51 protein-coding genes (1 of these 51 running past the window's edge) are annotated in these 57,671 nt (G+C 45.0%); 15 read left to right on the plus strand and 36 right to left on the minus strand.

The genetic code is table 11. The features are described 5' to 3' along the window. The 7 genes from JNK13_09160 to rpsB all read right to left on the minus strand — a co-directional run. A partial coding sequence (locus tag JNK13_09160; protein MBL7662904.1) for a 1-deoxy-D-xylulose-5-phosphate reductoisomerase occupies positions 1-259 on the minus strand: 259 nt, incomplete at its 3' end. A 9-nt stretch (positions 260-268) separates the two neighbouring features. After that, positions 269-1,048, minus strand: a complete 780-nt coding sequence (locus JNK13_09165) for a phosphatidate cytidylyltransferase (GenBank protein ID MBL7662905.1) — start codon at positions 1,046-1,048, stop codon at positions 269-271. After that, entirely contained in the window at positions 1,048-1,797 is a 750-nt protein-coding gene (gene uppS / locus JNK13_09170; GenBank protein MBL7662906.1) for a di-trans,poly-cis-decaprenylcistransferase, read from the minus strand. Before uppS ends, JNK13_09165 begins: the two co-directional genes overlap by 1 nt. A gap of 16 nt (positions 1,798-1,813) precedes the next feature. Beyond that, complete coding sequence (frr, locus tag JNK13_09175) at positions 1,814-2,368, minus strand: ribosome recycling factor (GenBank protein ID MBL7662907.1); 555 nt, start codon at positions 2,366-2,368, stop codon at positions 1,814-1,816. A 12-nt stretch (positions 2,369-2,380) separates the two neighbouring features. Beyond that, on the minus strand, positions 2,381-3,088 hold the full coding sequence (locus JNK13_09180) for a UMP kinase (GenBank protein ID MBL7662908.1): 708 nt from the start codon (positions 3,086-3,088) through the stop codon (positions 2,381-2,383). 91 nt (positions 3,089-3,179) lie between these two features. Beyond that, positions 3,180-3,815, minus strand: a complete 636-nt coding sequence (gene tsf / locus JNK13_09185; protein ID MBL7662909.1) for a translation elongation factor Ts — start codon at positions 3,813-3,815, stop codon at positions 3,180-3,182. A 210-nt stretch (positions 3,816-4,025) separates the two neighbouring features. Beyond that, the gene (gene rpsB, locus JNK13_09190) at positions 4,026-4,832 is read right to left on the minus strand and encodes a 30S ribosomal protein S2 (protein ID MBL7662910.1); all 807 of its coding nucleotides are present in this window, start codon (positions 4,830-4,832) and stop codon (positions 4,026-4,028) included. Between the two features lie 412 nt (positions 4,833-5,244). On the opposite strand from rpsB, the gene murJ reads away from it, so the two are divergent. From murJ to JNK13_09205, 3 genes are all read left to right on the plus strand, one after another. Further along, complete coding sequence (murJ, locus tag JNK13_09195; protein MBL7662911.1) at positions 5,245-6,882, plus strand: murein biosynthesis integral membrane protein MurJ; 1,638 nt, start codon at positions 5,245-5,247, stop codon at positions 6,880-6,882. Then, positions 6,864-7,439 (plus strand): hypothetical protein, encoded by a 576-nt coding sequence (locus tag JNK13_09200; protein MBL7662912.1) that lies wholly within the window; start codon positions 6,864-6,866, stop codon positions 7,437-7,439. Before murJ ends, JNK13_09200 begins: the two co-directional genes overlap by 19 nt. A gap of 147 nt (positions 7,440-7,586) precedes the next feature. Further along, positions 7,587-8,564, plus strand: a complete 978-nt coding sequence (locus tag JNK13_09205; protein ID MBL7662913.1) for a transposase — start codon at positions 7,587-7,589, stop codon at positions 8,562-8,564. Positions 8,565-8,806: 242 nt separating this feature from the next. On the opposite strand, the gene JNK13_09210 is transcribed toward JNK13_09205, so the two are convergent. Next, positions 8,807-10,663 (minus strand): response regulator, encoded by a 1,857-nt coding sequence (locus JNK13_09210; GenBank protein MBL7662914.1) that lies wholly within the window; start codon positions 10,661-10,663, stop codon positions 8,807-8,809. 102 nt (positions 10,664-10,765) lie between these two features. Between JNK13_09210 and JNK13_09215 the strand changes: the two genes are divergently transcribed. Continuing rightward, positions 10,766-11,845: a hypothetical protein gene (locus JNK13_09215; GenBank protein MBL7662915.1), complete on the plus strand. Its 1,080-nt coding sequence runs from the start codon at positions 10,766-10,768 to the stop codon at positions 11,843-11,845. Between the two features lie 63 nt (positions 11,846-11,908). On the opposite strand, the gene JNK13_09220 is transcribed toward JNK13_09215, so the two are convergent. The 3 genes from JNK13_09220 to sppA form a co-directional block, all read right to left on the minus strand. Next, a complete protein-coding gene (locus tag JNK13_09220) occupies positions 11,909-13,231 on the minus strand; it encodes an adenosylhomocysteinase (GenBank protein MBL7662916.1) in 1,323 nt (440 codons plus the stop codon). A gap of 185 nt (positions 13,232-13,416) precedes the next feature. Then, positions 13,417-14,145: a response regulator transcription factor gene (locus tag JNK13_09225; protein ID MBL7662917.1), complete on the minus strand. Its 729-nt coding sequence runs from the start codon at positions 14,143-14,145 to the stop codon at positions 13,417-13,419. Between the two features lie 68 nt (positions 14,146-14,213). Continuing rightward, entirely contained in the window at positions 14,214-15,143 is a 930-nt protein-coding gene (gene sppA / locus JNK13_09230; protein ID MBL7662918.1) for a signal peptide peptidase SppA, read from the minus strand. A gap of 59 nt (positions 15,144-15,202) precedes the next feature. Between sppA and JNK13_09235 the strand changes: the two genes are divergently transcribed. From JNK13_09235 to JNK13_09245, 3 genes are all read left to right on the plus strand, one after another. Then, positions 15,203-16,870 carry a glycosyltransferase family 39 protein gene (locus tag JNK13_09235; GenBank protein ID MBL7662919.1) on the plus strand — a complete coding sequence of 556 codons (1,668 nt, stop codon included), beginning with the start codon at positions 15,203-15,205 and terminating at the stop codon, positions 16,868-16,870. 9 nt (positions 16,871-16,879) lie between these two features. Continuing rightward, positions 16,880-17,500, plus strand: a complete 621-nt coding sequence (locus JNK13_09240; GenBank protein MBL7662920.1) for a flavin reductase family protein — start codon at positions 16,880-16,882, stop codon at positions 17,498-17,500. A gap of 174 nt (positions 17,501-17,674) precedes the next feature. After that, positions 17,675-19,078 carry a FliI/YscN family ATPase gene (locus JNK13_09245; GenBank protein MBL7662921.1) on the plus strand — a complete coding sequence of 468 codons (1,404 nt, stop codon included), beginning with the start codon at positions 17,675-17,677 and terminating at the stop codon, positions 19,076-19,078. Here JNK13_09245 and JNK13_09250 read toward each other — a convergent pair. The 9 genes from JNK13_09250 to era all read right to left on the minus strand — a co-directional run bounded on the left by JNK13_09250 (position 19,062) and on the right by era (position 30,183). Further along, positions 19,062-19,343, minus strand: a complete 282-nt coding sequence (locus JNK13_09250) for a hypothetical protein (protein ID MBL7662922.1) — start codon at positions 19,341-19,343, stop codon at positions 19,062-19,064. The two genes, JNK13_09245 and JNK13_09250, sit on opposite strands and share 17 nt — an antisense overlap. 425 nt (positions 19,344-19,768) lie before the next feature. Beyond that, positions 19,769-21,178, minus strand: coding sequence for a hypothetical protein (locus JNK13_09255; GenBank protein MBL7662923.1), 1,410 nt, complete (start codon positions 21,176-21,178; stop codon positions 19,769-19,771). 2 nt (positions 21,179-21,180) lie between these two features. Further along, entirely contained in the window at positions 21,181-21,954 is a 774-nt protein-coding gene (locus JNK13_09260) for a DEAD/DEAH box helicase (GenBank protein MBL7662924.1), read from the minus strand. A 14-nt stretch (positions 21,955-21,968) separates the two neighbouring features. After that, the gene (locus tag JNK13_09265) at positions 21,969-22,718 is read right to left on the minus strand and encodes an ATP-binding cassette domain-containing protein (GenBank protein ID MBL7662925.1); all 750 of its coding nucleotides are present in this window, start codon (positions 22,716-22,718) and stop codon (positions 21,969-21,971) included. After that, positions 22,699-23,763 carry a tRNA dihydrouridine synthase DusB gene (gene dusB, locus JNK13_09270; protein ID MBL7662926.1) on the minus strand — a complete coding sequence of 355 codons (1,065 nt, stop codon included), beginning with the start codon at positions 23,761-23,763 and terminating at the stop codon, positions 22,699-22,701. Before dusB ends, JNK13_09265 begins: the two co-directional genes overlap by 20 nt. Before the next feature lie 163 nt (positions 23,764-23,926). Beyond that, positions 23,927-25,516: a glutamine-hydrolyzing GMP synthase gene (gene guaA, locus JNK13_09275; protein MBL7662927.1), complete on the minus strand. Its 1,590-nt coding sequence runs from the start codon at positions 25,514-25,516 to the stop codon at positions 23,927-23,929. 60 nt (positions 25,517-25,576) lie between these two features. Continuing rightward, complete coding sequence (gene guaB / locus JNK13_09280) at positions 25,577-27,064, minus strand: IMP dehydrogenase (protein ID MBL7662928.1); 1,488 nt, start codon at positions 27,062-27,064, stop codon at positions 25,577-25,579. Between the two features lie 575 nt (positions 27,065-27,639). After that, the gene (der, locus tag JNK13_09285; GenBank protein MBL7662929.1) at positions 27,640-29,238 is read right to left on the minus strand and encodes a ribosome biogenesis GTPase Der; all 1,599 of its coding nucleotides are present in this window, start codon (positions 29,236-29,238) and stop codon (positions 27,640-27,642) included. 9 nt (positions 29,239-29,247) lie between these two features. Further along, a complete protein-coding gene (era, locus tag JNK13_09290; GenBank protein MBL7662930.1) occupies positions 29,248-30,183 on the minus strand; it encodes a GTPase Era in 936 nt (311 codons plus the stop codon). Positions 30,184-30,346: 163 nt separating this feature from the next. Between era and JNK13_09295 the strand changes: the two genes are divergently transcribed. Continuing rightward, the gene (locus JNK13_09295; GenBank protein MBL7662931.1) at positions 30,347-30,937 is read left to right on the plus strand and encodes a DNA-3-methyladenine glycosylase I; all 591 of its coding nucleotides are present in this window, start codon (positions 30,347-30,349) and stop codon (positions 30,935-30,937) included. 58 nt (positions 30,938-30,995) lie between these two features. Here JNK13_09295 and JNK13_09300 read toward each other — a convergent pair whose 3' ends face one another. From JNK13_09300 to JNK13_09325, 6 genes are all read right to left on the minus strand, one after another. Next, entirely contained in the window at positions 30,996-31,430 is a 435-nt protein-coding gene (locus JNK13_09300; GenBank protein MBL7662932.1) for a hypothetical protein, read from the minus strand. A 292-nt stretch (positions 31,431-31,722) separates the two neighbouring features. Further along, the gene (locus tag JNK13_09305) at positions 31,723-32,352 is read right to left on the minus strand and encodes a hypothetical protein (protein ID MBL7662933.1); all 630 of its coding nucleotides are present in this window, start codon (positions 32,350-32,352) and stop codon (positions 31,723-31,725) included. Positions 32,353-32,750: 398 nt separating this feature from the next. Next, entirely contained in the window at positions 32,751-33,764 is a 1,014-nt protein-coding gene (gene rnc, locus JNK13_09310; protein ID MBL7662934.1) for a ribonuclease III, read from the minus strand. Then, positions 33,752-35,206 (minus strand): radical SAM protein, encoded by a 1,455-nt coding sequence (locus tag JNK13_09315; protein MBL7662935.1) that lies wholly within the window; start codon positions 35,204-35,206, stop codon positions 33,752-33,754. Before JNK13_09315 ends, rnc begins: the two co-directional genes overlap by 13 nt. Then, positions 35,187-36,323 (minus strand): tRNA 2-thiouridine(34) synthase MnmA, encoded by a 1,137-nt coding sequence (mnmA, locus tag JNK13_09320; protein ID MBL7662936.1) that lies wholly within the window; start codon positions 36,321-36,323, stop codon positions 35,187-35,189. The genes JNK13_09315 and mnmA overlap by 20 nt, the downstream gene beginning before the upstream one ends. 4 nt (positions 36,324-36,327) lie before the next feature. Beyond that, positions 36,328-37,662 carry an aminotransferase class V-fold PLP-dependent enzyme gene (locus tag JNK13_09325; protein MBL7662937.1) on the minus strand — a complete coding sequence of 445 codons (1,335 nt, stop codon included), beginning with the start codon at positions 37,660-37,662 and terminating at the stop codon, positions 36,328-36,330. Between the two features lie 111 nt (positions 37,663-37,773). Here JNK13_09325 and JNK13_09330 point away from each other — a divergent pair, with 111 nt between their 5' ends. Further along, positions 37,774-39,654: a 2-oxoacid:acceptor oxidoreductase subunit alpha gene (locus JNK13_09330; protein MBL7662938.1), complete on the plus strand. Its 1,881-nt coding sequence runs from the start codon at positions 37,774-37,776 to the stop codon at positions 39,652-39,654. Then, positions 39,654-40,664 (plus strand): 2-oxoacid:ferredoxin oxidoreductase subunit beta, encoded by a 1,011-nt coding sequence (locus JNK13_09335; GenBank protein ID MBL7662939.1) that lies wholly within the window; start codon positions 39,654-39,656, stop codon positions 40,662-40,664. The genes JNK13_09330 and JNK13_09335 overlap by 1 nt, the downstream gene beginning before the upstream one ends. A 61-nt stretch (positions 40,665-40,725) precedes the next feature. On the opposite strand, the gene JNK13_09340 is transcribed toward JNK13_09335, so the two are convergent. Together JNK13_09340 and JNK13_09345 are read right to left on the minus strand one after the other, a co-directional pair. After that, entirely contained in the window at positions 40,726-41,631 is a 906-nt protein-coding gene (locus tag JNK13_09340) for a hypothetical protein (GenBank protein ID MBL7662940.1), read from the minus strand. Between the two features lie 4 nt (positions 41,632-41,635). Then, positions 41,636-42,736: an ABC transporter substrate-binding protein gene (locus JNK13_09345; protein MBL7662941.1), complete on the minus strand. Its 1,101-nt coding sequence runs from the start codon at positions 42,734-42,736 to the stop codon at positions 41,636-41,638. Between the two features lie 192 nt (positions 42,737-42,928). Between JNK13_09345 and aroF the strand changes: the two genes are divergently transcribed. The 3 genes from aroF to pheA are packed head-to-tail and all read left to right on the plus strand — an operon-like array spanning position 42,929 to position 46,134. Next, a complete protein-coding gene (aroF, locus tag JNK13_09350; GenBank protein MBL7662942.1) occupies positions 42,929-43,744 on the plus strand; it encodes a 3-deoxy-7-phosphoheptulonate synthase in 816 nt (271 codons plus the stop codon). Next, a complete protein-coding gene (locus tag JNK13_09355) occupies positions 43,737-45,062 on the plus strand; it encodes a hypothetical protein (protein ID MBL7662943.1) in 1,326 nt (441 codons plus the stop codon). The genes aroF and JNK13_09355 overlap by 8 nt, the downstream gene beginning before the upstream one ends. A 10-nt stretch (positions 45,063-45,072) precedes the next feature. Continuing rightward, positions 45,073-46,134: a prephenate dehydratase gene (pheA, locus tag JNK13_09360; protein MBL7662944.1), complete on the plus strand. Its 1,062-nt coding sequence runs from the start codon at positions 45,073-45,075 to the stop codon at positions 46,132-46,134. A gap of 11 nt (positions 46,135-46,145) precedes the next feature. Here pheA and JNK13_09365 read toward each other — a convergent pair whose 3' ends face one another. The 3 genes from JNK13_09365 to JNK13_09375 are packed head-to-tail and all read right to left on the minus strand — an operon-like array spanning position 46,146 to position 51,344. Beyond that, a complete protein-coding gene (locus JNK13_09365; protein ID MBL7662945.1) occupies positions 46,146-49,565 on the minus strand; it encodes an MFS transporter in 3,420 nt (1,139 codons plus the stop codon). After that, the gene (locus tag JNK13_09370) at positions 49,555-50,946 is read right to left on the minus strand and encodes a pyridoxal-phosphate dependent enzyme (GenBank protein MBL7662946.1); all 1,392 of its coding nucleotides are present in this window, start codon (positions 50,944-50,946) and stop codon (positions 49,555-49,557) included. The genes JNK13_09365 and JNK13_09370 overlap by 11 nt, the downstream gene beginning before the upstream one ends. Further along, complete coding sequence (locus tag JNK13_09375) at positions 50,943-51,344, minus strand: hypothetical protein (protein ID MBL7662947.1); 402 nt, start codon at positions 51,342-51,344, stop codon at positions 50,943-50,945. The genes JNK13_09370 and JNK13_09375 overlap by 4 nt, the downstream gene beginning before the upstream one ends. A 31-nt stretch (positions 51,345-51,375) precedes the next feature. Between JNK13_09375 and JNK13_09380 the strand changes: the two genes are divergently transcribed. After that, a complete protein-coding gene (locus JNK13_09380) occupies positions 51,376-51,705 on the plus strand; it encodes a hypothetical protein (protein ID MBL7662948.1) in 330 nt (109 codons plus the stop codon). Here JNK13_09380 and JNK13_09385 read toward each other — a convergent pair. Further along, on the minus strand, positions 51,649-53,259 hold the full coding sequence (locus JNK13_09385; protein MBL7662949.1) for a ComEC/Rec2 family competence protein: 1,611 nt from the start codon (positions 53,257-53,259) through the stop codon (positions 51,649-51,651). The two genes, JNK13_09380 and JNK13_09385, sit on opposite strands and share 57 nt — an antisense overlap. Between JNK13_09385 and JNK13_09390 the strand changes: the two genes are divergently transcribed. Next, positions 53,258-53,773, plus strand: a complete 516-nt coding sequence (locus JNK13_09390) for a M48 family metallopeptidase (GenBank protein MBL7662950.1) — start codon at positions 53,258-53,260, stop codon at positions 53,771-53,773. The genes JNK13_09385 and JNK13_09390 overlap by 2 nt on opposite strands. 84 nt (positions 53,774-53,857) lie before the next feature. On the opposite strand, the gene JNK13_09395 is transcribed toward JNK13_09390, so the two are convergent. The 4 genes from JNK13_09395 to JNK13_09410 form a co-directional block, all read right to left on the minus strand. Beyond that, entirely contained in the window at positions 53,858-55,390 is a 1,533-nt protein-coding gene (locus tag JNK13_09395) for a hypothetical protein (GenBank protein MBL7662951.1), read from the minus strand. An 88-nt stretch (positions 55,391-55,478) separates the two neighbouring features. After that, positions 55,479-56,183 carry a glycosyltransferase gene (locus JNK13_09400; GenBank protein MBL7662952.1) on the minus strand — a complete coding sequence of 235 codons (705 nt, stop codon included), beginning with the start codon at positions 56,181-56,183 and terminating at the stop codon, positions 55,479-55,481. Between the two features lie 173 nt (positions 56,184-56,356). Continuing rightward, a complete protein-coding gene (locus JNK13_09405) occupies positions 56,357-57,382 on the minus strand; it encodes an NAD(P)-dependent oxidoreductase (protein MBL7662953.1) in 1,026 nt (341 codons plus the stop codon). Between the two features lie 15 nt (positions 57,383-57,397). After that, positions 57,398-57,671, minus strand: the 3' end of a protein-coding gene (locus JNK13_09410) for a nucleotide sugar dehydrogenase (GenBank protein ID MBL7662954.1). It continues 932 nt past the right edge of the window; only the last 274 of its 1,206 coding nucleotides appear in the window; its start codon lies beyond the right edge, outside the window; its stop codon occupies positions 57,398-57,400.

Below are 57,671 nucleotides of genomic sequence, written 5' to 3' on the forward strand. Positions count from 1 at the left end.
CCTCAAGCAAACTCTCGTGTTTAACATGAATTTGAAAATCATTCCCCACTTGAGCTTTGAGCTTCAAAGCTGCTTGCTCGTTGCTGACAGCTAAATCTCGAAGCTTAAACTCGCGCGCCAAACTTAAGAGCTCATCAGTTCTAGTATGGGCAGAAATACCCACGACAGTAAATTTATCTTGATTGCGTCGAATCACATCTAAGGTTGAACGTCCAATCGAACCTGTCGCACCAAGAATAATGACTTTGCACTGATTCATGAGAAAATTTTACCAACTGATAAAATGCACTAGTGGTGCAGCAAAGAGCAGTCCATCGATGCGATCTAGTAGTCCGCCATGTCCAGGCAAGATTGCACCTGAATCCTTCACGCCAAACAAACGCTTAATAGCTGATTCAAATAAATCGCCAACAATTGCGGCAGCACTAGCGGCAAAGCTGAGCAAGAGCAGTAACCAAAACGTGCTCACCGGTGCTAAATACTCACCGCAAATCACTCCCAGCAGAGTTCCGAGAATCAAGCCCCCCAGAGCTCCACTAATGGTTTTTTGCGGACTAATGCGCAAAGCGAGCTTCGGTCCTCCAATCCGCGAACCAACAAAATACGCTCCCGTATCGGTTGCAGTTACTATGGCAAAGAGCCAAATTAAAGCTTGTGTCGCATGCGGAGTCAGTGTTGTGGCAACAAAAATCGAACCTAATACGCCAATATAGCAAAAACCAATCAAGGCCGGCATCAGCACTTCAGCAATTGTTTCATCTTGCTTCAGACGTTCAGTCATTAAACAAATCACGGCGGCAAGTAAAAGTAGTGGGATCGCTAGCATGAACGCGGGAAGTTGATTGGAAAATAAATAGAGTAGCAGAAAATTCGGGAAACTATAGAGTAAAGCTTCGCGCTTCAGCACTGGGCTAGAAAAGTTACAAAACTCTTGGTGAATCAGTGCAAAAATGACCACCGCCGCTGACCACATCGCAAAACGCCCAGCATAAAGAATTGCAGCTAAGAGTAGTAATAAAGCTGTCGCCGTAAAGACACGCTGCGCCATTATTTACCTTCGGCTTTAAGCTTTGCGCTGCGGATTTGTTCTGAAGTTTGACCAAAGCGGCGTTCACGCTGGGCATACTCTTCAAGCGTGCGATCGAGCACAGCTTCACTGAAATCAGGCCAGTACTCAGGAACGACTACGAGTTCCGCATAAGCAATTTGCCAGAGTAAAAAATTTGAAACGCGCATTTCTCCACTGGTGCGGATTAGTAATTCAGGATCGGGAATACCTGCCGTCCAGAGCTCTGCAGAAAAATCTTCCGCACTAAAGTCCTCTGCTAATTCGCCCACTTGGACGCGCTTAATGATGCGCCGTGTGGCATTTAATAGCTCTTCTCGCGCGCCATAACTAACAGCTAAAATCAAATCCAGCGTAGAATTTTCTTTTGTCTCGGCTAAGTTACGCTCGAGTCTTGTGCGCACCGCCCAGGGCAGCCGTGACAAGTCTCCAACTGCACGCAAACGAATGCGATTGTCCTTCAATAAACTTCGTTCTGAGTCGAGGTATAATTGGAAGAGTTCCATCAAACTAGTAACTTCTTCGGTAGAGCGATTCCAATTTTCAGTGGAAAAACTATAGAGTGTCAGGTAGCGCACTCCGCGCTTAACGCAGGCTTCGACAATACGGCGCACATTTTTGGCGCCTTCCTTGTGGCCCTCAAAGCGCTTAAGTCCACGCTCTTCGGCCCAACGGCCATTTCCGTCCATGATAATGGCAATATGTTGGGGTAGTTGCGGAGCAGCTGGCATGAATTAACTTCGATTCTTATGTCTCAAGAATTTCTTTTTCTTTGATTGCAAGTAGTTTATCAACTTCGGCAATATGCATATCAGTTAATTTTTGCACACGATCTTGTCCGCGTTTAGAATCGTCTTTAGTCAGGCTGGAATCTTTTTCTAATTTCTTGATCGCATCATTGGCATCACGTCGGTGGTTGCGGATCGAAACGCGGATTTCCTCTGCCATCTTGTGCAAATGCTTTACTAAGTCGCGGCGTGTTTCCTCGGTAAGCGGTGGAACGACGATGCGAATCACGTTACCTTCACGCACGGCGTTAAATCCTAAACCTGCAATGTTAATTGCTTTTTCTACTGCTTGTCCGGCACTGGCATCATAAATCTGCACTGTAATCAGGCGGGGCTCTGGAGCTGAAATCTGGCCCAATGATTGCAATGGCGTTCTTGAGCCGTAGTAATCAACAGTAATGCCTTCAAGGATTGAAGGGTTAGCGCGGCCAGTTTTAACTTTTTGCAAGTCACGCTTAAAAGCTTCAATCGTTTGCTTAGATTGACTATCATGTTTAGAGATAATTGCTTCCATTTTATTAATCCCTCAATTCGTCACTAATGTACCTACGTCGGCATCTTTCATCACGCGTGGAATATTTCCCACTTGGTTCAGGTTAAAAACACGAATCGGAATATTTTCTTCCATGCAAAGTGAAATCGCTGTTGCGTCCATGACTTCAAGTTGATTTTTTAAAGCATCAAGAAAAGTAATCTTGTCGTAGCGTTTCGCTTGAGGATTCTTAACCGGATCGCTATCGTAAATACCATCAACCTTTGTCGCTTTGAGAATTACCTGCGCTTCGATTTCCTTAGCACGTAGCGCTGCTGCTGTGTCAGTTGTAAAAAATGGGTTACCAGTACCACAAGCAAAAATCACAACGCGACCCTTTTCGAGGTGACGCTTTGCTTTGCGTGTAATAAATGGTTCGCAGATTGCGTTCATTGCGATTGCCGACATGACGCGCGTCATTACATTTAAATGTTCGAGGGCATCTTGTAAGGCTAGTGAATTAATCACCGTGGCAAGCATACCCATATAGTCAGCAGAAACTCGGTCCATTCCCTGCGCGCTGGCCTGTAAGCCGCGAAAAATATTTCCCCCGCCAATCACAACTGCAACTTGAATGCCGTCGCGATAAACTTCTGAGATTTCAGAGGCAAGCCGTTTAATTACCTGTGGCTGAATTCCGTAGCCATTGTCACCGGCTAGCGCTTCACCACTTAATTTAAGAAGTATTCGTTTATAAAGCATAGTAAACCTTTAATTGATAAAACGGGCTTACTATAGCGCTTCGTTCGTAGAGAAGAAAGCGAAATTAGCTTAAGTAATTTCGCCTTAATTACTATTGAGCGCTTGATTTCTCGCCCGTAGTTGCCTCGAGTTCCTCTCCAAGCTCAAAACGTATGAAGCGGCGTAGCACAACTTTTTCTCCAACTTTTGCGCTATGCTCATTGAGCATGGAGCCGATTGTGCGTTTGCCTTGCGGATCACGCGCATCAAGTTGCTCGACTAAACAATTTTCTGTGAAAAACTTTTCTAGTCGACCAGTCACAATTTTATCAGCCATTTTTTCTTGTTCTGGCTTAAGTTGACTGCGAAAAATTTCTGACTCCTTGGCAATTACGTTGGCGGGCACTGATTCACGGTCGAGAAAGCGTGGTTTTGCCCAGGCAACGTGCATGGCCACAGCATTAGCAAGTTCTGTGAACTCGGCATTACGTGCTACGAAATCTGTTTCGCAGTTGAGTTCAAGCATTACCCCAACGCGGCCGCCAGTATGCAAATATGTATGCACAGTGCCCTCGCGTGCATCTTTCGTAGCGCGTTTAGAAATATCCTTTAGTCCTTTCTTACGTAGATACTCGATTGCCTTATCGAGGTCGCCGGAGCTTTCTTGGAGTGCCTTTTTACAATCCATCATGCCCGCGTTAGTTTTATCTCTTAATTCACGAACTAGTTGTGCACTAATTTCAGTCATGGTCCCTCTTTTAATTTTAAGTTTGTTGTCTGCTTAGATTTTTATATATTTAATCGCTATTCTTCTCTCGACAAGCTTCACTGCTTAACGAATTTTTACAATCTCTCTTTACAGTCTCGCTTTAATCAACACTGTAGTGCTTACCTGCGTAGCAGGTTCGTTTTCCTTGGTCTTACCTTTCTTTTTCGTAAAAGAAAGGTAAGGAAGAATTTAAGCGACTGGAGTTTTATCTAAACCGGAGTCCGAGTTAACTTCGTCGCTTTTTCCGCGCATGATTTGTGCGCGTTCGCTGTAGATCGAGCGGCCTTCGTTGACGGCATCGCCGACAGCTTGGCAGAACAAGCGAATTGCGCGAGTTGCATCATCGTTTGAAGGGATTGGGTAGTCGATCACGTCAGGGTCACAGTTAGTGTCAACCAGGGCGACTACTGGAATATCCAAGCGATGCGCTTCTTTCACGGCGATTTCTTCACGCTTAGTATCAATCACGAAAACTAGCTTTGGTGGGGCATACATTTCGCGGATACCGCCAAGAGAGAATTCGAGCTTGACGATCTCGCGCTCCATTAAAAGTAGTTCTTTTTTGGTATATTTGCGACGTTCGGTTTCGTCAGCAAGTAGCGCTTCGAGTTTTTTCAAGCGTTCGATACTGTTGCGAATAGTTGAAAAGTTAGTGATCATTCCACCAAGCCAGCGACGTGCGACATAGAAAGCGCCGCAACGCTTAGCTTCTTCGATGATTACATCTTGGGCTTGTTTTTTAGTGCCGACAAAAAGCACTGAACCACCACGACTTGTTGTATCGACGATGACTTTGCGCGCGTATTGCCAACACTGTAATGTCTTGGGCAGATTAATAATATGGATGCCATTCTTTACTGCGTAGAGATATGGAGCCATGCGCGGATTCCAGCGCGAGGTTTGGTGTCCGAAGTGTACACCGGCTTGTAGAAGTGTCTGCAAGCTGACTTCGACTGGAGCGCGATCTGCATCAGCATTGGTTGCGCCGCTATGCATTTCGCCGCGAGCATTTGCGGCTGAGTTTCCTTGGCTCATGCGACTTGCGTCAGCTGAACCTTCAAATATTGTTTGTTCCACGTTCAATTCTCCTCTTGGTTAAGCCACCCTTAAGCCAAAAATACCGATACGGCATAGTTTATGAACGTCTCAGGTTTTCTGGTCTGAACGTATCTTAAACTTGCATCACCAAGAGCTGGCTAAAGGTGCGATATAAAGTGGGGCGATTGATAACTCAAAGGAAGGAGATGATCAACTTTTAGCCCCACTGATATAGGGGGCAAGCCCCCTGAACTGTTTAATTCCAGAGATTCTACCCTATTTTAGTGCCCAAACGCAAGTTTTTATTGATAAAAAACGCGCTGTTAGAAGCAGAGATTATTAGCTAGGATCATTCGATTACGACTATATAATGAGCACAGAAGAAACCCCAAAAACGAAGCCATCCCTTTTTAAGGCCTCAGGTAGTGTCGGATTATCGACGCTATTGAGCCGTGTTCTGGGGCTTTTTAGGGATATGTTAATTGCTAAGACGTTCGGGGCTGGCGCTCAGACTGATGCGTTTTTTGTTGCATTTAGAATTCCCAATTTATTGCGTTCGTTACTTGCGGAAGGTTCGCTTTCGACGGCGTTTATGCCAGTGCTAGCAGAGGAAGAGCGTAAGTCGCACGAGGCAGCCGTGCAAGCTGTGCGGGCGATTTTATCGTTTATGACGATTATTACGATTGTACTTTCAATTATTGGAATGTTTTATGCCAAAGAGCTGACGTTGTTATTTGCACCTGGTTTTGGGGAAGGCACTGCAAAGACGGAGCTAGCTTCATATTTACTACGGATTATGTTTCCGTATCTTGTGCTGGTTACGTTGCTGGCGTTGGCCGGAGGGGTATTAAACGCGCATGGTTCGTTTGCCTTACCAGCGCTTGGACCGGCGATCATGAATCTTGTGATGTTGATCTCAATGCTTTTAATTCCAGGGAATGCTGGGATTGAGGCTTTGGCTTGGTCAGTCTTGTTGGGGGGAGTGATTGCGTTAGCGCCGCAGGTCTATCTAACGTATCGAAAAGGGTTTTCGTTGCGCTGGGCCTCGCCTTTGAGTAATCCGGCAGTGGGCAAAGTCTGCAAGTTAATGTTGCCTGCGGTATTTAGTTCTTCGCTGTATCAAATATTAATTTTCATTAACACCCTACTTGCTTCGCTTTTAATTGAGCGGAGTATTTCCTGGTTATTTTACGCTGACCGTCTATTTCAATTTCCGATTGGCGTTTTTTCTTTAGCGATTGCTACTGCCTTGCTGCCTTCACTTTCACGGCGTGCAGCTGCTGGCGACATACAAGGTTTAGGGGATGAAATTTGCGGGGCTTTGCGTTGGACAGTTTTTATTGCAGCGCCAGCGACTGCAGGTTTAATTATTCTTGGCGAACCGATTATTCGGACGCTTTTTGAGCGGGGTCAGTTTAGTGCATATGATACGACGCAGTCGGCGCGAGCGCTTGTGGCTTATTGCATTGGAATTATTCCTGCAAGTTGTCAGAGTATTTTGATTCGATCATTCTTGGCGCAAAAGCGCGTTGGTGTGGCAACGGCGATCAATTCAGCAAGTGTGGTGGTAAATATTCTGCTGGCCTTGATGCTGCTTGGTCCGGCACAGACTGAAAGCGTAACGCTACTTTCTAAATATTTGGCGAGTTTTGCTGAAGCGTTAAATTTATTACCGCTTGGTCATGTTGGACTTGCGCTGGCTTGGAGTCTGGCGACTTGGTTTGCCTGTATTTTATCGGCGCTAATGCTGCGAAAGGTTGGGGTTAAGCTTAACCTGGCTGAGTTATTGCATTCCTTTTCACGAACTTTTGTGGCGACAAATGCGATGTCTGCGGCTTTAATTACGTTAATGCGGTTGGATGCACCGTCAGTGTTTTTGGTATTTATTGGGATTCCCTTAGGCGCGATAATTTACTGGGCGAGTGGATTAATGCTAAACTCGAGTGAGAGTTTAGCGACGAAAGAAGTTAGTTATGAGTATCTGAGAAAATGGAAAAGAAAAAACTAAATCAAGCGGTAGGTGCGGCGGCGGACATGAGTTTTGCTGAGTTTTCGCGGAGCGTGATTGCGGCGGCGAAAACTGATGCTGAGCGGATTCTCGATGCGGCTGAAGCTGAGGGGGCGCGGCTGATTGAGGCGGGTCAAGTCAAGGTGCAGGCTGATGCTCTGCATGAGCTTGGGAAATTAATTGCGAATTTTAAGGTTTTGGAGAGAAATTTTCTGATTGAGCAAATCAAGCGATTTTCGGAATTAAGTTTGGAGGTAGCGGCGGAAGTAATTGGAGAGGAGTTAGTTACGAATCCAGCTAGTCTAAAGAGTCGGATGGAGAGGGCATATCGGATGTTGCCGAGTGGCAATGTCTCGATTCGGATTGTTGTGGCTGATGAGGATCGAAGTTATGCTGAGGAGTTTGTTACGAGTCTGGGGGGGACGAAATTTCTGAGTGTAGAGACGAGTGCTGCGATGCCGCGGGGCAGTGCTGAATTTCAAATTGGGGGGAGTTCGATTATTCTTTCGATAGCGGATCATTTTTCGAGGATCAAGGCTGAGATTCTCTCCTTATAGCTATCCGATTTGGCACTCTATTTCCTATCCCTATTTGGTATGGGGTCTATTTGGTATGGGGTTACTTTTTTCAAACCACAAAGCAACATAGAGCCAAGAACGGCCGAAAATACTTATGTAAGCAAACTCATACATAAGGAGGCTCGTATGCCTAAAAACCCCAAGTGTTTTTTTAACAATACCGTCATAGAACTCTGCAGTAGCATTCAAGAAGGTCTACCTCTAGCAACAACAGCATATCTTGCTGTAATCATTGAGGGAATTTTAGCAGCCGCAGCTAAGCAGTGTCCAGTAACCATTTGTCACTACATGTTCATGGGAAACCATTTCCATCTCATTGCAATCGTAAATAATCCTGAAGATGTGCCTAGGTTCATGCGGTATATCAAATGTGAACTTAGCCACGCGATTAACCGGCTATTGGGCCGAAGTCAGCGTAACGTCTGGGTTTCTGATTATGACTCAATAGTGATACTTGATTTAAGAAAAGCCCTAGAAAGGATTGCATATCTTTACCTAAATCCTGTCAGCGCAGATTTAGTCGAAAAAGTCTCTGAATATCCGGGAGTCTCGAGTTATCAGGCCTTACTCAAAGGCCAAATGACTAAATCGTGCAAGAATGTTTCAAGAGATGCCATTCTACCGTTACCAGAAGCTGAAATGAGTTTAGCAGCTCAGGCAGACTTTGCCGATTCGCTACTTAAGGGTAAGGGGAAGAAATATTCACTAACCGTATCACCGTGGGCTTTCTTAGCTTGCTTTAAGCGAGCTGATAATACTAGCGTTAAGCACTTCAAGGAAGAACTACTGAAGACCATAAGCGATCGCGAACATGGGCAAAAAATTAGACGCAAGCGGCCGGTCTTAGGGGCGCATGCACTCAAACTTCGAAGCATCAAAACTAGTTATTCATCCAAACGTTCAGGTCTAAAAATGTTTTGTATTTCTTCGAACGCTGAACTTAGAACAGCCTTTATTACTTGGTTCAAAGATCGTGTTGTGTTCGCTCGTGAAGCATTCTTGGCATGGAAATTTGGTAACTTTCAGCTAAGACCTCCTCCAGGCTTTTTTTCGCCAGGTGGGAGTCTCCTAGCAAGCGCACTCCTACCTTTCCAAATCGCATAAGCGGCTTGATGAATCCTTACTGTGAAAAAAAGCTGAACGCTTAGATAGACAGATTTGTCTAAATTTCCTTATTTACTTGGTATTTTTGTAGCTTATCAGTTGCTAGATACTAAAAATCGGGGGAATTGCACGTTCATAAGTGGAAAGTCTGTGCTTCTTCAGGGCAGGATTGAGAAATTATGCTACATTTAACACTTTGCTCTAGTAGGAACCCCATACCTAGTAGGATCCAGCGGTAAAGTCTACAAGTCCGCAACTTGCGAACCATCTAAAAGTTTTCGCGCCGTCACCACCAACTCCTCCAACCGCACCGGCTTCGACAAACAACGATCCACCCCCTGCTTAAGAAATCGCTCGATATCAAAAACAAACGCCTTGGAACTCAAAAGTATAATCGGCAATGTCGACGTTTTTGGATTTGACCGCAAAACCCCCACAAGATCCTGCGCACCACTCGCCAAATCTCCCTCAATCACCGCAAGCTTAAAACTAGACTCCCGCAAAAGCTTGATCACCTCAGGCGGCGTTTTCGCAGTAAGCACAGTATATCCATTCTTTCCCAAATACTGCTGCAACAACTTCGCTTCGTCCACATCCGCATCTGCCAATAAAATAGTCTCCCCATTCCCCTGCCGCAAACTCGCAACCTGATCACTCTCCACTGCAAGCATCGTTTGCGTTGTTTGATCTTTACTTGCTAAATCCTCTGCAGGTAGAATCAAATAAAACGTCGAGCCCCTTCCTTCCTCAGACTCAAATCCAACCATTCCCTTATTCACTTCAGCTAAACTTTTAGTTAAAGGCATTCCCAAGCCAGTCCCCTGCTGCTGGTTCGAGTAAGCATTGTCCACCCGCTCAAAAGCAGCAAAAACTTTATGTTTCTCCTTTTCCGCAATACCAACACCTGAATCTTTAACTGCAATTTTCACTCTATTTCCCGGAGATCTCTCAGCGGAAAGCGTAATACTGCCTCCATTCGGAGTATATTTAATTGCGTTGGTTAAGAAGTTAATCAGCATCTGACGAATGTGACGCTTATCGCAAATTACAGCAAGATTCGCCTCAGCTTCTAACACCTCAAGTTTATGCCCTTTCGCAACCGCCTGTGAACGCACAACCAACGCCAAATCGTCAAGCAGCCCTCGCACCTCCATACTTACAGCTTGTGGAGTAATCGTCCCCGACTCGGCCTTGGCGTAATCAAGCACATCGTTCACTAAGTCAAGCAGATGTTCGCTATTTTTACGCACCATTTCCAATGTCGACTTTTGATCCTCATTCAACTCTCCAGTTAAGCCATTAATCATTACCTCCGTGGCATTTAAGACAATTCCCAATGGCCCACGAATCTCATGACTTAGATTTGCAAGAAATCCAGTCTTCGCTTTAAGCGACTCATCCCCGATTCTACGCATCCGCAATAGTTCATTGGTAAAACGCGCATCCGCCAAAAGAATCCCCCCTTGCAAGGCAAGCAATTTAATAACTTGCAAATCAGCATCAGAAATCACCCGATCCCGTTGAAATTCAACACTGAGCATTCCGAAATTAGTTCCGGCAAAATTCACTGATTCAGTCTTGACACTCGCATCCTCATCCAAGTCACTGGCAGCCTCAACCAGCATCGCCTGTCCACGTAAAGTTTTTGGGTAGCCCGCAAGCAAGACCTGGGAATAAAGTCCTGTAGCACGATCAAAAAGCGCAAGTTCAATAGCTTGAGCTTTAAGTTCACGCAGTCCCGTGTTAATAATTTTTCGTAAGTGGTCCCCCAAAGCTTTTTCGTCAGTGAGTTGGCGTTTCTCCCAGAAAGCAAAACTCGTGCGGTTGAACCGCCCATACTCACGCAGTAAATGTCGCAACTGACTTTCAATATCAATTGAATTTGATTGCAGGTTAAGTCGCGAGAGAACCTTATCAATCGCCGCAGTGACACGTTCTTCAAGTTGGATATAGAGCGCAACTCCAAACCAACCTAAAAAATTTAATATCGCCAGTAATAGCACCAGCCGATCGGAAGAATGCTTTAGCGCATAGGCAACCGGAAAGACGCCTAGCGTCAGACAAATTGCGCCTGAGATAAAAAATAGAAACTTCCTCACAATCCTTAATAATCCTTCATACTTATATACGACAGATCGCCTACCTTAGCTTAAGCAAGATGTGAATTGCGAAATATACGATGTGATTCTAATAAGTTATCTATGAAAACTAATCCAAATACAATTCTTTGTTCACCTGATTTTTTAAAAGAAAATAAAAAGGGGCGCATCACATATACTCAAGCGCAGTGGATTGAAGGTTTGATTGATACTGGATTTGGTTTGATGGTTTTTAGTTATAGCGTTCTTTTCCCATTATTAATTCTACTTCCTGCCTATATCGTTTTCAAACGCAATCAATCGACAATGCAAGTATTTGATCATTACTTATGGTGGGTATTTGGATTTTTTTGTTTAGCCTTCCCGCTTGGCCTAGCGATTGGATACAGCAAACGGCGCGCGATTAAAATGGATTTAAATGCCGGACTAGTTGCCCAAGGCTTCGGAGAAGTCAGACTTTCAGGCAAAGCGCTGCATGCCTTGATTGAGGGACGCGAACTCAAAGCAATTGAAGGTGCCTATAAAATAAACCTCCCACCAGGTCGCTATCAATTTTTTTTCCTCCCGCGATCAAGATATTTACTATCTGCAGACAAACTCGACCGCAACGATAAAACAAACGAAGAATTAATTACTCTGCTCAATCAAGCTTACCACGTCGATCGCGCAACCTTGCAACAAAATCAAGCCCAGAAACTTTCGGCCAAACAGCGCATCCGCACCTTAAATGATCTCTTACTTCAACTCTGCAGCGTTATTTTATTTATATTTTTAATCTGTGCTGTTTTATATTTCATACCAGTCAATCAACTAAGTTTTAATCAACCCCAAAATATTAATCCTAAACTTTTCTGGGCTGGACTCAGCACAGCAGGACTTACTTTGATCGCCATACTTGGTTTCGGATTCCTTTCAGCGCTACGTGCTTGCAAGCTCTTTTTTGACCTAATTAATTCTCGAGTTGCCGCGATCGAGGGTATACTAGAAAAAGGTTGGGATTCTGAGACAAACGCAAATTATTTTTGGTTCAAAATCGGCACTGAACACTTTGAAGTTTCACGCTTTGTACATGACGTTGGTGTTGAAGGTATCAAGTACCGTGCCTACTATTTACCAAAAAGTAAAAAACTTGTCGGAATCGAACCCTTAGAACAAGCTGCGCTTACGTCAGATCTAGCATGATCAGCTCTAAGATCTACAGCCACACAGCACAACCCTAGAGCGTCAATTAATTATATCTTCGGTCTAATACCGATAATGATCCGGCTTATAGGGTCCTTCGATCTTCACACCTAAATACTCGGCTTGCTTCTCAGTTAGCTTGGTGAGCTTGACATTCAGCTTTTCGAGATGTAGGCGCGCGACTTGCTCATCAAGGTGCTTTGGCAACACATGCACGCCGACTGGATATTTATCGCGTTCAGTCCAGAGACTGATCTGCGCTAGCACTTGATTTGTAAATGAGCAGGACATCACAAAACTAGGATGCCCAGTTGCGCAACCTAAGTTTACGAGCCGACCTTCAGCTAAGAGAATGATTGATTTCCCGCTAGGCAATACAAAGCGGTCAACTTGCGGCTTGATGTTGATGCGTTTAATTCCCGAAGTTTGCATTAACCATGAAACTTCTATTTCCGAATCAAAGTGTCCAATATTACAAAGGATTGATTCATTTTTCATCAACTGCATGTGCTTGGCTGTCACGACATGATCGCATCCAGTCGCTGTGACAACGATATCAGCAAGCGGTGCAGCCTCTTCCATAGTGAGAACTTCAAACCCAGCCATGGCTGCTTGCAGCGCACAAATTGGGTCGATTTCTGTAATCAAAACACGCGCACCAAAACCACGCATTGACTGCGCGCAACCCTTACCAACATCTCCGTAGCCACAAATTACAACGGTTTTACCGGCAACCATAATATCCGTTGCACGTTTGATGCCATCAGCAAGCGATTCACGACAACCGTAGAGGTTGTCAAATTTAGATTTAGTGACCGAGTCATTTACGTTAATAGCTGGGCACTTAAGCTTACCCTCAGCCAACATACGATAGAGGCGATTTACTCCTGTTGTTGTTTCTTCAGAAATACCAACAATATCCTTAAGCATTTCTGGATATTTTTCGTGAACGACAATCGTTAAATCTCCACCGTCATCGAGGATCATATTTGGACCCTGGGTTGTGCCATTTGGACCAGAGAATTTTAGACTCTCTTCAACACACCACCAATATTCCTCTTCCGTTTCACCCTTCCAAGCAAATACTGGGATATTCTTTGCAGCGATCGCGGCAGCAGCGTGGTCTTGTGTCGAAAAGATATTACAGCTCGACCAACGCACAGCAGCGCCAAGTTCAATTAAAGTTTCAATTAAAACTGCAGTTTGAATGGTCATATGCAAGCAGCCCGCAATGCGCGCACCTTTGAGTGGTTGCTTTGCGCCGTATTGTTTACGCACAGCCATTAAGCCGGGCATTTCATTTTCTGCGAGTTCAATTTCCTTGCGACCCCATTCAGCAAGTGACATGTCTGCGACTTTATAATCGGTATGAAGATCTTGTTTCATGTGCTTTTCCTTATTTGTCATGCGCTGGGGAAACTACCTTAAAATCTCCACTTCACACAAGTCTTGCTTATTTGGGCTCTGACTTTGGTAAATCTGAGTATGCGCTAGGTATTAATTGTTTTCAGATTAAAGTCGAAGGATTCTCTAATGCTTCTTTCTCGCGCCGTGTGTTCGGCAGAGCTACCCTAACTGTTGGCAACAAATTTATAGCCCACCCCATGAACTGTCAGGATGTGGCGGGGGCGATCCGGAATGTCTTCTAGTTTTTGGCGCAGGCGTGCGATGAAGTTATCGACAGTGCGAGTTGTGGGGTAACTATTGTAGCCCCAAACTTGATCGAGGAGCACATCGCGAGAGACTGGAATATCTTCATTTTTTGCAAGAAACTTGAGCAGTTCAAATTCCTTGGCTGAGAGTTCGAGTTCCTGTTGGCCGCGGCGTGCGCGATAAGACTTAAAATCAATTTCAACAACACCAAAGTTAAGCTGTTCGACTGGTTTTTCTGTAGTCGGCGTAGCACTTTCTTGCTGTGGTCGGGCCTTAGCGCGGCGCAGTACAGCTTTAATGCGGGCGATTAGTTCTCGAATAGCAAAAGGTTTAGTGAGATAGTCATCGGCTCCAAGTTCGAGGCCTACAACTTTATCGATTTCGGCGCATTTCGCAGTAAGCATAATGACTGGGATATCGTCGCGGCTTGAGCGAATATTGCGACAGACTTCAAGCCCATCCATTTCTGGCATCATTACGTCAAGAATCACGAGATCGGGATTTTGAGCTTGGAATGCTTCAAGGCCGAGGCGGCCATTCTCGCAGGAGATCACTTCATAGCCTTCACATTTGAGGTTTTCTTCAAGACCCAGACGTACAACTTCCTCGTCTTCGATAAGAAGTATTTTAGTTGCTGTTGCCGTCATATGCTTTGGCTGTAGATAACGCTCTTAAGTTACTAGAATAAATGGAATATGTATATTAAGCAAGAATTTTAACTCAAAGCTAAATAATAAATTTTCGGACCAGATAACATCCGGAATAGTCTAAAAAATACGCTTTCTTCAGCACCTTCGACAAATCCCATAATCCCTTTTTTCTTCGGTGGGTATACAAGATGGGGCTTCTGATTAGGTTCACCAGCCTGAGTAAGAGCATCGTTTGCAGCGTCGTGCAAATCTCCGACGACATCAGCAAGTTTAAGTGCGACAGACTGCTCGCCAAGAATAATTCTTCCGTCGGCAAATTTTTTCACATCTTCAACCGGAATTTTGCGTGATTCTGAGATCACCTTAACAAACTGCTCATAAGTTTGGTTAATTAGACCTTGAATTAAGCTTTGATCGTCTTCTGTCATTTTGCGAAATGGCGAGCCGGTATCCTTGAAGCGACCGGACTTTACGATATTCATTTGGAATCCAAGTTTAGCAACAATTTCAGACACATTAGGCATCATCATAATCACGCCAATCGATCCGGTGAGTGTCCCATTTTGCGTATAAATCTTACGACAACCCATTGAGGCATAAAGTCCTCCCGAGGCGGCAATGTTTCCAAGTGAACAGATTACCGGCTTAACCGCATCAACGCGTTTAATCGCACGAAAGATTTCTTCGCTAGCGCCGACAGCGCCGCCGGGCGAATCAATTTTTACGACCAGCGCCTTGATCTCTTTATTTCTGGAAAAACGGTCCAAGTCTTTAATGATCTTTTTTGATTCCATAATCTCGCCACTAAGTTCAACAACGCCAACAGAGTGTGCAGGGACGATCCCGATTTTTCCGTCTTCATCTCCGCTCTGTGACAAGAAAAAAATACCTGAAGCTAAAGTGCCAACCAGAGCAAGAATCACAACACCGAGCACGCTCCAAGAAATAACCGTAATCCAGGAAAGACAAGAAAATAATTTTTTACCGAAACTCATATAAATAACTTAGAATAAGAAGCTTTGTTCAAATAATAAAACTCAGCTATGTAGACTAAATGTCGGCGTCGCAACAATCAAGCTCTAAATTTAGGGCATTTTTTCTAAGCATTATTGTCTTTTTATGGCTCTATCTACCGGTGCACAGCCGACCCTTTACCTCACGGGGCGAAGCACGAGAGGCAGTGGTTGTTGAAGATATGATACGACAGAATAATTATATTTTACCACGAAGAAATGACGAAGCTTACCCCTCCAAACCTCCACTACTACATTGGACTGCCGTTTTAGGTCGTAACTTAATCACAAAGATTACCGGAGTAGAGTCTGAGGGTTTTATTCGCCTTCCATCAGCACTAGCATCTGCAACTACTTGTGGAATCGTTTATTTTATTGCGGCAACAAACATTGGCCCGACTGCCGGCATAGTTGCAGCATTGGGATTACTTTCCACATTTGAATGGCTACGTTACAGCACACTCGGTAGGGTCGATTTACTTTTTAGCTTAATGATTTTTTTAAGCTTAGTCTGCCTCGCCCGCGTACTCAGCAATAAAGACGGATGTTTTGCGGATAGCGCTTTTTTAGGTTTGTTTCTAGGTTTTGCAACTCTGACTAAAGGCCCCGCAGCAATCGTGCTCATTGGTGTCACTGCACTGCTCGATCAAAGCTATCAACAACGGCGCATTTTCCCTAAGTTTCCAGTCAAACATTTAAGCTTTGCAGCATTTACAGCGCTTGCGCTCGCTCTACCGTGGTATTATTTTGCCTACAAAATAGGCGGAGAACAATTTTTAGATGTGCAACTAATGCGCGAAAATGTTGCCCGACTGACCGGGGACGAAGGTTATAATATCGGCCACCGTCAGGCCTTCTACGTAGCTCCACTATTATTTTTCCTGGTGCTGATCCCCTGGGTATTTTATTTACCAGTATTTTATACTGCGGCAATTAAGCGCACGCAGATTCGCATACCGCAGACAACAATTTTTATTAGTTATGCGATTGTGCTTTTAACTTTCTGCTCGATCGCAGCCAGCAAGCGCACTGTATATTTTATTTCTGCACTTCCTGGTTTAGTCTTAATCTTTGCCGACATTCTCACCAATACTTCATTCTTGAATTTCAACGCAGGAAAGTTTACTAAATGGATTTTTAATATCCTGACTGTCACACTTGGCACTTTATTGATCGCAATTTGCCTAGGAGTCCTTGTCCCAGACTTGGCCCTGAAGTTATTACCGCTTTCTGACAAGTTACTACGCAAAACTTACACTTTTATCCCGATTCTACAGTTCAATAGCTGGGCCATAATTTTTCTCTTACTCGGCTGCTACTGTTTTTTTAAGGCTCGGGTTAATCTTGCTAACCCGCTGTACATGATTTTTGGCTGCCTAGCTGTGATTAGCTATGCACAAGTCGGACCTGCCCAAGGCTACAGCGAACTAGTTTCCCCAGCAGAATTTGCTCAAGATATTTCCGCAAGAATCAACCCTCATGATAGTTTAGTGCAGTACCGCCTCGACTATTATCCGCTCGTTTACTACGCAAAACGACCGATTCCTTTCCTGGATACACTGCCTCTGCTCAAGGATAGCTATGTGATCGGTATTGAATCGACTGCAGCTGAACTAACACAGGCCGGTTGCAACTTAATGACTGCCAGTGAAAAGCTAATCTTTCGTGGGCGTGAACGCCTCGGCTTATATTTCTGTAAAGGACATTAGATCTAGTTTATGCAGAATGAATTTTCTAGTTTCGACTCCAAATCCCTTCCCGCGAAAGAAATCTATAAATTAATGATTGGGTCGATTATTCCACGGCCAATTGCATTTATCACAACCATCAACACTTCCGGCTCAATTAACCTTGCGCCATTTAGCTATTTTAATGGCGTATCTAGTAGCCCACCATGTTTATCCGTCTCCTTTGCCGATAAACCAGATGACACAAAAAAAGATACGCTAAACAATATCCTACGCACAAAAGAATTCGTCGTGAATACGACAAGCGTTACAATGATTGATGCAGTTGCAGATTCAGCAGCGGACTATCCGGCAGAAGTAAGCGAACTCGATCTACTAAGCCTAGAAACACTACCTGCCGCACTGATTAAAACCCCACGCTTAAAAATTGCCCCCGTACAGATGGAGTGCAAACTTTATACAACGCTCGAGATTGGCCGAAATACGCTAGTGATCGGAGAGATCCTCATGTTCCATTGCCGCAGCGACTCATTTTCTGGCACTAAAAGTGATGCTCAGCGGATTGACCCACTAGCTCGATTGGGCGGAGCAAATTACGCTACCATCGGTAAAATCATAAATCATCCGACTCCAGACGTTAAAACAAAGTAACCCCGTACCTTCGCCGACCCCGTACCTTCGCCGACAGCTCAAAAGTAGCCCCCCTACTTCCTAAAACTGACTAAATCCGAAAATATTTTTCACCCCACGCAACAACTGCCTCCTTCTGGCCGATAATATATAGGGAAGTAACATATTCAACATATTCAAATATGAGAAATATCCATGCAATCTACTGTCGAAATAAATAAATACTCGAGACTAATCGATTTTAACCGCGTCAGCTCCTGCACAATCCGCGGTCAGGTCCGCACCGTCAAAGGCCTTGTCATCGAAGCCGAACTAGTCGGCGCAGAAATCGGTAGCATCGTCAATATCTCCCGCCCCAAAATCACCACAATTCAACACTCCCAACATCAAAATAATTTTATCAAAGCTCAAGTAGTAGGCTTCGAAAATTCAACCGCAATCTTACTGCCCTACTCCGACACAAAAGGCCTCTTCCCCGGCGCCTCAGTTGAAATCCTCCCCACAAAACACGAACTCGCCGTCGGCAACTTCTTGCTCGGCAAAGCACTCAATAGCCTCGGTGAAGTAATTACAGATACTCTTGAATTAGAACTCAACCAGCAAATAAACCACCCCACCCCAACCTACATCGATCTCAATTCCAGCCCACCACCTACACTCCAACGCCAACCCGTCAATACACAACTTATCACCGGCATCCGCGCACTCGATGGCTTCTGTCCAATCGCTCACGGCCAACGCCTAGCAATTTTTGCTGAACCTGGCGTCGGAAAGTCCAGCTTAATGACCATGCTCGCACGCTCCTCCGCTGCCGAAATCAACATCATCGCACTCATCGGTGAACGCAGCCGCGAAGTCGGAGAATTTCACCGCGAACTATTAAAACCAGAACTCCGCAACAAAACAATTCTTGTCGTCAGCACCAGCGATGAACCCGCCCTCTCTCGCGCTACCGCCGCACTCACCGCCACTCGAATTGCAGAATATTTTCGCGATCAAGGAAAAAATGTCCTACTACAAATCGACTCACTCACTCGACTCTGCCGAGCAATGCGCGACGTTGGACTCGCCGCCGGCGAAATGCCCGTACGCCGCGGCTACCCCCCATCCGTCTTCGCCGCACTACCCAAACTACTCGAACGCGCAGGCACAGGTACAACCGGCAGCATCACCGCCTTCTACACTATGCTCCTTAGCGCCGATATCGACGAAGACCCCATGGTCGAAGAAGTCAAAGGAATCCTCGATGGACACATCATCCTCAGTCGCCGCCTTGCCGAACGTAGCCACTACCCCGCAATCGACATCCTACGCTCCCTTTCACGACTGCAAACAAAACTACAGCCGCCCCAAATCATCAAAGCAACTCAAAAAATCAAAAAACTCATTTCACGCTTAGAAAACGATCGCGACCTACTAACCCTCGGCGGTAAAGCCGACTCAGAACTACAATCCGCCCTCCAACTTGAAAAATATATCGAAGATTTTCTTGTTCAGAATATTAATTCAGAAACGAACTTACTGGAAACAAATGATCAATTACGAGAAATCGCTAACGCCGCAGAACACTTCAGACCTTCAGCTACGCAGCCATCCTAGCTTCATGCACTTCGCGAATTAAACCAAAATGCCTCCGAATCGTAGTCGGACATAAACCCAAGTGCGCACAAATACTGCGGAAAGAATAAAGATAATACTCACTGTCATCAAGTAAATAACGAACAGCATCGCGCCTCTCATTCACACCCCGATTCAAATCCGCAAACGCCGAATGCAAAATCGATCGCATCAAATTACGCTCCGGCGAATACAAATCCGGCGCCACCCAATCATCAAATGCAGTTGAAATCGCTATTTCTCTCATATGTAATACCACTACTTACATATACTCCATCGACAGAGATTCCAGAGTTCTAAAGGGATAAATCATACGAGAATCACCTATTTCCACCACCCCTTACCTTTCTTTTACGGAAAAGAAAGGTAAGACCAAAGAAAACGAACCACTCCGTGGTTTGCCTCTTCCTAGCTACTGGCTAAATCACCAACTTAACCAAAGCTCACCTGCCACCTTTCCCTTCCTTCTACGGAAAAGAAAAGTAAGACCAAACACAACAAACCACTCCGTGGTTTGCCCCTTCCTAGCTACTGGCAAATCACCAACTTAACCAAAGCTCACCTGCCACCTTTCCCTTCCTTCTACGGAAAAGAAAAGTAAGACCAAACACAACAAACCACTCCGTGGTTTGCCTCTTGCCACTTATAAGTTATCGCCAAAAATAAAAAGAATTATATGTCTGTGCTAATCGCATCCGAAAGCGGCGGCCTTAGAATCTTACGCTTGGCCTCCTCCGCACGCTGCGCAAGCATCGGATGCGACTCGTAAAGACGCGTTAATTGATTAAGTTGATCTGCAGTCTGAGTAATCAACCGCGCGGCATCACCCTCCGCAACCCCATTCAAGAATAAATAACCACGGAAAACATTCCAATTTTCCGCCTGCATCCAAAGCATCACAGTATATGCCGCAGACTCCGAGGCAACTCGCTCAGAACTCACCCCGGGCAAATTCTCCGCCTGAACACGTGCCACAATCGCACTGAGCGTTTCCAAATCCTTGTCACTGATTGCCCGGGACTTAGGTTCAAGATACCCACGCCGCGAATCTCCCGTAATCGCTCCAACCAACGCTGCTAAATATTCAGGTGAAGCATCCTGCAAAACTTTCGCTTCAATCAACTCCGCTAACTCTAGCACCAGACTCGTACAGAGATTCGATGACCAGTAACCTTTCTCAGAAAGCGTTAGGCCTTCAATAAATCCAAGATTCTGCAATCCACGAATCGCAATCTGCAACAGTTCCTGCTGCTTTGTTTTTAGTTCAGCTGCTTCACGGTCAAGACGATTCGCCCGCTTTTCGAGCTTCTTCTTATGCTGCGAAGTAAGATCGGTCTGCCTTGCACCGCGCGCTCGCTCAGCTTCGGCTTCAAGATCCTTAGCCTGCTGTCGATCAAGAAAAGAAGCCAAACTGCGGTCAACTGTAAATTCAAGGTCATCGACATTTCTGTAACGCAATAAATTTAATACCGAACTAGGTCCAGGAAAATAAGACGACTTAAGCGGTTCTGCAGCACGTCGCGCCACCCGCGAAAGTTGGCGTGCATCACAATAAGGAGTTGGCGCAATCACACAAAACCCGACTGTATCTTTTCCCCGACGTCCCGCTCGACCAGACATTTGTTGAAACTCTGCCGCGGTAAGCTTCTGAAAGCCTTCACTGCCACGCTTGGAATGCGCAGTAATCACAACCGTGCGCGCAGGGAAATCTACTCCCGCAGCCACTGTTCCAGTTGCAATCAAAATTCTCAACAGGCCCGCACTCATCAACTCTTCGAGCAGCAAACGCCAAACTAGCAGTTGTCCCGCATGATGCGCTCCGACACCAGCTTGCACCAGCGACTCATACTGCGGATGCGAAGTAATCAGATCTAAATCAATCTCACTACTTCTGGCAAATTCTTGGACTTTCGCTAATAGCGCAGCTTTATCCGTGCGACTAAATTCAAGACGCTGATTGCGACCCGCCTGCATTACATCACGATCACATTGGTCCCGCGACGTGCGAAAAACGATTGCCGGTAGCAAATCTGCATTTTCCAGTTCAACAAAAATTTGAGCAATCGAGATATCAGAGCGCATACTTAACCGCGCCTCCGGTTTCCACGATAACTGCCACGACGTGCACCCTTGGGGAAAAACATCCGATCTCCACTATAATAGTGGTTCACTTCGGGAAGAATTTGACCATCATCATCAAGTAGTGGGATCACCCCAAAGTCTGAATGCAAAAATCCAAGCCGTAAGGCAACCGGACGCTCTTTAACTGTCACAATCCGCACTGGCTTCTTACGCACTTCCTCAATCCAGGCAGCAACTTGCTGAGCATTAGAAATCGAGGCCGAGAGTAAAAGTAGAGTGGCAGTTTGCGGTGATAAGATAATACTTTCTTCCCATACAGGGCCCCGCTGCGGATCAGCTAAATAGTGAAATTCATCGAGCACAACCAGACTATAGCGCCCCTCACCAGAATAAAGTTCATTGCGGTAAATTTCAGTAGTGGCAACAACTACCGATGAGTCAGAGGCAATTTTGCGATCGCCAGTTAAAATTCCTACAGAATATTCCGGCTCAAAGCGCCGCTTAAAGTCTGCATACTTTGCGTTAGACACAGCTTTTAACGGAGCTGTATATACAGCTTTTTCTCCACGAGCCATTGTGGCTCGAATTGCTTCAATCGCAATATAAGTCTTGCCTGCGCCTGTCGGTGCAATTACTAAAGTATCAACTCTTTCTTCAAGCAACTTAATCGCCTCAAGCTGAAATTCGTCCGGCTTAAAAGCAGTTTCCTTAGGCACGCCAATGCCTTGAAAAAAGTCGCGTTTTAATTCTTTGATTGTCTTATCTCGTTTAGTCACAAATCTTAATCACTTCAAGGTTGCGTCGCGTGATTATCGCTTTTTCGATCGCTTGGATTTAGGTCGTAGCGTTGAGAGATAAAGTGCGTAAGCGCTGAGGGAGCATGACTTAGCGCCTCACCGTCAAATTGTCCATCATAGATAACTTTACCAGCGAATAAGCCAATCAGTCGCTCTGAACGTGGCAAAAGTCGACGCAGGTCGTGACTCACCATAATTACTAAAGGATTGTATTGACTATGTAGTGTGGCAATCAATTCCATAATCACACTTGCTGTTACAGGGTCCAAACCACCAGTCGGGTCATCTAATAGCAACACATCTGGCGCAGCAACAATCGCCCGTGCAATCCCCACACGGCGCTGCATGCCGCCACTAATTTGACTCGGGTATTTTGCGTAGGCTTTTGCAACGCCAACTTTTTTTAACGCATCAAAGGCCCGATCATATACCTCATTGCGGGTAAGCTCAGGGTTATTTTCGAAAAGCGGGAAGGCTACGTTTTCAAGCACAGTCTGCGAATCAAATAAGGCTCCCTCTTGAAAGAGGAAACCAAAGCGCACGCCTGCTTCATAGTTAATTTCCCCTAACTCAGCTTGATACACCCGGGCTAGAATTTTCAAAAAAACACTTTTTCCACTTGCCGATGGACCAATTAAGGCAACTCTCTCGCCACGCTTAAACTCAAGATCAATACCAGACAAAACCGCGGACGAGCCAAAAGACTTGTAAATATTTTTAACGCTAAGCATAAGATCTGTCATTTACATGTTCAGCTTCTACCTGAAAAGCAGAATCTGAAGCATCAATTTGCTCAAAACCAGACACTGCTGCGGCAGAGACGATTTCTTCAGCACGTCCTAGAGTCTCTAAGAAAAGCTGCAAGTTTGGGGTCAAACATAGGGCCTTGCGCAATTCTTGAGCACCGCGAAACTCTCTAATCGCTTGCGTAGCAAGCTGTTTGAGTTTGCCAATGATTGCCTTGTCCGGGAAATCTTCCTTGAGTAACTCCGTATAACGCTTAATTACACGCACTAACTCTGGAATCGCTTGCTTCGTATCTGCAGGCCCTTCAACTAATTCATTAAAGATCCATGGATTTTGTAACGCCCCACGCCCAATCATTAGTCCGGCAATATTATTCTTAAAAACTTGCTGAGCAAAGCCCGCGGAAGTCACATCACCGCTGCCAATCACAGGAATTTTTACAGTATTGGCAACTTGCTCGATCACTTGCCAATCAGCTTCACCACGATAAAGCTGCACACGAGTACGTCCGTGAACAGCCAGCATCGCCACGCCAGAGTCTTCAGCAATCTTTGCAATTTCGAAAACATTTCTATGCTTTTCATCCCAGCCGGTACGGCACTTTAAAGTTAGGGGAATCTTGATTGCTTGCTTAACAGCAGCAAGCATTTTGCCTAAATGCTCAGGCTGCCGCATCAACTCACAACCGCCTCCGCGCTTAACTACACGTGGCACAGGGCAGCCAGAATTAATATCCAGAATATCTGCTCCAGCATCTTCCACCATTTTGGCCGCCTCAACCATGCGCTCAAGATCTGATCCGAAAATTTGAATAGAAATCGGCCGCTCCCATTCAGCATACTTCATCATGTTTAATGATTTGAGATTTTGCCGAGTTAAACCTTCAATACTGATAAACTCCGTAACAACAAGGCCGACGGTTTTGGGATTCTCGAGTTTAATTAATCTACGGAAAGCAGAATTCGTCACGCCCGACATCGGCGCCAAAACCAATCCTGGAGAAATCTTAATTTTCTCGATGTTAAATTCCGTGTTCCGCATTTATTTTTGTTTTGCTTTTTATATGCCAATTAAATTGTTAGATGAGTGAGGTTGGGTCAGAGCCGAGGCGCGGAAATTTTTGAGGATTTCCAATGTATCGTAATACATGAAATACGAAAAAATGTTCCGCAACGAAGGACATGACCCAAGATCGCTCATCTAACTACTCCCATTCAATCGTTGAAGGAGGCTTAGTGGAAATATCTAAAACTACACGATTCACCCCAGGAGTTTCATTAATAATTCTTGAAGCCATGCGCCGTAATACTTCCTCAGGAAACATATACCAATCCGCAGTCATTCCATCGACCGAAGTTACCGCACGCACAGCAATTGTTTGTTCATAGGTACGACCATCACCCATCACACCAACACTTTGAATCGGAAGCAATACTGCAAAAGATTGCCAGATCACAGTTGCTAAATCAGCACGCTCAACCTCTTCCCGCACAATGCTATCAGCCCGACGTAAACGCACGAGCTTGTCATCAGTAATTTCTCCAAGACAACGCACCGCCAACCCCGGACCAGGAAAAGGTTGACGATCAATAATTTTATCCGGAATTTTTAAACCTCGGCCAATTACCCGAACCTCATCCTTAAATAACTCACGCAACGGCTCAATCAACTTAAGCTTCATCACATCCTTAAGACCACCGACATTATGATGACTCTTAATCGTTACCGATTGGCCAACGACAGAAACACTTTCAATCACATCGGGATACAGCGTGCCTTGCACAAGATACTCCACAGCTTCAATGCGCTGCGCTTCCTCTTCAAAGACATCAATAAAGACTCGCCCAATAATCTTGCGCTTCTGCTCCGGGTTAGTCACCCCTTTGAGTTCGTCAAGAAAACGTCGCGATGCATCAACAATATGCAAATTAAGCCCCAAAGGCTTAAGAAATTTCTCAACGTCATCACGCTCGCCCTCACGCAACAATCCATTATCCACAAATATACAGTGCAGCCTCGAACCAATCGCTTTGTGCACAAGCACAGCCGCAACAGTCGAATCAACACCACCACTTAAACCACAGACAACATTCCCCTGCGGTGCCTTGGCCCGCACATCAGCAATTACAGTGTCTGCAAATTGCGCTGGATTCCAATCTTTCTCCAGCTTGGCAACATCAAATAGAAAACTTTTTAGAATTTCTTTGCCTTGCGGCGTGTGATGAACTTCAACGTGAAACTGCACGCCATATATTTTTCGCGCCTCGTCCCCAAACGCGCAAATCGGAGCCCCCTCAGAAGTAGCAATCGTCCTAAACCCTGGGGGGTTTTGCGTGATCTTATCACCATGACTCATCCACGCAGTAAACGTCTTTTGACCTCCAAGCGCCTTAAATGGACCCTCAGCGCTAGCTAAAGAAACCTCTGCACGCCCAAACTCACGTATACCAGATTCATCCGCTCCAGTTTGCGCCTCATCAGCAGCATGCGCAGCCCGCCCCCAACCCGTAACCACGCCCCCAAAATGCTTCGCTAAAATCTGCATGCCATAGCAAATCCCAAACATCGGTAACTTAGCTTCAAGAATTTGCTTGTCAGCAAAAAGCCCGTCCGCAGCTAAAACAGAAGAGGGCCCCCCAGAAAGAATCAGCGCCTTCGGATTTCTCGATAAAACCTTGTCCGCCGCTGCAGTCCCCGGAAGAATTTCACAATAAACGCCCTGCTCTCGCACAGCTCGCGCAATTAACTGCGTATACTGCGAACCAAAATCTAAAATTACTACTTGAGCTTGCATGCTATCCTTTAATTGAATTGTAATTGTAAAATATGAGATTTAAGCCAAGTTGGCCAAATCTCATATTTTGCTATAATTAGGAGCTTCTTCCGTAACAAACACATCATGCACATGACTCTCACCAAGCCCCGCCGCTGTAATGCGAATAAACTCCGCCGTTTCTCGTAACTCTTTCAAATTCTTCGCTCCACAATAACCCATCCCAGCCCTCAATCCCCCTACAAGCTGATAAATCAAACTCGAAAGCGTCCCCTTATACGGCACACGCCCCTCAATCCCTTCAGGAACAAGCTTACCCGGATCATCCTCATGCCCCTGACGATACCGATCCTTCGACCCCTGCTTCATCGCACCAAGCGAACCCATCCCTCGATACAACTTGTAACTCCTGCCCTGATACAAAACCGTCTGACCAGGCGACTCCTCCGTGCCTGCAAAAAGCGATCCAATCATCACCATCTGCGCACCTGCCGCTAAGGCCTTAACCACATCACCTGAATACTTAATTCCACCATCCGCAATTAAAGCAACACTACTGCCCTTAAGCACCTCTGCCACCTCCATAATCGCAGAAATTTGCGGCACACCCACTCCCGAAATAATTCGCGTCGTGCAAATCGAACCCGGCCCAATTCCAACTTTAATCGCATGCGCACCAGCCTCAGCTAAATGCCGCGCACCAGACTTCGTAGCAACATTACCCGCAATCACCGTCAACGCCGGATAATTATGACGAATCGCCTTGACCGCCTTAATCACGCCCTCCGAATCACCATGCGCACTATCTACACAGATCACATCCACATGCGCACGCGCTAACAATTCCAGCCGCTCGTCCAAATCCACACCAACCCCTACCGCCGCCCCAACTCGCAACCTTCCTAAAGCGTCCTTACAGGCACTCGGAAATTTTCGCTTCTTCTCAATGTCCTTAATTGTAATTAATCCAGCAAGCTTGCCCTGCCCATCAACAACTAACAGCTTCTCAATTCTATGCTTGTGCAATAATTGCTTGGCTTCCTCAAAGGACGTTCCCGGCTTACACGTCACCAAGTCTTTACTCGTCATCACATCACTAATCGGACGACTCATCTCCGTCTCAAACCGTAAATCACGGTTCGTCACAATCCCCACAACCTTCCCATCAGCTCGCGTCACCGGTAACCCCGAAATCCGATATTGCCCCATGATCTGCAAAGCATCACGTAACGGTTGCTCAGGATTAACCGTAATCGGCTCACTAATCATCCCACTCTCGGACTTCTTAACACGACTAACCTCCTCAGCTTGCTCCGCCGGACTCATGTTCTTGTGAATAATCCCAAGACCACCCTCCTGCGCCATCGCAATCGCTAGTTCACTCTCCGTCACCGTGTCCATCGCCGCACTCAATAACGGAATGTTTAAGGTCAAATCCTTACCCAACTCCGTCTGCACCGATACATCACGCGGTAAAATATCCGAATAACGCGGACGCAAAAGTACGTCGTCAAATGTTAATGCTAATTGAAATTTGTCTGTTGATGAATTGCTGTTCTGTTGAGCCATGCCGATGCTTATCAGAAATCAACATTTTCCGCAACTTACCTTTCTTTTACGGAAAAGAAAGGTAAGACCAAAGAAAACGAACCACTCCGTGGTTTTCCACTTCCTATCCATCAACTACGCGCCAGCACCAACCAAAAAACCGCACCTCGCCGCCTTTCTTTACAAAAAAGAAAGGTAAGACCAAAGAAAACGAACCACTTCGTGGCTAAACATATATTCTTTCAGCGTAGACTAAGGGAGATAATCTGCTTGCGCTTTGTGTCATTAATGAAATTGGCCTTTACTTTAAGCTCCGAGGGCTCCGCTCTGCGCTTTATCGAATATTGATTGAACCTAAATAACCATAGAAAAACAACTGTTAAAATTAATGCTGTGGGTGGCTGAGGCTCTGGGTGGGGAGAGGTTTGAAGAAAGTAAAGCGCAGCCCGAGTCATATTTGCTGGTAGTTAGCAGATCAGTTTGGCCGAGGGCGAGCCATTTCTGAAAACCTCTTCCCGCCCAGAGTCTATAAACATGTTGATCAAAAGGTCTATTTCAGTAAGGACTACTGATTAACTAAGTGCGTAGAACTTTGCCTAGCGCTCGCGCAGAACAAACTTAATGTCCGTCCCCACAAACCTAAATCTCTCACGAATCGCGTTTTTCAAGTGGCGAATAAAAGAAAAATGCACCTGCTCAGGATAGTTAAAGAACAGCGCAAAACGCGGCGGAGCAACAGCAACCTGCGCTCCATAATAAAGCTTAATCTCTTGACCACGATAAAACGGAGTCGAAGCTTCCTCCGCAGCAGACTTGAGCACACGATTTAACTGCGCAGTCGGAATCTTCCTCAGCCGCGACGCCGCAATCCGCCGCGCAGCATCAAGAATCTTCGGGGCACGTCGCCCCGAAAGCGCACTAGTCGTCACAATTTCAGCATACGGCGCAAACTTAAAAACTTCTTTTACTCGTAACTTATACTCGTTTGCCGTCTTATGATCCTTCTCCACCAAATCCCACTTGTTTAACACCAGCACAATCCCCACTCCTTCCTCATGCGCCATTCCTAAAATCTTGGCATCATGCTGACTCGGCCCATCCGTTGCATCAATCACCACAATCGCGACATCCGCTCCCGCAAGCGCACGCAAGGTTCTCAATGAACTATAATACTGAAGCGACTCAGCACGATTATCTCGCTTCAAGCCAGCAGTGTCAGTCAGCAAAAATGTCTGATCCTTAAATTCAAACGGCACCGTCACCGCATCACGCGTAGTCCCAGCCTCACTCGAAGTAATCACCCGCGACTCACCGAGAATCGCATTTAAAAGCGTAGATTTTCCTACATTCGGCCGACCAATAAAAGCTAATCGAATCAGCTCCGGCACCAGACTTTCCGGCGCTTCCGTCGCAAGCTCTTCCTCAGCTGGCGCCTCAACGCGATCTTCCTCAAGCGGACGTAAACGATGCAACTTAAGATAAGCTGAGACATTCGCCTGCAATCCTGCTTCATCCCCTTCAGTCACTTCAAAAACAGGCGCAAAAATTGGACTGCGGTCAATCTCTACACTTTCCTGATCAGCCAAGCCTTCGCGACGATAAGAATTCTCGAGTTCCGTTTTAATTTTTTCTATTTCTGCCTCATGATCAACTTGATCGGAAGTTGAAAGTTGCCGCAATTCATCGGCATTAGGTAATAAGGAGAAAACTTTATCGACAAGCTTTTGCACTTGATAGCCATGCTTGGCACTCAGCGCATGTAACTCATCAAAACCTAATTCGAAAAATTCACAAATCTTGCCTTGCTGTTCAACCCCATCACACTTATTCACAGCAAAAATTACAGGTTTTGTTTGCGCGCGGAGCATCTGCACAATCTCACGGTCATCTGGATGCAATCCATCGTTGCCATCAAAGAGCATCACGATTACGTCAGCCTCAGCAATTGCCGCCTGAGCTTGCTCGACAATTTGTGTGTCAATTTCAGAATCAGCTCCGATAATAATGCCGCCAGTATCAACAAAGTAAAACGGGATTTCATAACGGCCTACTAAGGCGTAGTTGCGGTCACGCGTTACACCCGGGATATCGTCGACAACGGCAAGTTCTTTGCCTACAACACGATTAAAGAGTGTCGATTTGCCAACATTGGGGCGACCTAAAATGGCAATAATCGGAATACGTTTTTTTTCCATGTGTTGCTGCTAATTTTGATGATGCTGCTCGGCGCGGACTAGCCCAGCTTCACTTTGCGTCCAATCAGTAATTACTTTAACAAATAATGAGATATAAACCTTGCGCTCCAGCTGATCCTCTAACTCGAGCCGCGCTTGTGTGCCAATTTGCTTTAAAGTCTTACCGCCTGCTCCAATAATAATACCCTTATGCGACTCTTTTTCCACAATAATACAGGCTGATATTTTAATTAATTCAGCAGTTTCTTCCCAAGATTCGAGATGCACAGCAACTCGATAGGGAATTTCTTGATGAATAACCGCAAAAAGTTTTTCACGAATCACTTCGGATGCAAGGAACTTCTCTGACCGGTCAGTCAAAAATTCATCAGCATACTGCTTTGAGCCCTTGGGCAACAAACGTAATAACTCACTAACTAATGGAGAAACTCCATCGCGCTCTAGCGCCGAAACTGGCACAATCGTAATACTTTTCCGCGTTTCGCTGCTCAGTAACAAATCTTGAAAGCTTGCGATCAATGGCAGCAACCGCTGCTTGTCGATTTTGTCAATTTTATTAAGTGCAATCACCACTGGGCAATCCACAGCTAAATTATTAATTTCTGACTTACTTGCCTCCAGTAGCTGTTTGTCGCGAATAACTTTTACACTATCAATCAAATAAATGATTACGTTGGCACTTTCGCGGGTTTCGCGAATTGCATTTTTCATCAGTGTCTTTAGTGCGCTTTTTTCTGCTTTACGTATAAATCCCGGAGCATCGAGAAAAGCAATTTGAGCTGCCGCAGTCGTGAGCACCCCGAGGATTTGATTTCGTGTCGTATGCGGTTTATCCGAAACAATCGAGAGTTTCTCGCCGAGTATGGCATTAAGCAGGGTCGATTTCCCTGCATTGGCTTCCCCTAAGAGGGCAACATATCCGAATTTGTAGTCTGTAGCGTCCATAAACGAGGCGCGACTACTAGCATATCAGACAAATAAATAATAGCCTGATGTATTGAGGTTAAGCTAGGATTTAAGCCCAGATCCTCAGAATAGTCCCCCTTTCTCGGCGAGCAGTTATAGCGGATCGTTGCCGACTAGGAGAATATAGATATTATATATGACCATGAATAAGTCCTTAACGCTTAATGCTGATACTAAACCGCGTTGCTGGTGGTGCGGAGCTGACCCACTCTACGTTAAATATCATGATTCTGAGTGGGGAGTTCCCGTGCATGACGATCGCAAGCTCTTTGAGATGTTAATTCTTGAAGGTTTTCAAGCCGGCTTAAGTTGGATTACAATTTTACGTAAGCGTAAGAATTTCAAAAAAGCATTTTGCAATTTCAATGCAAAGAAAATCGCTAAATTCACAAAGCGTGACATCGCGCGATTAATGCGGGACGAAGGCATCATCCGTAATCGTCTTAAAATTGAAGGTGCAGTTAAAAATGCACGGGCCTATTTAAAAGTTAAAGCAGAATTCGGTTCGTTTGCGAAATATATCTGGCAATTTACAAACTACAAAACGATTAAGCCTAAGAAGCGCCCGACGCGCACAAGTATTCAAGCCACTTCAAGAGAATCTGACGCGATGTCAAAAGACTTAAAGAAGCGCGGCTTTACTTTCGTCGGTAGCACAATCTGTTACGCTCATATGCAGGCTACCGGCATGGTTGATGACCATGTGGCAGGATGCTTTCGCGCTAAAAAATAAGACTAAAAATAAAAAAGGCGGCACAAGGCCGCCTTGATTGTCTTTATGATTTAGAATATTAGCAGCCTTTATCAAAGCCAGCTCGACGACAAGCTTCCTTAATCGCTTCAAGTGCCAGTCTGTTCTGCTCATTATCACAACCACAAAAGGCTACATCCTTAATGATTGTCGAACATTTAATCTTGGTTTTAATTGGACCAATTTTTTCTTCCCGATAACAATTCGCGCGAAATTCCTTACAGGCTTCGTTTGCAGGACAGTTTGTCTCACCCGTAGGACAGAATTTTCCCTTTTGCGCTCCCTCTTTGCACTCATGAGAAACCGAACATGTAGCAACTAAAAATGTTAATTCTTCAGGGGATACGACTCCATCAAAGTTCGTATCTCCAGCTACTTCTTCAACAATTGGGCAGATACTTGGAATGGCAAACGCACTCGAAGTGAAACAGCAACAAAATATAAATGTTAGGAAAATTTTCTTAGTAATTTGCATAAAACCTCATTAAAAAATTAATCAACCAGCCAATCGACTGCCCTTGACAACTATCTGTTGTTGAGGATGTTATGCTTCTGAAATTCTAAAACGCATCCTTAAAAACCTTAAATTTACTAAAATCACTGTAGTTTTATAGACTTAGAGCAGACAGAGAAAGACCGGCGATAGTAGACTACTGCTTATTATCATAAAGCCGTCGACTAGCTCTTTGTCCTCGAAATTTATCTTTCGTCTTTAAAAAGGGGATGCCGGGGTGACATGTGAAAACATGAGACATCCATCCTTGGGGTCAGTTTAGACCAGCATTCCCTGCTCGTCGTTTGGTGCTTTGCTTTGGATAAGAATGTCGGGGAAATGCATTTTTGAGAATCCGCACCCCAGACTTGTAATAACACAATCGACACCGCAAAGCTGAATCCTCGAACTCTGGCCATACGCGCTCAAGTTGTAAGTAAAAAAGCGGCATGAAATCAAGCTCGCCCATCTTTGCCTTGGCATTTACATCAAGCACTGCAGCTAGGATCGTCTCAACCGAAATGCGCACGACATAAATGTAACCAAGATCCATTGAAGAGATTAGCTGCGAACTCACTGTGCAAAGCTCAACAACTTTTTCACTTTCTTCTGGCTTAAAGACATCAAGTCGGATGACATTTAACGCTTCTGGCGCTGTGATCGCAATTCGAACTTGATTTTTACCTCGAGTAAACTTTTCAACGATCTCAAGTTCAATCTCCATCTTTCCACGTTGCGCCATGAGCTCATCCTCAAGCCGCTTAAGGGTTCGACTATGCCCAGGGTCAAGGCTGAAGAGAATGCTGGATTTTAGCGGGTCCCCGCCAAGTGTCCGCGTCAAGGTGAGCTTGCCGGTTGGCAAGTCATGCACGTCCGTGTTTCGAGATTTGGGTTTTTCATCCATGGTGATAGGAGCTCTGCTCCGGTGACCCAAAGAAGTCAAAGGAACAGAGCTGTATCTTCCCAAACAACGAAGTAAAACCTTTTCGGTCACCTCGACATCGAAAAACATAGTATGCGACTGCACGCGCTAATATGCTTTTCCAGCCGAGGACAAAGAGTCTTCTACCCAATATTCAATTGTTGAATGAAACTACAAAAATGCTCTTGTTTTATTACTTGTTTCAGTTAATTTCTGCAAATAAATGAAAAACTATACGTTCACTCTGAGCACAACTTAGGCTTAGGCTTGAACTTATACTTAATCTTATCCTTTCCCTTTTTCAAAAAAGGGAAGAGTTAAAGGTTAAGGGGAAGTATAAGTTCAAGCCTAAGTCTAAGTAATGAAGCCGAAGCAATGCTTTACTGGGCTTGAGCAGGCAACACTGTCACCAATAGCGCTGGGGCAAAAATCGCATTTTGACCTTCAACTAGATTCAATAGCGGATGCTTCGGAGTGAGTTTTCTCAATACCTCAGATGCGGCTTCTTGTTGCGCAGCTTTCTTAGTATTTCCTCGTCCACGGCCAACGATCTCATGATCGACAACACAAATTGTCACAAAAGTTGGCGCATGCTCAGGCCCTTCAACCATTTCCACAAGATACTGCGGAGCTTCGCTGCCAGCAGCATAAAGCGCTTCCTGTAATTCCGTTTTAGGATCACTCGGAACAACTGAAGCCAGATTATCGCCAAAAACACCTTGAATCACTTCAAGCGCGCGATCAAAAGAACTATCTAGATAAAGCGCGCCAAACACGGCCTCCATTACGTCGGCTAGAATTGACGGGCGCTCCGCTCCACCGCTGGCAAATTCACTTCGACCCAAACGGATAAAAGGTCCGATTTCTAATTCTTTGGCAAAATTAGCAAGTGCTGAAGTATTCACCAAAGCGGCTCGCATTTTAGAGAGGTCGCCTTCTCGCGCTTCAGGGTGAATGTTAATTAGATAATGTGCAACGCCTAGATCCAAGACCGCATCCCCCAAAAACTCCAGGCGCTCGTAGTCAAGCCGGTCTTGAGGTCCCAACGCCGATCGATGCGTTAAGGCCCGCTCTAAGAGCGAGCGATTTGTGAATTTATAGCCGAGGCGTTCTTCTAAAACTTCAAAATCCTTACGCGTGGAAACAACTTCATGCTCAAGCCCGACTGCAGTTTCCTTGAGATGATCAAGCACTGCACCTAAGGTTTTTTCCTGCCCTTTTTCGCGCTTTTCCGTAAAGCGGCCTTCGGCATCTTTCTCGAAGGCGACTTTCTTTTTTTGTTTTTTACCGTCCAGGAAATCATCCCAAATCTCTCTTTCTTTTTGAGAACCTTGAGATCGTTTCCCGCCACGAGCTACTTCTTTTGTTTTTTTTGCGGGAACTAAAAATCGCATATTAGTCTGTTACGCTCCTGCTCTACACCAATCACTTGAACCTTTACAATCTTACCCACTTGCAATTCCTTGCTACGCTCAACATCCTGAGGACGATTAATTCGAGCATTTAGAAATTCACTCGTCGTCCCGCCAAACTCACAGTCTCTAGTATTTTCCAGAACAACGTCAACGTTCCGGCCTATCAGACTTCGAGCGAAGGCACACTCCTTACGACTTGATGCGGCGCGATACCGCGCAGCTCGACGATTACGTTCACTAACTAAAACGCTGTCGGCTAGCCGCGTTGCGGCAGTGCCCGCCCTCTCGGAATACGGAAAAGCATGAAGATAGGTAAATTGTAGACGTTCGAACTCTACGATTCCGCTTTCACTTTCTTCGCGTAACTCCCCTGGGAAACCGCAAATCACATCGGTTCCAAGACCAATCCCAGGCAGCACCTGCCCAATATATTCAACAAGTTCGTAGACGTTCTCGAGTGAATACTTACGGTTCATGAGTTTAAGAATTCTATGCGAAAACGCCTGTACACAGATATGCAGGTGTTTGGCGAATTTGTCTCCTTGAGAAATCGAAGCCGCAACTAAGTCAATAAGATCTTTAGATAAATCATTTGGGTCAATTGAGCTCAAACGATAGCGAATCGGGAAATCAAGCTTTAATAATTCTTGAATTAGCCCAAGTAAGGACTGCCCAACTTCCTCGCCATATCCACCTAAATGGGTACCAGTTAGAACAATTTCGCGGTAGCCTTTTGCGTAGAGAACCTCAATATCACGCTTAATTTCCTCTATTTCACGCGAACTTAATCGTCCTCGAGTTTGCGGGATAATACAGAATGTACAGGAATTCTCGCAGCCTTCTTGCACCCGTAAATGATAACGCGCACGCTGCACTACTTCCCCGAGTTTTTCTCCAGGACCAACTAACGCAGGAGAGATTTTATCTCTTAATGAAATTGATTTTCTCTCCGGCAAGCTTCGCTTGGGACGCCTACCCGAGGGGTAAATCTTTGGTAACTGGACTAGCTCTTGATTTTTTTCGGGAGTTGTAGACTCTGTTTGATCTACTCCAAAAAAAATTTCGCTAACAAGCTCACTTTTCCTTCCTGGGCCAATGACCGCATCAACTAAGCCTGTAGCCAAAAGCTCGTCCCGCGAAACTTCAGCCATGCATCCAGTCACTATGATCTTTGCTTCTGGTGCAATTCGTTTCGCACGCTTAAGTTGACGTAAGACTTCCTTGTCAGCCTCGTCTGTGACAGTACAGGTGTTTAAGACAAACACATTGGCTGCATTGTTTAATTCACAAGCTGTGGCACCTTTTTCTGCAATCAGAGCTTGCAGGTCAATTGTATCGGCAAAATTACTGCGACAGCCTAAGGTCTGAAAGGCAATCCGCTGCTGAGGCTGCTGTTTAGTATTATTTACTAATCGTTCCACCGCCAAAAACCTCAACGAAGCCTGTATGATCTTTTTTAGTTGCGTAGAAAACTGCTGCCTGACCAGGACTAATTGCTGTGCCTTGATCGAAAAACTCAACCTCAACTCGCGTGGGGCTTAGTTTTTTGACCCGTGCTAAATATCCTGGACTGCGATAGCGCACTTTAACCAAAGCTTCAAATTCAAGCGGCAAATTCTGGTTGATGAAATTTACATCACGAACTTGAAAGCATTTTGTGTCCAAATCTGACTTCTCACCAAGCACAACTGTGCCTGAATCCTGGTCAACTGAAAGCACATACAATCGCTCTCGGCCACTGACATTTAAACCGCGGCGCTGCCCCACTGTAAATTGATGAACTCCGGAATGACTGCCAAGTTTTTCACCAGCTTTAGTGATAAACTCACCAGGCTGGATTTGACGATCAGAATAACGATCGGCGTATTTCTCGATAAACTCACCGACTTCGCTGGTAACAAAGCAAATATCCTGACTTTCACCTTTAGTTGCCATACTCATGCCTGAAATCGACAAAACCTCCCGCACTTGAGGCTTTTCCATGCCTCCAACTGGAAAGATTGTATGATCAAGTTCCGCCTGGCTTAGACCGAAGAGAAAATAAGTTTGATCTTTGGCGCGATCAGCTGCCGTATATAGCCCCTTCGAGCCATCAGCACGTTGGAGAATTTGTGCATAGTGACCTGTGGCGACATATTCTGCGCCAAGTAAAGCTGCGCGTTCACGCAACACTGAGAACTTTACTTTTTGATTGCAAAGAATGCAGGGATTAGGTGTTTCGCCGTTTAAGTAGGCATCAACAAATGGCGCGATCACTTCCTTCTCAAACGAACCTTCAAAATCATAAACGTAATACGGGAATCCTAACTTGTCGGCGACTTCACGGGCATCGTTAAAGTCTGCCGGTGCGCAGCAGGTGGCTTTTTTAGCATTCACCCCATGGTTTGCCGTATTCTTGCGATAATCCCAGACTTGCATCGACACGCCGACTACGGGGTGCCCGGCTTGACTCAGCAGTAGCGCCGCTGCAGCTGAGTCAACTCCACCACTCATCGCGACACAAACTAAAGGCAGATTTTCAGAATTAACTTGCTGCATGATTTTAAACAATTGTACGGGAAGAGATTGTACCCTGTGTCGCGTTTGTCATCGTCTTACTTTTTGCGGCATGACTTTTAGTAAAGCGACTTAAGACTTGAGCGAAGATTTTTGTCACTTCCGGAATCATCTCAGCTTTAAAATCCCAATCTAAGCTAATGCGTAGCGCACCTGCACTAACTTCCGGGTCAAGCCCGAGTGTATCAAAAACGTAAGATGTTTCTTGTTTGCCCGAAGCACAGGCTGACCCTGTAGAAACGGCAAGACCGGCAAGATCAAGTGCAACAACTAAGTCCTGCGCAGAGATTCCAGGAAAACTAACAGCCAGCGTATTTACGAGCGTTCCTACTTCTGACTGATCAGCAGACAGGTTAGACGAATCGCTTAACTTGGATAAGATCCGGCAAGCCGGATAAATTTCGACTAGCCTTTGGGCAAGTTCGTCACGATAGGCGGCTAAGTTTTCGCGCTCCATAGCCCAACTCTCAGCAGAACGATCCAAAACCGCACCAAGTGCCGCAATTCCGAAAAGATTTTCTGTTCCCGAACGAAAACGATTTTCTTGACCACCTCCAACAAGTAAGGGCTCAAAAAATTTACAGGAATCTTCTCGTGGTGAAAAAATTATTGCGCCAATTCCTTGTGGTGCGCCAAGCTTGTGGCCGGATAAGACGATGGCATCCACGCCTGCATTAAAAGCTGCGGCCGCAGAAAAATCTGATTTCCCGAAGGCCTGCGAAGCATCGCAAACAATTGCAGCAGTGAACTTTGCTTCACGGATTTTCTGGGCAGTTTGCACAATCGGTTGGATAGTCCCAGTAACGTTATTAGCTGCCATCAAAAAACAGCAGACTGTGTTTGGAGTAATTGCTTGGGAGAATTTTCCTGGGTCAATCCTACCGGTGCTTTCAGGCTGAACTTCTGTAACTTGAACTACTTGTTTAATTTGCAAAGCACGCAAGGGCTCAAGCACTGCTTGGTGTTCGATTGCACTAGCAACAACTCTGCAGGCTACTTGATTGGTGCTGATTTTATCATAGCGACCACCGACAAAACCGTGGATTAAGCTATTGCAAGCTTCGGTTCCACCTGAAGTAAAAACGATATTTGCCTGCGTGCGTTCATTAGCAAAAATAAACCGCTCGATGCTTTTACGGGATTTAGTGATTAAGGCCCGCGCAGCTTGGCCTTCGCGATGAACACTAGAGGCATTTGCTGCTGAATTCGAATGCAGTAATTCGGCAAGGCACTGCTCAGCCTCGGGTCTTAATTTTGAGCTTGCATTTGCATCTAAATAATAACGCATAAAGTTAGCAGTTTGGGGCTGGTAAAATGACATAAAACAGCTCGGAATACAAAATTAATCCTAAAGTTGCTCGGGATTAATTTTTCTCCTATAACAAATTTTCGCTAAACTATTTAAACAACTAGTGTAAATAAACGGTTGAGAATGCTTGCTGAAGACCGCCCACATCCAAGTCATCCCCATAAGATTCAAGAGCTTGAATCTGTAGTCGTGCGCTTTGCGGGAGACTCTGGAGATGGAATTCAAGTCACTGGCGCACAGTTTACTAATGAATCTGCAATCGCAGGTAACGACTTGGCAACGCTCCCGAACTTTCCTGCAGAAATTCGCGCACCAGCTGGAACACTTCCCGGAGTAAGTTCTTTTCAAATTAATTTTGGAAGTCTCGAAATTAATACCCCCGGAGACACTCCCGAAGCGCTGGTCTGCATGAATCCTGCAGCCTTAAAAGCTAACCTTAAGGATTTAAAAAAAGGTGGCATTCTAATTCTTAATGAAGACGCATTTACCGAGAAAAACCTCTCGCGTGTCGGCTACACAACTAATCCAATCGAGGATCAGTCTTTAAAAGATGCCTATCGTGTCTATGTGTGCCCAATGTCGCGCTTAACTAAAGATGCGCTTGATGGCTCTGGTCTCTCAACACGGGAAGTAGAGCGATCGAAAAACTTTTTTGCCCTCGGCATTGTGCTCTGGATGTTCAGCCGTCCCTATGAACATACTACGCAGTGGATCAAGACTAAATTTAGCAAAACTCCTGAAATCATGGAGGCAAACCTTAAATCTTTTGAAGCCGGTATTACCTATGCCGAGGCAACTGAGATTTTCGATGTGGCTTACACAATTAAGCCAGCTAAATTAGCTCCGGGTCATTACAAAAATATTAATGGCACTACAGCGCTTGCCTACGGACTAGTTGCCGCTGCGCAAAAGTCACGTTTGCCGCTATTTTTTGGTGCATATCCGATTACCCCGGCAAGCGACTTACTGCATGAGTTAGCTCGTCATAAGTCGCTCGGTGTTACGACATTTCAAGCTGAAGATGAAATCGCTGCGATTTGTTCAGCCGTTGGTGCTGCATTCGGTGGCTCCCTTGGAGTTACTTCTTCAAGTGGGCCTGGAATCTCATTAAAAACTGAAGCAATGGCACTGGCCGTGATGACTGAACTTCCTTTAGTGATCATTAACGTGCAGCGCGCCGGCCCCTCCACGGGTATGCCAACGAAAACAGAGCAAGCCGATTTACTACAGGCAATTTATGGGCGCGCTGGCGAAGCGCCAGTTTGCGTGCTTGCTGCTTCCTCACCGGACAACGCGTTTTATCTGATTTATGAAGCCTGCCGCATTGCGACAACTTTCATGACACCAGTCATTTTTCTCTCTGACGGCTTTATTGCAACAACAGCTGAGCCTTGGAAAATTCCTGATCCGCAAGCACTCGCTGACTTTAAAGTAAATTTTACAACTGCTCACAATAATCCTAGAGGTGATTTTCTGCCATACCTCCGTGACGAGAAAACCCTGGCGCGCCCCTGGGTTAAGCCTGGCACACCAGGCCTAACTCACAGAATTGGTGGGCTCGAAAAGCAAGATAAGACCGGAAACGTCTCTTACGACCCGGACAACCATCATCTCATGTGCGAACTGCGTCGAGAAAAGATCGAGCGAATTCAGTCATTCATTCCCGAAACGCAAATTGAAGGTGAAAACTCTGGTGAATTATTGGTCGTAGGCTGGGGTGGCACAGAGGGCACCTTACGCGAAGCTTGCCGGCTGGCTCGTCAGGAAGGTCACAAAGTATCACGGATTCATCTTCACTACATGAATCCGCTACCACCAGACCTCGGAACAATTCTTCCACGCTTCTCAAAAATCCTTGTTCCTGAAATTAACTTTGGACAACTTCGCTCGGTGCTACGTGATAAGTATTTAATTAACGCGCTCGGTTTTAATCGAGTTGCCGGACAGCCACTTAAAGTTGGCGAGGTCTTAGCTGAAATCAAGAAATTTCTTACGGCTCAATAATGGAAATTACTACTGAAAAAATTCAACTAAAAAAGCAGGACTTTGAATCTGACCAAGAAGTGCGCTGGTGCCCGGGCTGTGGAGATTATTCAATTCTGGCAACTGTGCAGCGCTTTTTACCGTCGCTCGGCATTGAACCGCATAATATAGTTTTTGTTTCAGGAATCGGCTGTTCGAGTCGTTTCCCTTACTACATGAATACATATGGCTTTCATACAATCCATGGACGCGCTCCGGCCATTGCCACAGGCCTTAAAGTCACCCGGCCAGATTTAAATGTCTGGATGGTCACTGGCGATGGAGATGCCTTGAGTATCGGAGGCAATCACTTTATTCACATCTTGCGCCGTAACCCAAATATTAAAATTTTATTGTTCAATAATCGCATTTACGGGCTGACCAAAGGTCAGTATTCACCGACCTCAGAACTTGGGAAAGTCACTAAATCTACTCCTCAAGGGTCAAGCGATTACCCACTTAATCCAGTCTTAACAGCACTGGGAGCTCAAGCAACGTTCATTGCCCGTTCAATTGACCGTGACTCGCAACACCTCACTGAAATCTTTAAAGCCGCAACCGATCACCAAGGCGCTGCGCTAATTGAAATTTACCAAAACTGTAATATCTTCAATGACGGAGCATTTGATAATTTCGTCGAGCGCGAAGTTAAAGAGGAAAAGCAGTTACGCCTCATGCACGGCAAGCCTATGGTCTTTGGCAAAGAAAAGAACAAAGGTATTGCCATCGAGAATTTTAAGGCTCGTCTAGTCACATTTGAGGCTGGCCAAGAACTTGAAGCTGGGGTTTCAATTTATGATGCGCATAACCACGCTCTTGCTGCACTGATTGCGCGTCTACCATTTCCCGAATTTCCAATGCCAATTGGAATTTTTTACCAAGAAAAAAGGCCGGCCTTTGAAGCCTTGATTGACTTGCGCCCACCGGCTGGTAACGCTGATGAAAACTTAAAGAAACTTTTCAACTCTGGCGATACTTGGACAGTGTCCTGATGAAAATTCTCCAAGAAATTAAAGCCAATGTAGCAGTTGCAGTCGAAGGGTTCTTTTTTCCCTAGGGCATCTGGAGCAATTCAAGCTCTCCAAATTTAGAAATTTTAAGCTCAGTGCCTTCGAGTTTTCTTGCCTCTCCGTCGATCTGTAGCGCTAGGTCGGTTGTTAATCCTGAAATTACAAATTGCTGGGCGGAAGCTGTCGTCACGCGTCCGATCAAACCACCTAAGAACGGTAAAATCATTGTAAGATAATTGAGCAGCTGGTGAACAAAATTCACTTCCAAGAACTGATCACTTGGATTACTGATTTTATTAATCCTGCCTAAGCCCATAATCGACTTAATATTTGAAAAAATAATACTCTTAAGTTTTGCGGGTAATTTTAAGTTTTGCCCATCTGCCGAGATCGTAAGCGCAGACAATTTTTGCTTAGAGCATAAATAGCGGATCGCAATTTTAGCGTAATGAAATCGATTCAGCCAAACACTCGACTTTCTAGCTCCTCTGCTAATCGCAAAATCCGCAACAATCTGCGCGTCATATCCAAGGGATAGATAATTAGAAAAAACCCAAGTTGCGCCTCCGCACTGGGCTTGCCATAAAGTCAGTTTAATCGGCTGGGCTTTCTGAAATAACTCTAAATAAGACCTTAAAGTATGTCCCTGGCCGTCCCATTTTTTGATTTTTAGCTCCCGCGCTAAGTCGTTACCAGTCCCGAGCGGAATGATGCCAATTCGACCGGAATACTTAGTCAACTGCGCTAGCACGGCAGAAATTGTCCCATCGCCACCGGCAATTAAAATCAGCGGGTATTGCTGCGCAAGGCGCAGCTGCTCAGCAAGATTATTGAAGTCAATTTCTTGAGCGTAGGCAACTAGCCTTTTAGCCAGCGACGCACTTGTTGTTAAAAGCTTTTGGCCAGCTTCGTTACCAGAACTTGTGTTAACTAGGAGGTAAGCTGTCACGGACTTATCTTAAGGGCACAATTTTATTATTTTTTACTTCCTTCATCACAAAGGAAAAGCCAACAAATTCGCCATTACGATCAAAGCTGTATGGACCGGAAACCCCATCAAATTTTGTTTGATAGAGAAATGCCTTTGGATCTTGTCCACTTTCAATTGCAGCAATTAAGGCACGAAAGCCATTTAAATTAGTGATAAATAGTGTTTCTATCGCCCGGGGGTTACCATACTTCGCTAAAAACTCCGCATACAACTTTGGTCCATCGCCAACCAGAGTATCAGCAATAAAGGGAACATCAGCACCACGGACACCCTCAGCCAAAGGTCCAACTAATTCAAGAAAGCGATTACTACTTGTCCAATATGCTCCATAGATTTGCGGTGACCATTTCATTTCAGCAAGCTGCTTAACAATTAAGCCAAGCGCCTCCTCAGACTGCGTATTAACAAATAAACTATCAGGCGACTTAGCTCGCAGCCGTAGCAGTAGCGATCTAAAGTCCTTGTTACCAGGAGCATAATTATCGCTAAAATATTTAAAATCTGGCTGGTTCTCTGTAAAAAGTTGCCTAATGTTAGACTCAAGCCCCTGACAGTATTCTGTTTCTTCAGAAATAATAGCTAAATTTTTAATCGACTTCTGCATAACCCAATAACCAACGATCGTCTCGGCTAACTTGCGATCAAGTGGCATACTGCGGAAAATATAGTCGCCAAGGTTCTCGATCTTAGTTGCAGAGGCGCATGTAATCATTGTTAAAACTTTTGCTTTTTCAAGAATTGGAGCAGCCGCTGAAGCAGCGCCACTACAAGCAAAACCAATGACGTATTTTACTTTGTCGATATTTGCTAATTTCTGAGCAGCAGTTGCCGCAAATTTTGGGTCACAGCGGTCATCCTCAAAAATAAACTCATACTTTCCATTGCCGAACTTCTCATTCGCAAAAAGTAGCGAGTTTCTAATGTCTGTGCCGTAGGCCGCAGCCTCACCTGTTAGCGCCGTAGAGACACCGATTTTTATTTTTTCCTCGGCCGCCAGAGCAGTTATGAGCAACAACTGACTGATTAAAACTAATCCACATAGCCTTACAAGCTTGCTCCGCATAAAGATCTCCTTGACTATCATCAAGCTGTCATTCATACTGAAATAACTTGTGATAAACAAATGTTAACAGGCAAATCGAATAAAACATTCCGTTTTTTCTTCTTTTTTGGGGTCTAACCCCAACTATCTTTGACCACGACATCGCTACTTTCAACTATTTTACTACTCAGCTAGAACTAATTTATTTACGACATGAAAAATTTAAAACTTGTATCAAAAGAGAACCGTCCACAATCAATCGTCCAGGTTGGCAAGATTAAAGTCGGCACTGAACTGGCAATTATTGCAGGGCCCTGCGCTGTTGAATCCGAAGAACAACTTTTAGCTACAGCACGAATCGTTAAGAAGCTTGGAGCGAACATGCTTCGCGCTGGTGCGTTTAAACCTCGCACCTCGCCCTACTCTTTTCAAGGCTTAGGACTGAAGGGACTGCAAATCCTAGCACGTGCACGCGAAGAAACTGGACTGCCGATTGTCACTGAAGTTGTTGACCCGCGCGATGTCACCTGGGTGAGTGAATTTGCTGACGTGCTGCAGATTGGTGCACGTAACATGCAAAACTATTCGCTACTGCGTGAAGTCGGGAAAAATTCAAGAGCAGTTTTACTCAAGCGCGGCATGCATTCGACAATTGAAGAATGGCTCAATTGCGCTGAGTATATCCTCGCTGAGGGTAACCCCAATGTGATTCTCTGCGAACGAGGAATTCGCACCTTTGAGACCTATACACGCAATACTTTAGACCTTAATGCCGTAGCCGCAGCTCGTGAACTGACACACTTACCAGTAATTGTCGATCCATCTCACGGCACTGGGAAAACATCACTTGTCCCAGCAATGGCTCTAGCCGGCATAGCCGCTGGCGCGCATGGACTAATTATTGAAGTTCACCATAACCCTGATCTGGCATTGAGCGACAAAGATCAAACCTTGAGTCCGGCACAGTTTGAATCACTAATGCATCACGTGCAGAAACTTGCCCCAGCAATTAAAGAAATTCATGGCTGAAACTAGCAGGACAGAACAAATTATTCTTGGCGTGGTCGGCAAGCCAATTGCCCATAGCAATAGTCCAGTGATTCATCAGTTGGGATTTAAGCAGGCAAATGTTTGCGGCGCTTCAGTGCGTTTGATCACAGATAGTAGCTTAGAGGCTCTGACTTTAGCGCGCGAATTAAAGCTTAGTGGGATCAACGTAACTGCACCATATAAAGCCGAACTTGCTAAGCATCTTGGCGCTCAAGAGGTAATTAACACTATCGTCTTCGACACCAATCAAACGCGCACATATAATACTGACCCTAGTGGAATTATCCGTGCCCTTGAAGAGTGCGAAATTAAAATCAATCGTAAAGTAAAATCTGCCTTAATTATTGGATCAGGTGGCGCTGCAATTTCTGCCCTAAAGGCGCTCAGCAAAAAAGGTCTCACGCTTAACCTTGCAGCGCGTAACGAGACCGAGCTCAAGCAACTTGCGGCTGATTATAAAATCGAAAAAAGTTTTAGACTTGAGGACAAGGAACTAACTGAAGCTCTTCAGTCCGTTGATTTAATTTTATCAACCGTTTCAACTGGAGAGCGCATTATCCCTGCGGCTGCAATTAAGCCCAAACATCTTGTTTTTGATGCTTATTATGCCGCTCCTTCAAGTTTACTGGCAGATGCTGAAAATGTAGGTGCCACAATTATTCCTCCCCAGACTTGGCTGATTGAACAAGGGCTTGAAGCACTGAAGTGTTTTGGCCTAGAGATTACAGATAAAAATCAATTTAAAAGTGACTTTTTTGAAGCGACTCAATTTCGCATTTCCTCAAAGACTTCTACCCCAAAACCACTTGCGCTGATTGGCATGATGGGTTCCGGTAAAAGTTCTGTGGCAAAAATGCTAGCACAAGTAACAAACAAAACTGCACTCGATCTAGATCAATCGATTACCGACATCGCTGGTAAAAGTATCCCAGAAATATTTTCAACCCAAGGTGAAGCCGCTTTTAGACAACTTGAAGAAACCTGCCTCAGCCAGGCACTTCAGCAAAAGCCGGCAATTATTGCCTGTGGTGGTGGCGTAATTCTTTCAGCTAAAAATCGTAGCCGCTTAATTAAAGAAACTCTACCGATTTGGCTTTATACTGATCAGCAGACAAGTTTGCAGCGCATTAAAAACCCCGATTCTCGTCCACTGCTCACAAACGCCGATTTTGCTGAATTATTCAGGCTGAGGCATTTTAACTATGCTCAGACTGCGCACAGCGTGATTGACTCGCGATCGCGCAACGTCGAAAATATCACGCAAAAAATTTTAGAAGAATACAACCACTACATTTGAGGATTTGACTATGGACGAATTAAAAACGATGCGATCGGAAATTGACTCTCTTGATCTAGAAGTTGCGCGATTACTTTTAAAGCGCATGGAATATGTAGTGCGCATTAAGCGTTTTAAGGGTGAAAGAATTGAAGACCAGAATCGTGAATCAGAGGTCATCGATGCAATCAAGCGTGTTTCTTATGGATTACTTGATAGCAATTTTACTACGGAAATGTATGCGCAAATTATGCAGGAGAGTAAACGCCTCCAAGCTCAGGAGTTAACACTCTGTGGATTTCAGGGCGAACACGGAGCTTACAGCGAGATTGGCGTAAATAGCCTGGGCAAATCCTGGGTCGCAGTTCCCTGCCCTGAATTTGCCGACGTATTTTCAGGCGTTGAATCAGGCGCAATTGATTACGGAATTATTCCCGTAGAGAATTCAATCGCTGGAGAAGTTGCCGGTGCAACTGACTTACTAGTGCACACAAATTTGCAGATTGTTTGCGAAGTAGTCGTTCAAGTCAATCATGCTTTAATGTGCTTGCCTGGAACTGATCACAGAGAAATTCGCACTGTATACTCTCATCCGCAAGCACTTGCTCAGTGTAAGAACTTCTTGTCTCGCAACAAGCTTGAAGCTGAAGCATTTTATGATACTGCAGGTTCGGCAATGATGCTCAGACAAAAAAGTCTAAAGGGTACTGCCTGCATCGCCAGCATTCTAGCCGGAAAGCTCTATGGGCTTGAAGTAATCAAAGAGGGAATTCAAGACGACAATCCTAATGAAACACGCATGCTTGTCGTCTCTAAACAGCCAAGCGCTGTACCAGGCAATAAATGCACGATTGTCTTTGGCACCAAAGACGAATCGGGAGCGCTCTTTAAAGCGCTAAAAGCTTTTTCTGAGAATAATATCAATCTAACGCGGATTGAATCCCGACCGAATCGAAGCAATCCGGGCACTGTCTTATTTTTGCTCGATTTTATGGGCAACAACCAAGACGGTGCAGTAGCAAAAACTCTCGAGCAGGTAAAAAGCATGTCTACGACTTATCGGTTTTTAGGCTGTTATACGAGTGCTAGATAGCTTGGCTACTGTTAACTACTGAGACGTTTGGCTGCGAGCTCGCGAATCGCTTGCAAATCAACCTTACCGCTACCCAGAATCGGTATAGCATCAACACAGATAAAATCCCGGGCAGCTGGAATCCACAAATTCGGCACTTGTGATTCGCGAAGTTTCGCTAGTACTGCCTCAGGATTTATTTCTTGAGTATGAACTACAACTAGCCTTTCGCCGCGTTTGTCGTCTGGTAGCGCGGTAACTACTAACGATCCACTACTAATACCATCGAGCATTAATTCTTCTAGGCGTTCCAGTGGAACCATTTCTCCACCAATTTTCGCAAAGCGCGATAGCCTACCAGCTAAGTGAATAAATCCATCTGCATCGATATATGCGATGTCTCCCGTAGAATACCAGCCATCAATTAAGACTTGGGCAGTTTTGAACTCATCACCTTCGTAACCGAGAAAAACATTAGGCCCCTTAACTAATAACAGTCCTGGAGTATCTAGTGGTAAATCTAAAAAAGTCTCCGGGTCAACTACCTTAGCAACAACTCCTGGTAGTGGATGGCCAACCGACCCAGCTTTATGTCCAATTTGCCTTAAACCTTCCGATTCGTAATTCGGCACATTCAAGGCAACAACTGGAGCAAGTTCGGTTGCACCGTATCCTTCAAAAGGTTCAATCCCTAGGATGCTTTTTGTTTCTTCACGTAACGACTGATGTAGTTTTTCCGCTCCAACAATAATTAAGCGTAACGACGATAACTCTTCCTTGGTGTATTTCTTAAGATATTGTCGTAAAAATGTTGGCGTCGCTAAAAGTATGGTTGAGCGCTTTTCCGTTAAGATCTTGCCAATGCCATCAAAGGGACTTGCTGCATAGCTGACTGGTAAGTCCTTTAAAATTGGCAAAAGAAATGTCGCACTAAAACCTAGTGCATGAAAAATTGGCAATACTCCCAGCATCGAGTCCGTATGCTTCAAGTCTACTACCTCAGAAATTGCATCGACGTTAGAAAGAAGATTTCGATGCGAAAGCATTACCCCCTTAGGCATCCCCGAACTACCACTAGTCAGCAACATAATCGCCAGATCATCAGGCTTAAGCTGCTTAGCTATTTGTGGTCGAAATAAACTAGGTGTAGCTTTTAGCGCTAGTTCTAGAAGAAAAATTGAAAATTTACCAGATTTGGTTTTTACAATAGCTGTAAGGATTTCACCAACATCCTGGTAATTACTAAAATCCTTCCAAGCAATTTTTCTCAAAAAAAGACTACTTGAGAATACGCGCGAAATACCGAAACGTTTAATTAAGGCCTCACACATTGCCTCCGGGAAAGTGTAGTTTAGATTAATCGGAATGGCTCCGGTGATTAAGCAAGCGATATTTGCGATAATCGAGGCAGGCCCAGGTGGTAATAAAATGCCGACACGCTCTTTGGGCTGAAGCTTAGTCTTTAATTTCCGAGAAAAAATTCGCGCTAAAGCATAAACCCTAACCCCACTAAGTGGCTCATTTGCGCCGTCGCTAATCGCATAGCGCTTACTTGAAACCAATGCTTGATAAATTCGTGCCGGTAGCGTGCCTAAATCCTCACGCACTTTGCGCGACTCAGAACCAAGCTCTAAAACAGACTTCCTTACTGCGCCCGGCTTACTATCGGCAGGAATAGGGTTACCAAAATTAACAGTCACCGGATAAGGAAAGCGCCGAGGCTTCTTAAAAAAGAATTTCCCTCCAGCAAAACTAAAAACACTGCCCCAGAGCTGATCCAAATAGACCGGAATAATCTTAGCATCAACCCCTTTCATAATGCGCGTAAAGCCATCTTGAAACGGCAAGGTAGTCCCAATCCGCGTAATTGCACCTTCAGCAAAAATGCAGACTAGATCGCCCTGCTCAATGTATTCACGGGCAGTTTTAAGCGACTGCACAAGGGATTTTGGGCCATCTGTAGTAGAAATTGGAATTGCCTTCATCGTCTTTGCGCCAAGCGAGACTGGAAAAGTTTCATAGATCGGACGATAAATCAGGAAACGGATCGGACGATGTACCGCGCCAAGCAAAAGCAGTGGGTCGACAAAGGAAGTGTGATTACAAACTAGTAGCGCACCGCCAGTTTCCGGAATGTTTGCTGAGCCATAAACCCTGACACGATAAATCGTATGCGTCAGAATCCAATTTAATGTCCGCAAAACCGATTCCGGAATAATTTTAATGATTAGAATAGTCACCAACAATGCGCCTACAGCAATCGCTAGAAAAATGTGCCGCGCATCGATACCTGAAAACCCAAAGCTATGCGGCAAATCAATACAAAGCCAGGGGATAAAGGAGGCAACAAGCATAAAGATAAAAGATAAAGCATTATTCAGCGAAAGATAGCGGCCACGCTTAGCGGCAGGACTGTTGTGTTGAAAATAAGCATTCAGCGGAACGACAAAAAATCCCCCACTAAAGCCCACCAAAAAAACCCACGGGTATGGCACAGTCGGAAAAACTGCGAGGCAGAAATTCCAAAAGGCCATTCCTACTCCACCGAGCGGGACAAGACCTAAATTATAGCTTCCCTGCGTTAACACTCCGGCAACGACACTGCCGCTACCGATACCAATTGCCAGCGCCGTATAGAGCAAGGCGATTTCAGCATCAGGCAAATTGAGCACATTTTTTGCCATTAGCAGCAAAGTGACATCAAAAGCGGTTGCTACAAAAAAGAAATAAATCATCGCCCAAAGTACTAAGTGTAAAGAGCGATTATTTCTGATCTCCTTCCAAGTTTGCCCCATGCCTGTTAGGGGATTGAAGGGAAAGCGCACATCTTCGGCTTGCGATCGTGTGAGTGGAATTAATAAGCTACTGATCAACCCACTCAGCGCAATGACTACAACGATTGTCGCAGAAATTCCCAAACCACTTCCATGACTTCTTGTGGCAGCACCCAAGACAGTGCCGAGCAGACTTGCCAAGAATGTCCAAAATTCAAGATAGCCATTGGCCCGCGAGAGCTTATCGCTGGAGACAATTTCAGGAATGATGCCATATTTACAGGGACTAAAAACAGCACTATGCAAGCCCAAGAGAAAACACATTAAGAGCAAGCCTTCAACATGTTTCGTCACCAGAAATGGAACCGCAAATGCAGCCAGAAGAATTTCTATAACTTTCGTAAAGCGAATAATTTTTGTCTTGGAAAAACGGTCCGCAAAATAGCCCATTTGCGCGGCAAAAATGATGAACGGTAACACCAAAAGTGCTCGCGCCAGACCAACTAAAAATGACTGCCGCGTCGGGTCGGTGACAGTGTCAGCGATTAAAAGTGTAACTATTAATTTAAAGAAACTATCATTCAAGCCACCTAAAAATTGCGTAGCCATCAGCGCAGAAAACCCTCGTCCGAGTTTTTCACTGCTTTGCTGCTTGGGCAAATCTGGACTAGCGTGCATTGGTCGTTAGATATCTCACCACATCAATTTCACAGAGCACACCGATGATTTTATCTCCGTCCTTGACGATCGCTGCATTACCGCTCTCGAAAATTCCTTCGAGTCGATGCAGTGAATCAGCTGGCGAAACGATGCCTTGAATTGGACGAGCAACATGAGAAATTGGCTGGTCGGCTTTAATTTTACCCTGCACGAGTGCATGCAGGATATCGATTTCATGAATAATACGCGTAGCTGCGTCTCCTGACTCACGAATCGGCATCTGCGAAATTCCGAGCTGATTGAGTCGCGCCGCAACTTCTCCGAGAGTCTCATGCTCAGCCGCAAATTCAACTCCTCGGCCTTTATGATTTAAAACATCGTTAACTGTGCCCGATCCGCGATCCTCCTCGAGAAATCCATGGTCCTTCATCCACTGGTCATTAAAACATTTACTAACATAACGATCCCCAGAATCAGGCAGTAATACGACAATTGTCTTACCCGCACCTACCTCAGCTGCAAGTTCTAGCGCTGTATGGATGGCAGTCCCGGCAGAACCGCCGACAAAAATTCCTTCTTCTCGACAGAGCCTGCGCGCGGCGACAAAAGACTGTTGATCGGTTACAGGGCGCACCTCATGAATCACACTAAAATCTAAAACTTTAGGCACAAAATCCTGACCAATCCCTTCAACTTTGTAGGCTTGTGCCTCAGGAATATTTTTCTCTTGGCGATGAATCGCGCCAAGTACACTGCCCACCGGATCAGCACAAACTACTTTAACAGTTTTACCCGTGGCCTTGGATTTATCGCGCAAAAATCTACCGACTCCAGTGACTGTTCCACCAGTTCCAATGCCGGCGACAAAATAATCTAACTTACCGTCAGTTTGCTCCCAGATTTCTGGGCCAGTAGTTTCATAATGGATTACCGGATTATCGGGATTATCGTATTGATTCATGTACATCGCGCTGGGGGTTTCTTTAACAATTCTTTTCGCGACGTTTTTATAAAAGTCTGGAGAATCATGCCCAGCGGAAGCTGGGGTGACAATTACTTCCGCTCCATAGGCGCGGAGCATATTGATTTTTTCTTGGCTCATTTTATCGGGGATCGTAATCATGCACTTATAGCCGCGCACTGCAGCCATCATCGCCAAGCCTAGGCCTGTATTTCCTGATGTGGCTTCAACCAAAGTGCTGATTCCAGGTTTTAACTCGCCACGCTTTTCCGCCATTTTGACTAAATGACAGGCCATACGATCTTTTACCGAGCCGCCAGGATTTAGTGATTCAATTTTGACAAGCACGTCGGCCATTCCTGGACGCACTAAACGATTGAGCCTCACTAATGGAGTTTCACCAACTGCATCAAGGATTGAACTTAATATTTTTTTCATCTTCGAATATCTGCTTCAACATTAATATCAAATGGGAAAACATATAATACTTGATAGTGTTGACCCACCTGAATATCAAAAATTTCTTCGTACTTTAAGCTGAGCTTAATATTATTATATGAACGATTAATCCGCAGTGCCTCTTTCGGCTTGGCTATTGGAATGCCTAATTCTACAATTCGTTCAGAAACGTTTTTTCTAATTTCAGAATCAGTAAATTCATCGGCCTTACGTGCCTGAGCAATCATTAAGCCTTCAACTTCCCAATAGCGATCGTAAATCGGGAAAACTCTAAAGCCAATATAAATCAAAGCAGCAGCAAGCAGTCCCCAAAGGACTAGACCGATTGAAACTCCACCATGAGTATTACTTAAAAAAGGGTTACGGTTGTCTTTCATAGTTTTTCAATTCTATATATAGTATTATCGTATGAAAGCTCCACAACTTTTACTTATTGCTTTACTTTTCTCGATAGTGGGTATCGGCAATATTCTTGTCGGTTATAGCAAACTGGGCGAAATTGAACTAATTAATACTGAAACTAGCACTATGCCTAGTAAAAATTTATCAACCCTCGAACGTTTGGATTTGGCTCAGACTTTTCCAAGTAGCGTGGGCAGTGACAATTTGAAATCCATGGTTCGCTCTGAACTATATGGAACAGGTATTTTGGGTGGTCAGATTTTCTTAGTTTTTGGTGGGCTAATCTTCATTGCGGGTCTCTTCAAGCGTCAGCATCAAGGTCCCAAAGATAGCTAGAAAAATAAATACCCCTATTAAAGCCGGACTCCAGCGCGCATCAATTTGATAATATTTCAAGCCACAAAATTGCGCTAATGCTGATAAGTAATCAATCAGCCGCAGCGAAGCTTCCGTGAGCAGCGCTGCACTTTCTAGCAAAAATGCACTGCCAGGTATTTTCAAAAATGCCCAAATTAGAGCTACACCACCAATCCAAATTGCAGTTAAGGTCAATATTGGCGTGACGACTAAATTCAACAATAAGGCTTGTGCACTGAATCCTCCAAACCAATGCAATACAACCGGCGTAGTGTAAAGCCAAACCATTGTCGTGCTTAACATGAGTCGCTGCAACCAATGTGAAGTCTCTGCTTTAGCGGCGACAAGGAGAGCTGCCAGCGCAGCAAAAGTAAGCTGGAAACTCACCTCAAAAAAGCTACCTGGGTAAATCACTAGCAGCATACAGAGACTACGTGACAACAATCCTCGAATTGAAAGTTTGCGGTCGATCGAGCGTGCCGCGAAAATTATCAGCGCCATCACCAATGCGCGGCAAATCGTCAGATCCCAGCCTAAAAGTGCTGCAAATTTTATCCCACAGACTCCTCCAAGTAAGGTAGTCAGCCAAATCCGGTGGCAGTAGCAATAAATCCAACGCAAACACCAGGCAACTGAACTAACTAGAAAGCTTACCGAGAGATAGATTAATCCAATATGAAACCCGGAGACGACTAAGATGTGACTCAACCCAGCCTCGCGGAAATCAGCAATTAGATTGTCTGTCAGCAAGAACTCTGTGCCTAAGTTTGCGGCAAGAATCACTGCCAGCCCTTGATGTCTGGTTGTCGTGGAATGAAGCTGAGTCAGAAACGTTTCAAAACCGGGACTAGCTCGTTGCGAGATGCGAAGCATGCTGCCAGTAAGTTCTGCTTGATACCCACGACGCAACATGTAGGCTGAATACGACCACGCGGGCTCTCTACTAGAAAATGTTCGAGTAATTTTAAATGACCCACTAATTAAGTCGCCCTTACGCAGATTGCCCCACTTATTCCATGGAAAATCTGGCAAACAAAGTTTCAAATCTGCAGTTTGGTTCGTGAGGCTTACGCGGTAGCAGAATTCTCCATGTTGATTGCGCTCAGCTGTGCTATCTAAAACTAAGAGTTTAAAACGCTGTCCTTTAAGATAGCCAGAAGGTGCAATACCATTGATCGCGTGATTTAAAGTAATCTCACCACAGCAAAGCCCGGCAAATATCAGAGTTACTTGCAGCAGATAGGGACGCAACGAGCGTTGGCAAAAAGTGAGCAAAACAGCTACAAGCAAAATACCTCCCAGGAGATATGAATTAACTGTTTCACCAGCTACTAAGGCCGCATAGAATTGACCAAAAATGAAAGCTCCACTGAAAGTATTAATCCAATCTACTTTTTTCTTACTGAGCGTTTCTCTGCTACTTGGTTGCGCAAAGACTTCGAGCTCGAGATCGGCGCAATCATTTGAAGCAAGTGCTGCATTGACAGATGCCGTGCTCAGCTCTAACCCTGGATTTGTACGTAGTGAGATCATGCAAAATTTTCTCGATGCTATTACTGCCGATCTTTTGAGCTGCAAGGAGATTGAGACTGCCCATCCAGCGTTGCAAATTAAAATTCTAAAAATTCCGGAATCTAACGCCTTTTCATTGTATCCAAACCGAATCTATGTATCGCTTGGACTGCTTGCTCAGGTTCAATCTGAAACCGAAATTGCTTATGTGATCGCGCACGAGCTTGGTCACCACCTCCAGGGGCATACTAAGTCACAAAGCAGCAGTGGTTACGCCCTAGCAAATGAGCTTGAAGCTGATAGATTTGGAATTAAATTATTAAGCTGCGTTGGGTATGATCCGGAGGAGGCGATTTTAGCTCTCCTAGATACTTATCGGCAAAAACACCTGAATGTTTCCTCGATCGAGTATAAAAAGCGTGCTGTAGAGATTTTAAAACAACTTAATCCACGTAAACACAGAAATTATATGCGTCTTTCTTCACCACTCTTTTTGCAAGTCAAGCAAGAAGTCTCAATGATTATAAATAGATAACTAAAAACTAGGTCTCTCAGTAAAGTAGCCCCCCTACTTCTAAAAAAAGTAGGGGGGCTACTTTTTAGACTTGATAGATCTATCCTAACAAGCTGAATGTCCAGCTGGAACTTGCAGAAGAATTTGCATATTTGAAGCGTGTAACGCTTGACTGCGCTTTACAAGATGTGACGCAGCTTTACTCAGCTTTTTCTTAGATACTTTTAACATGTAGCGTGAAACCTGATAGCCAAGCTCATTCAAGCGAACTGACCGCGCAGTATACCTGTCCTTAAATCCAGTATAACTCACAAACGGACACTCGCTAAATCCCGATTGAGTTGGCGAACACTGCTCAGTCAGTCCATAGATCTCAGTCCAGGACGCAATCCAGTTTTCAAGCTGCAAGCGATGCGCTTCCTGAGTAACTTGCGCAATATACTTCATTGTTTTCTTACTCTTATTCACTTTCTTTAAAGCATTAAGGGCAGTTTTAATTGCAGCTTCTTGATTCTTTGCTCCGCCATCAAGCTTTTGTGAAACATCAAACATGTTTTGTGCAGAACAGGTTTGACAGCTCTTTCCATTACCGTCGCAAACAAAACACCGGTCTAACTTCGACGAACCCCAAGGCACGCCAGCACAGTCAACGCATTCGTTATTGCCATCACAGACATTACAACGGTCTAACTGCTTGCCACTATTGGGCACACCATCGCAACCCATACATTGCGTATTATCACCGCCGCAAACGCCGCACTGGTCCTCAACTTTGCCGCTGAAACATATTCCATCGCAGCCCTTAGCAGCATTTCCACCGTCACAAATTCCACAATCATCAATCACCTTGCCGCTAAAGCAAACGCCATCGCAACCCTTGTCGGCATTAGTTCCATTACAAACATCGCAGTCATCAACGATTAATCCGTTCACGGGCACATGGTCACAGCGACCGTTTGTCCCAAGAAACCCAAGCCGCAAATCGGCATCTGGGGTATTTGTACCGTTGATTACTAGCTGCACCGCACCGATATGTGTCAGTCGCGCTGGAGAAAGTGAAAATTGACCTTGAACAAATTCCGCAAATGGATATTCGATTTCAGTATATCCGGATGGATTTGAGATCGCCGTATTAAGTGTTTTAGAAAGCACTGAATAACGATTTCCAGTTGGGCTTTGCGTATCATAAATAATCATTGAAATTGTAATCGGCTGACTATTGGGATAATCGTAGGACTTAACCCGTAAGATCATTGAGGTTGCGTCGTCTTTTGTAAAATCAACTTCGCCTAAACCACTACCATTCACACCTGTCGTTACTAAGTCACCATCCCAAGTAATCCAGGAAATTCCGTAAACACCGGAATCTTGCGAATGACTGAGCACAGAAGCTGAGCCATTGGGCAGTGTGCGCAAATTCATTTCATCGATTTGGCTGGGCGCCTGCGAAACCTCAACCTGCATTGCGCGAGTACCACCGATTGCGTGCGCCGAGGCTACAGCATTTGCATTCGACATTACGTTGCCGTTTGCCGAAACGCTTTGTGCAGTTTCAAATGTATCAATCGTAATCGCTGATACAACTTGCGACATTGAAACAAGTAAAAACGGAATTGGCAGTAAACGCTTGATGATCATAATTCCTCACAGGTAGTTAGACACTATGAGAACAAGTACCAGAGCGCTGTACTCCCAGACAATGCTAAATCGTACGGACTTAATTAGTTTAAGTTAGAAAAATCTGCTTGAGGATTTTGCAATAAAATTTCAAATAGTGTGGCAGCCACTTCCAGAGTTTAAAATTGCTTTGCCCATCAGTGCGATCATACCATTCAGAAGGAACTTCCTTGATGGTCTTACCTTGAGCATAGGCCAAGTAACAAAGCTCAATTGCGACTTCAAACCCCCCTTGGCTTTCAAGCGTCTGTGACCTGAGCCACGCTCCATCATAAAGTTTAAAATTATTGGTCGGATCTGAGGTTGGAAAGCCAAAAAGTTTTAGCGAAACTCCAGCGACTCGAGACATTAATCCCTTCAGCCACGGCCCTCCGTGCTGTTTGCCGCCCGGCATATAGCGCGAGGCTGAGACAAGTGTCGCCCCTTCGTTCCAAAGCTTAACCATCTCAGGAATAACAGCAAGCTTATCTGAGCAATCACCCATCACTACAATAACTGGGCCAGGCTGGCTTTTAGAAAATCCCCATTTCAAAGCATTCAGTGCGCCGCGACCAAAATCATTTTTTTCTAGCTGGATACGGGAATCTAATTTCTGCAACTCCTGTGCCACGGGAACCGTAGTATCACCTGCAAAATCGTAGACAAAGGTCATCGAGTCAAAGTCGACTTGCGCTTCCTTAAAGCGCTCATAAAGTCGCCTGGCGTTTTCGCCTTCGTTGTAGACTGGGACTAGGATTTGTGTCTTGTTGATCATTGGAAATTATTACTGTGACTGTGCTTAGGCTTGAACTTGACCTTATACTTTAGCTAATCTTTTGGAGATCCGTTAGACTCATTTTATGTTCACGGATTCACATAAAATTCGCTCAGGATGACGAACCAAATCTGCTGTGACGAAAAAGTATTCAATTAAATCTGGCGTTTCAATTAGATTGTGCCGAGCTTTACTTGTTCCACTACCCAGGGCACGACCTCATCCAAAATTGTCTCGAGTGAAGTTTTAGCCTCGTAACCTAAAACACGTTTTGCTTTTTCGCAGTTAGGTACACGCTTTTGCACATCGTATTCAAACGGCTTATCGCTAGTAAAACGGAAAGGCTTAGTCGGATTGATTTTCTTCCAAATTAGCTCCGCTAGTTCGAGCACGGTGGTCGATCTTTCAGTGGAAAGGTTGAAATCTTGATTGAGGGCATTTTCGTGTTCGATCGCAGTGCGAATTCCACGCGCTAAATCGCCGCCGTAAGTATAGTGACGCACCTGCCCACCGCTGCCTAAAATATGCAGCGGGTCTTGACCCTTGACCACCTTTTGAATCAAATCCGGCACAACGTGACTCATGGCCAGGCTGACATTTCCGGACAAAATCTCTTTATCTCCGAGAGCACGCTGCTCGCCAACGCCAACGCAATTAAATGGGCGCACAATTGTATATGGCAGACCATATTGAATTTTTGCTCCGCGGGCAAAATACTCACAAGATAATTTCTGAAAACCGTATGTACTTAACGGTGGAGCACAGCGCAGTTCCTCACCTTCAGGTGTTGGGAAAATAGTTGCTGATTCAAAAACCATGCTCGAGCTTAATACTGTAATTTTCTTTAAACTCCCGCGCCTAAAAGCATCGATTGCAGCGTCAAATGTTGAAGCGACAATGCGCTCATTCTCCGCTAAGAGATCATAGGCATATTCGTGAAAATAACTAATCCCACCGATCATTGCAGCACCAGCCAAGACATCGCTGCAGCCGCCGACAATCTCTTTCATCAGAACTGTATCTTTTACATCGCCACGAACAAAAGTGTAATTCGGGTGATGATCGTAGGATTTCTTAATTTCACCGTATTTAGAGTAATTATCAATCCCGACAACATGCCAACCATGATTGAGTAACTCTTCAACGACATAACCACCAATAAATCCTGCTGAACCTGTGACTAGAATTTTTTTACTCACGTTACCTCTAATTAATTACCTGTTTACCTGCGCCCCTGGAAAAACTTCTAACTTAGCCTTATGCACCATGCCCCAAACATCAACAACTGGCTGTTTGAAAGTCAAACCCTGGTAATGCGCGTGCGGAGTTCCGATGATGACTGCATCAGCTTTAAGCACTGATTCCAAATCCATACTCTCTGGTAAATATGGATCATGCCAAAGCACGGTTGCTCCGTTAAACTCCAGGGTTTTCTTGACCTTGAAACTCAACGATTCGCGAATGTCATCGTTATTAGCTTTAAATGCC

This window comes from bacterium (genome assembly GCA_016786595.1).
Lineage (GTDB): Bacteria > Bdellovibrionota_C > UBA2361 > SZUA-149 > JAEUWB01 > JAEUWB01.

Coding starts and splice junctions, on each gene's coding strand:
- JNK13_09165 (MBL7662905.1), bottom strand. CDS start 1,048: ATGGCGCAGCGTGTCTTTACGGCGACAGCTTTATTACTACTCTTAGCT.
- uppS (MBL7662906.1), bottom strand. CDS start 1,797: ATGCCAGCTGCTCCGCAACTACCCCAACATATTGCCATTATCATGGAC.
- frr (MBL7662907.1), bottom strand. CDS start 2,368: ATGGAAGCAATTATCTCTAAACATGATAGTCAATCTAAGCAAACGATT.
- JNK13_09180 (MBL7662908.1), bottom strand. CDS start 3,088: ATGCTTTATAAACGAATACTTCTTAAATTAAGTGGTGAAGCGCTAGCC.
- tsf (MBL7662909.1), bottom strand. CDS start 3,815: ATGACTGAAATTAGTGCACAACTAGTTCGTGAATTAAGAGATAAAACT.
- rpsB (MBL7662910.1), bottom strand. CDS start 4,832: ATGCATAGCGGCGCAACCAATGCTGATGCAGATCGCGCTCCAGTCGAA.
- murJ (MBL7662911.1), top strand. CDS start 5,245: ATGAGCACAGAAGAAACCCCAAAAACGAAGCCATCCCTTTTTAAGGCC.
- JNK13_09200 (MBL7662912.1), top strand. CDS start 6,864: ATGGAAAAGAAAAAACTAAATCAAGCGGTAGGTGCGGCGGCGGACATG.
- JNK13_09205 (MBL7662913.1), top strand. CDS start 7,587: ATGCCTAAAAACCCCAAGTGTTTTTTTAACAATACCGTCATAGAACTC.
- JNK13_09215 (MBL7662915.1), top strand. CDS start 10,766: ATGAAAACTAATCCAAATACAATTCTTTGTTCACCTGATTTTTTAAAA.
- JNK13_09220 (MBL7662916.1), bottom strand. CDS start 13,231: ATGAAACAAGATCTTCATACCGATTATAAAGTCGCAGACATGTCACTT.
- JNK13_09225 (MBL7662917.1), bottom strand. CDS start 14,145: ATGACGGCAACAGCAACTAAAATACTTCTTATCGAAGACGAGGAAGTT.
- sppA (MBL7662918.1), bottom strand. CDS start 15,143: ATGAGTTTCGGTAAAAAATTATTTTCTTGTCTTTCCTGGATTACGGTT.
- JNK13_09235 (MBL7662919.1), top strand. CDS start 15,203: ATGTCGGCGTCGCAACAATCAAGCTCTAAATTTAGGGCATTTTTTCTA.
- JNK13_09240 (MBL7662920.1), top strand. CDS start 16,880: ATGCAGAATGAATTTTCTAGTTTCGACTCCAAATCCCTTCCCGCGAAA.
- JNK13_09245 (MBL7662921.1), top strand. CDS start 17,675: ATGCAATCTACTGTCGAAATAAATAAATACTCGAGACTAATCGATTTT.
- JNK13_09250 (MBL7662922.1), bottom strand. CDS start 19,343: ATGAGAGAAATAGCGATTTCAACTGCATTTGATGATTGGGTGGCGCCG.
- JNK13_09255 (MBL7662923.1), bottom strand. CDS start 21,178: ATGCGCTCTGATATCTCGATTGCTCAAATTTTTGTTGAACTGGAAAAT.
- JNK13_09265 (MBL7662925.1), bottom strand. CDS start 22,718: ATGACAGATCTTATGCTTAGCGTTAAAAATATTTACAAGTCTTTTGGC.
- dusB (MBL7662926.1), bottom strand. CDS start 23,763: ATGCGGAACACGGAATTTAACATCGAGAAAATTAAGATTTCTCCAGGA.
- guaA (MBL7662927.1), bottom strand. CDS start 25,516: ATGCAAGCTCAAGTAGTAATTTTAGATTTTGGTTCGCAGTATACGCAG.
- guaB (MBL7662928.1), bottom strand. CDS start 27,064: ATGGCTCAACAGAACAGCAATTCATCAACAGACAAATTTCAATTAGCA.
- der (MBL7662929.1), bottom strand. CDS start 29,238: ATGGAAAAAAAACGTATTCCGATTATTGCCATTTTAGGTCGCCCCAAT.
- era (MBL7662930.1), bottom strand. CDS start 30,183: ATGGACGCTACAGACTACAAATTCGGATATGTTGCCCTCTTAGGGGAA.
- JNK13_09295 (MBL7662931.1), top strand. CDS start 30,347: ATGAATAAGTCCTTAACGCTTAATGCTGATACTAAACCGCGTTGCTGG.
- JNK13_09300 (MBL7662932.1), bottom strand. CDS start 31,430: ATGCAAATTACTAAGAAAATTTTCCTAACATTTATATTTTGTTGCTGT.
- JNK13_09305 (MBL7662933.1), bottom strand. CDS start 32,352: ATGGATGAAAAACCCAAATCTCGAAACACGGACGTGCATGACTTGCCA.
- rnc (MBL7662934.1), bottom strand. CDS start 33,764: ATGCGATTTTTAGTTCCCGCAAAAAAAACAAAAGAAGTAGCTCGTGGC.
- mnmA (MBL7662936.1), bottom strand. CDS start 36,323: ATGCAGCAAGTTAATTCTGAAAATCTGCCTTTAGTTTGTGTCGCGATG.
- JNK13_09325 (MBL7662937.1), bottom strand. CDS start 37,662: ATGTCATTTTACCAGCCCCAAACTGCTAACTTTATGCGTTATTATTTA.
- JNK13_09330 (MBL7662938.1), top strand. CDS start 37,774: ATGCTTGCTGAAGACCGCCCACATCCAAGTCATCCCCATAAGATTCAA.
- JNK13_09335 (MBL7662939.1), top strand. CDS start 39,654: ATGGAAATTACTACTGAAAAAATTCAACTAAAAAAGCAGGACTTTGAA.
- JNK13_09345 (MBL7662941.1), bottom strand. CDS start 42,736: ATGCGGAGCAAGCTTGTAAGGCTATGTGGATTAGTTTTAATCAGTCAG.
- aroF (MBL7662942.1), top strand. CDS start 42,929: ATGAAAAATTTAAAACTTGTATCAAAAGAGAACCGTCCACAATCAATC.
- JNK13_09355 (MBL7662943.1), top strand. CDS start 43,737: ATGGCTGAAACTAGCAGGACAGAACAAATTATTCTTGGCGTGGTCGGC.
- pheA (MBL7662944.1), top strand. CDS start 45,073: ATGGACGAATTAAAAACGATGCGATCGGAAATTGACTCTCTTGATCTA.
- JNK13_09365 (MBL7662945.1), bottom strand. CDS start 49,565: ATGCACGCTAGTCCAGATTTGCCCAAGCAGCAAAGCAGTGAAAAACTC.
- JNK13_09370 (MBL7662946.1), bottom strand. CDS start 50,946: ATGAAAAAAATATTAAGTTCAATCCTTGATGCAGTTGGTGAAACTCCA.
- JNK13_09375 (MBL7662947.1), bottom strand. CDS start 51,344: ATGAAAGACAACCGTAACCCTTTTTTAAGTAATACTCATGGTGGAGTT.
- JNK13_09380 (MBL7662948.1), top strand. CDS start 51,376: ATGAAAGCTCCACAACTTTTACTTATTGCTTTACTTTTCTCGATAGTG.
- JNK13_09390 (MBL7662950.1), top strand. CDS start 53,258: ATGCAAAATTTTCTCGATGCTATTACTGCCGATCTTTTGAGCTGCAAG.
- JNK13_09385 (MBL7662949.1), bottom strand. CDS start 53,259: ATGATCTCACTACGTACAAATCCAGGGTTAGAGCTGAGCACGGCATCT.
- JNK13_09395 (MBL7662951.1), bottom strand. CDS start 55,390: ATGATCATCAAGCGTTTACTGCCAATTCCGTTTTTACTTGTTTCAATG.
- JNK13_09400 (MBL7662952.1), bottom strand. CDS start 56,183: ATGATCAACAAGACACAAATCCTAGTCCCAGTCTACAACGAAGGCGAA.